Source organism: Pseudomonadota bacterium (assembly GCA_026388315.1).
Taxonomy (GTDB): domain Bacteria; phylum Desulfobacterota; class Syntrophorhabdia; order Syntrophorhabdales; family Syntrophorhabdaceae; genus MWEV01.
In genome coordinates this window covers 1-57671 of record JAPLKA010000054.1, presented here as the reverse complement: position 1 = coordinate 57671, position 57671 = coordinate 1, and the positions used below count along the sequence as shown (strand labels likewise).

Sequence of the window (57671 nt, the reverse complement as noted above, 5' to 3'; positions counted from 1 at the left end):
CCTATACCTTGGCCCTGTAAAATTTGCTTTACTTATTTTTTACAACCGTCTATTTTTATATTAATAGAAATGTTTTCCTAACACAGGCAAAGGTATTTGTAAAGTACGATTAAGAGGAGGTTGCATGATATTCACTGATTCAATAAAAGTAAATACCAAGGGCTTCGGAGATACTATAGACATTACGAAAAACATTTACAGCACCGTCAAGAACTCAAACGTTGAAAATGGCCTTGTTACAGTATTCTGTCCTGGCTCAACAGGCACAATAACCACAATTGAATATGAGTCAGGGGTAATCAGGGATCTGCAAAGGGCGCTTGAGAAGATAGCACCTTCAGATATCCGCTATGAGCACGATTTACGCTGGGGTGACGGGAATGGTTTTTCTCATGTTCGGGCAGCTTTAATGAAACCCTCACTCTCTGTCCCGCTTGTAAATGGAAAACTCACCATCGGCACGTGGCAGCAAATCGTTTTCATCGATTTTGACAACAGGGATCGAACCAGAAATATCCTTATCCAGATAATCGGCGAATGATGTTAATGCAACTCACCGCCTCTGCAAAACGATTAAGGGGCAGATATCATCGTATCTGCCCCCAAGAAGTTATTAGAGTTTAAAGATCAACAACAATGAGACAACGAGAGAATATATAACGAGTGACTCAATCATTGCGAGACCGATAATCATTGGTGTCACTATCTTTCCAGCTGCACCAGGGTTTCTCGCAATACCATCAAGCGCAGAGGCTATGCTTTTCCCCTGACCAAGGGCTCCACCAAATGCGGCAATCGCAATTCCGAAACCTGCAGCAAGAGCCACCATCTGTTTCACCGGTGAATCAAGTCCCTTTGCCTCTTCAGCAGCCATGGCAATACCAAATGAGAAACTCACAAAAATACCAAGTAGCATCATAACTGTTAGAAATTTTTTCATCAAATCTCACCCCTTTCTCTTAATTTTTTTAATGTTCTTCATGCGAAATCGCACCGGCAAAATATGCCATGGACAACAGCATAAATACAAACGTCTGAACAAATGCTACAAATAAACCAAGAAACATAACCGGTAAAGGGACAAGTAAAGGGACAAGTCCAAAAAATATGGCCGTCACTAAATGGTCACCCGTTATGTTACCGAAAAGCCTTAAGCCAAGAGATAACGGTCTTGCAATATGTCCTATGAGCTCCACGGGTATCATTAATGGAGCCAATGCCCACATGGGTCCGACAAACTGTTTCAAATATTTTGCGCCGTGTTCCCTGAAACCATAGTAATGCGTCATGCAAAATACGGTAAGTGAGCAGGCAAACGTGGTGTTAACATTATCGGTAGCCGGGAGAAAACCTGGTACAAGCCCGGAAAGGTTGTTGAAGAGGATAAACAACGCAAGCGTTCCAACTACCAATACAAATTCTTTGCCTCTGGGACCCATTGAGTCCGCAATGATACCCGATAAATTCTCTACGATCATTTCAACAAAGTTTCTAAATGTCAACTTTGATTCCGGAACAATTTCGTCTTCAGTCTTTTTTAACTGCCTGTACCCAAGCATCACAATAACAATGAGTATTACTGAAACAATAATTGCATTTGAAACATGTGGAGGGAGTTTTTTCAAAAACGGGATTAAAGAAGCCCACGTAAAAACCTCATGCTCCATCTTTTTGCCTCCTCTTCGCTGCAGGACTGAACAGCACCGATACCTGATTTATAACGATCGATATAAATACCGTGGATAGGCCAATGAGAAAGAATACAATATTTATATCACCATATATGACAACTACTGCCACAAGCCCAACAAGAACAAGAAATTTTAAAGGAAGTTTTATGATAAGTTCCTTTTTGCTTATAGTGGATGTAAGTAAACCGCCTTCTATTATCTTTTTCAGAAACCTGAAATTCAGCGTCATAATGGCGCTTGCAACGGCAAAGCTAAAAAAATACTTGAATTCCCGCATAGCCAATATGGTTATCACAGAACCAATTACAAGCACCGCGAGATTTATGTATTCTATATCACTTATCGTGGTTTCTTTTATCTTCTCTTTCAATTTTCCTCATCAATGTAAATATCGTTTTGAAAGCTGCTACTACACCAAAAAGCATAAATATTATGGTCAGATATGGAGATGTCTTAAAGTAAGAATCGAGGAAATAACCGATCCCTATCCCGATTGCAACGGAGAGACCCATCTCCAGGCCAAGGGAGCTGTAACTTATAAGAGACCTAAACACTTCCTTCTTGTCTTTTGTCAGGGACATATGCATCTTATAACTCAATATCTAACATACAGGGGGGGCGTAGTCAACGTATTTTTGTGATTTTATTCACCTGCGTTCCACACATTGATCATCCATGTAAAACCACCTGAATAAATAAAGCTTCAAAAAATATGTTGAATGCAATCCGATGTATATGCTATATAAACCCATCACGGGGCCGTTAGCTCAGTCTGGCAGAGCAGTTGACTCTTAATCAATTGGTCGAAGGTTCGACTCCTTCACGGCCCACCAATAAAATCAATATTCCCCAAAAATCAATACGTTAACCAATTTCGCAATGATATAGTTCTTTGTATACTTGAGGCTTGTTCATTTGTGAAAAGTACGAACATGTAAGATGAATTTATTTCTGTAACTCAAAGTAAAACTTTTCTTTATTCAAAAACTACTTTTTATCCAGCACTTTGTTCCATTGGTCAAGTTGTTCCTTGTAGTTTTCTGACAGTTTTGTATAATCCCCTTCAATGACAATCGCGATAATTCTGTCTCCAGTCACAATGCTGTTAACAACCTTTTGGTCTTTTGAGTCAACTACCTCTCCGAAAACAGTATGTTTGTTGTTCAGGTATGGTGTTGGGACATGGGTGATAAAGAATTGACTTCCGTTTGTGTTTGGACCTGCATTTGCCATTGAAAGTATTCCGGCCTTATTATGTTTCAATTCAGGCGAGAATTCATCTTTGAACTGATACCCGGGACCACCTGTGCCAGTGCCCAGTGGGCATCCCCCCTGAATCATGAAATTCGGAATGACCCTATGGAAAGTCAGGTTATTGTAAAAACCTCTTTTCGACAGGCTCACAAAGTTCAATACTGTAAGTGGCGCTTTATCGGGAAAGAGCTTCAGGTTTATGTCGCCCCTGTTTGTTTTTATTGTAGCTGTTAACGTAGGATATGCTGCAAATGCCATGACAGTATTTAAAACCAAAAACGATAAAATTGAAACAAATAAAATTACTTTTTTCATTATTGACTTTCTCCTTCAACCTTTATATTTTTTTTATTTTAATGTTATTACCTTCTCGGATATCCAGGCCTCTCTGTCACCGTAAAAATAAAACTTGTACCACCTGCCACCATCCGGGCCAACGGTTTCATCAACGATTTTGACTGTTTCACCTTCAAAAATCATTCCAACCCTTGGAGATGCGATGTTTGGCGCTCCCCTTATATTGGCTGCATTTGCGTTGATCATCGCATATTTAACAGGCTTTGACTGGATTTCGGGTGTACCTTCTTTTACCACTTTATTTTCAACCGGATCCTGCTTCTGCTTTTCGCTGTCAACTACCACCATTTCTTTCCTTGCTATTATCGGGCTGTTGTTAACCTTTTCCCTGTTGGTATAGAGATAACCCGCCAGGGAGCCTGCAATGATAGAAAATATAATAGCCAGTATGACAAAAAAAGGTCTGATTTGGTTTGCTACACTTATATTATGTGATTTATCCTTTTTTTCTTGTGCGATGTACCCGATAATCTGTTTTATCGATTCACTATCTTTGTTTTCATTCGAAAATGTGCTCAGAGGGGTTTCACTCTTCTTTTTCCTGTCTTCTATAACATATGGAAGGCTCTCGCCCTTCCCTGCCATTGCATTAATAGCCTTCGTCATTTCTTTGAAGCTTATCCTGCGTGAATGATCAGAAAAGCCCATAAGCAGCGAAAGATCTGCAAGGGCAATAATCGTTCGTGGTGAACCCTTTGAATATCTCTGAATAATCTCAAAGGCATCATTAGTGAAAATTTCTTTTCCGTTGTCGATACCCGCCTTTAAGAGTCTGAATTTTATGAGTTCCTTTGTTTCCTCAAGTCTCAAAGGATAAAAATAGTACCGGACGGGTAATCTTTGCCAGAATTCCGGCATGTTCTTTATTTCATCCCAGAGGGGTTTCTGCCCGGAGAGGATGAAGGTATGTAAATACTCATTGTTGTATGCAAGGTTAATGAGCATCCTTAATTCCTGCAGTACATCTTTCGCGCCGCACAGCATCTGGCCTTCATCAACGATTATGATATTCTTGCCACCCTTCTGCTTCACCTCAGTAAGAGCGCTTTTAAGCAGCGACAGATTTTTCAATTTATCCTCATAGGGTTGAGCACCGGAAATACTTTCAGTTATATGGGCTATCAATTGATCAGGATTGATCGTAGGATGATCAATCAATGCATACCGGAATGAGTCTCCATACTCCTCTCTCATCTCATCTATAAGCTTCAATAGTATGGTTGTTTTCCCGAGTCCAGCATCTTCCGATATGATAAGTACGCCGCCCTTGTTCGTATTTATGGCGTATTTAAGCCTTTCGAGGCATTCAAAATACTGCCCGGCCATGTACATCATCTGGCTGTCGGGCGCTAAAAGAAAAGGGTGTTGTTTTAAACCCCAGTATTCGATGTATTTTTCATTCATGGTTTGCACTGTTTGCAGAGCGTATAGCCAATTTTAATCGCATCCATCCGGTTCCTGAAAATAATCTTGTTTTTATCAGAAATCTTATTCGATAAACTGCAGGACGGCCGGTGGAGTGTATAGGTTCGTTTATTCCCGATATAAGAGGTTTCTGTATCTCTTTTTTTCTCCTGCCATAATCCTTTGTCTTCATCCATTGCCTTTTTCTGATTGGCCAGAAGAAGGTCTTTATATTTGACGTTAGGTGGTTTTATATATGCCTTGGCGTAACCATGCCTTACGAGTTCAGCATTTACAAAAATATCCTTAACAAACACATATGCCAGAAGTCTCCCGTACTGGTCCTTTTTCTCAACATCGAATTCAAGTTTGATCTTCTTCATGAATACGAGCTTTTTATTATACCTGGTTGCCTCCCTTGCATAAAATTCAGCCCCGCTTTCTTTTGTGAAAACCTCCGGTGCGTCTATACCAAGGTATCGTACGGTCTCACCGGTATCGAGCTGAATCGTATCCCCATCGATGACTTTCTTGACTACATAATCCTTCGCACACACATTATAAGAAAGAACAAATAAGGTAAGAGATACAATTAAGAGAATAAAAACGGGGGCTGCTTTCCTCACAAGAGAATTCTACACTATTTCCCTTAACAGATTCAAACACTATTAAAAAAAGTGGAGCGGGGTTGCCGCTCCACTAAATTACTTAATTAAGACCTTTCCCCGGCACACAAAAAAAGGGCCGGCGGAAATCCACCGGCCCGGCTTATATCTTTTTTGTTTTAGCCTACTTTCCTACCTTGAAGATCATTGATGCGCCGGTGTCGCCTGCGGCACATCCTGTCCAGAGACAGTATCCGCCGCCGAGCATGGCCGTTTCTTCCAGCATCTCGGCAATGATTCTGCCGCCTGTCGGAGCCTGTGGGTGTCCGTAGATCAGGGATGACCCGTAGTTGTTCATTTTCATGATATCGTTGCCCATCTTTTTGGCGAAGTTAAGGTCGTTCGCGCAAAAGGGATTGTGGCTTTTAATGGTTTTCATATCAGTGATTTTTAAACCGGCGTTGGCAAGGGCCATCTGGGCGGCCGGTACAGGGGCCGCAGCCATGAAACCTGGATTGACCCTGGAAAAACCAAAGGAAACAATCTGGATCTCTATTTTCGGATCAGCACTCAGTTCCTTTGCTTTTTCACGTGTTGTGACGATAAACCCGCAGTTGCCGTCAGCAGGGAATGTCTGACAAGCGAAGCTGTGGACGCCTCCCTTCTCAGCCGGTCCGAGTTTTGCGAGACCTTCTTTTGTGGTAGGGGTTACACCCTCATCCAGTTCTACCAGAACGGTCTTTTTCTTGGAGACCTTTACCTCTGCGGGGAACATATAGCGCTTCTGGAAGGCACGGTCATTGGCCGTAGCCATGAGATACTGTTCGTAGCGCCTTAAAACCAGCTCGTCGCATTGTTCTTTAGTGAATCCTTCCATCTTGGCCACAGCCTCAGCGGTTTGTACCATCTTGAGGGGTGGATAAACATTGGGGTCGCTGTTGAAGTTGTCCATGAGCCAGTTTTCGCTGATCACTTCACCGCCGGGACCCATGGGGTTCGGCCATATGGTGTGGGCGCCGTTAGAGGTACGGTCGGCCATCAGACCAAAACCAACTTCATATGCACCTTGCTCCACTGCAAGTGCCGCGAGATTGAGAACCGTGGTGGATGTCGTACACGCCTGGCTGACCATGAGACCTGGCAAATTTTTCTTGTTGTCTGTCAGCATGCCTGCTGCCCAGTTGTGGCTGTAGAACAGGTGGTGCTGGGTGATGGAAATCCCGAAATAGAGGTAGTCAAGTATTGCAGGATCAATTTTCTTTTTTTCAAGAAACCATCTCCGTGCCGTCTTTGCGCCTAACTCGATTGAGTTTTCATTCTGCATGCTTCCCTGCCAACGGGTGAAGGGAGTAGAGTAATACCCGTTGTAAGGAATATAAGCTTTTGTAAAAGTGTTCATATAACATCCTCCTCGCATATATTTAGTTAGTTTAAACTGCAAAAGGTTTTGTCAAGCATATGTTCCTTCAGCAGATTACACATCTTTTACAGTATGTGAAACTTATTACCTCAAGTTTTCACTTATACCATCGATCATTATACTAAAAACCAATCGCTGACCGCCAAACATCAAACTAATTTATTTCTTGCTACTTACCTTTATAATTGGGTTTTCTTTTCTCCACAAAGGCATTGATACCTTCTCTGCCATCCTCAGAGGTAAAAGCGATGGAAAAGCAATCCATCTCAAGTGTCAACCCTGAGGCAAGGTCCATATTAAGCCCGTTATCTACACATCTCTTTATGAGAGCAAGGGCTGCCTTTGGTTTTGATGCCAGTTTTTTTGCCATTTTCATCGCTTCATCCATCAGCTTGTCTCTTGGCACTACCTTGTTCACAAGACCAACTCTGTATGCCTCTGCAGCATTAACATTGTCACCGGTAAAAAGCATTTCTTTTGCCTTCGCAACTCCTACTAATCGTGGAAGCCTCTGTGTTGCACCAGAGCCTGGCATGATACCGAGGTTAATCTCAGGAACACCAAATATCGCATCTTCAGATGCAATTCTTATATCACAACAAATGGCAACCTCACAGCCACCGCCGAGTGCAAGCCCGAAGACTGCCGCCACTGTCGGTTTTTCAATGCTTGTAAGCTTGTCAAAGGTCCTTCGTGGGGCTGTCCAGAGAAAATCGAGTGTTTCTACAGCGGATTTGCCCATTACGTCTTTCACATCAAGACCTGCCGCAAAGGCCTTATCTCCATTTCCGGTTATGAGAATAGCACCAATCGCCTCATCCTTCTCCAACTCGCAGATTGCGTCATATAATTCATGATACGATTTAACGCTCAAAGGGTTTACGGGGGGCCTATTCAGTTTGATTATCCCTACCGGGTTTTCCCGCTCAACAATTATTGTTTCATAGCCCATGGGTTCCTCCTCGCATATTCCTTATTTCGAATAGTCGTACCAGCCTCTGCCTGATTTTCTGCCCATTGAACCGGCCTTTACCAGGTTCTTGAGTGTAAGTGGCGGATCCCATTTCAGTTCTTTTGGCAGGTTGTCATAGAAGTACTGCTGTACATGAAGGTTTATGTCGAGACCGGTGAGGTCCATTAATTCGAACGGTCCCATAGGATAGTTGAGGCCGAGTTTTGCTGCTTTGTCGATGTCTTCTTTTGAGGCAATGCCCTGCTCAAATAGTTTGATTGCTTCGATAAAGTGGGGAACCATCAGCCTGTTTACGAGGAAACCAGGGATGTCAACCCTTACTTCAACAGGTTCTTTGCCGAATTTTCTCGTAAGATCAATTGTAGCCGCCACTGTCTCATCACTTGTCCTCATGCCGCGGATTACTTCAACGAGCTTCATGAGTGGAACGGGGTTAAAGAAGTGCATTCCAACAACCCTATCAGGTCTCTTTGTGGCTGTTGCCATTTCAGTCAGAGACATAGATGATGTGTTCGAGGAAAGTATTACGTCAGGTTTTGTAATTTCATCGAGCTCTGCAAAAACCTTCTTCTTGATATCCATAATTTCAACAACAACCTCAACAATGAAATCAGCGTCTTTCATGGCACCCATATCGGTTGTGCCTTTGATTTTTCCCATGATGGCGCTTTTCTGGTCGGCAGTCATTTTCCCTTTTTCTACGGTCTTAGCAAGAAACTTGTCGATGTTCTTCAGCCCGCCTTCTACGAACCTGTCTTCAATATCCCTCATAATGACATTATAGCCTGCCATTGCAGCTACCTGGGCGATTCCGTTTCCCATTACACCTGCGCCCAAAACTCCAACTGTTTTTATATCCATGAAGACCTCCCTTGAAATATTTTGATAATTAAAATTTTCACATGTGGTTTTATTTAACTATTATTACATACAATATGTCAACTATTTTGGTAAGGAGTCAGTTTCCCGGGAAACTGCCGTAGATATTGGGTTCTGGTTACTGGTTTGAACTAACATCCGAGCACTAACTATCGAAAATTTGTTATCTGGTCTTAAATATCGAGTATCAAGTATCCAGTATCAAGTATCGAACCTGATTACTCCTTATTTTATTGATATTATTGAATACTGGAGAGCCTTTCTGCCAGATGGGCAACTCTCATCCTCAGATTGATCAGGTATGCCTGTTCGGGCTGTTTGGTTCCAGGATTTGTATCATATTCCTCAGACTTGATTATCGAAACTACACGGTCGATGGACCCGTTCTCAGATTTCAACAGATATTCGGCGTTATTCCTAAAATCTTCTGCAGCCTTAATTGAACGCTCAAAATGTCTTTTTACATCTTCACCGGTAAAAACAAAGTGGTGACCCTGACAAAAAATATCCACATCGAGTGATGCAAGGCGTTTCAGCGAATTTATATACACATCATAATCAACGAGAAACTCGGTGATGATGCGCCCTGTATGCCCCATACAGCCAGCCGCTTCAGTAGCTATGAGAATCTTCTTCTCCGGCATATAAAAACTCATCATATCCCTAGTATGGCCAGGGGTTGAAAAAACATGGATATTCACATCGCTGTCCAAATGTATAACCTGACCGTCATGAATAACTGTGTCCACTTCAAACGCTTCAAAGGGGTCCCTTATAAGAAATTTGTTATTTATAGTGCCTATTTTATCTATCAATCCAAATACGTTCCGGCTTAGCTCGGTCATCAATTTCTGAGCGTTAGGACGTTGTATAATCTCAGATGCCCTTCTGGATGCAGCAATGTTCATCCCAGGAAAAACCCTCTTCAGATATGCTGCTGCACCACAATGATCATAATGAACATGAGTAAGGAAAAGAGTTTTTGGCGTTTTACCTGAGAGGAACTTGTTTATATCATTCTCATAGATTTTGCCCATACAGTAAAACCCTGCTTCAAAGATTACCGGTTGCTCCCCGGCCAATACATACACTGGTGACCATGGAAATCCGGCAACATACAAATTGTCTTTTACCAATCCGGTTTTGTTAAAAATCAAAAATGTCTCCGAAAATTAGCTCATGGCTCATAATATTCATATTATATATAATAATGGTATCAATCCCGTATGTGGGTGTCAATATATAAAATATAAAGAGGAGGGAGGTAAAAAAATCAATATTATTTTTGTAACCGATTCAGTTACAATCACTACTTATTTTTACAAAATAAGCTTGACATGCAAAAGGTGCTTTGCTAAGATAGTTTGTTAATAGTTTCACAATTCGAGAGGAAAGGAGAGAAAAATTATGGATTTTAGGATTTCTGACGAATTAGAATCAATGCGAAAAATGGCCTATGATTTTGCAGTAAAGAATATTAAACCCACAATGGAAGAAGACGAAAAGGAACACAAATATCGCCCTGAGTATTTGAAAAAAATGGGTGATCAAGGCATGTTTGCCTGTTTGGCCCCTGAAAAGTTCGGCGGGCTTGAACTCGAAGAAGGCAACATGGCTGCAACCCTTATGGCAATGGAAGTTGCAAGGGTAAGTCCTTCCTGGGGTCTACCGTTTAACCTTCAGATGAATGGACCACAGAATGTTCTACTGAAATATGGAAGTGAAGAATTGAAAGAACAGTTCCTGCCAGGATTAATCGCGGGAACAAGTGGCGGCTGCTTCGCTATTACTGAGCCAAACTCGGGGTCTGATGTTGCCAGTATGAAGACAACTGCGGTAGAGGTCGATGATGGCTTCGTTCTGAACGGAACAAAAACATGGATATCCGGCGTACCTTACTGCGGATGTGGTGTTGTTTACGCCATGACAGACAAGGCAGCAAAGCACAAAGGTATGTCAGCCTTTTTTATCGATTTTAATGCACCCGGTATTGTCCAGAGGGCAATTACCACAAAACTCGGTCTGCATTGCGCCCCGACCGGTGAGATTTTTTTTGAAGAAGCAAAAATCCCGAAGACCGCTCTCCTTGGAAAGTTGGGCCAGGGCTTTGCAATTTGTATGACCATGCTTAATTTCACCAGGTTAAGCTCAGCAGCCAGGGCCGTTGGCGTGGCCCAGAGTTGTATCGAAGAAGCGTGCAAGTATTCAAATGAAAGAGAACAGTTCGGACAGGCAATTGGCCAGTTCCAGATGATCCAGGAACAAATCGGCAGAATGTCAGTTGAGCACGAAGCATCGAAACTTCTACTTCTCAGAGCTGCCTGGCAGAAAGACCAGGGAATGAACAATACGCTCGAAACATCTATGGCAAAATACTACTGCGCAGAGTCCGCTAACTTCTGTGCCTCAGAGGCAGTAAAGATATTCGGTTCCTACGGTTTCTCTTCAGAATACCCTGTAGAAAGATTCTATAGAGATGCAAAATCCTATCAGATTGTTGAAGGCACATCCAACGTCCAGAAGATGATTATTGCCCAGTTCGCTCTGGGTTACAGAAAGGCATAAACAGCACAAATTTTAAGGAGGTATACCTATGGCTACAGAAATAACAGTCCCAATGGTAGGTAAAATTGTAAATGTACTCGTAAAAATCGGGGACAAAGTCGAAGAAGACGACCAGATTGCAACCCTCGAAGCGATGAAAATGGAAATGCCAATTGTTTCTCCATCATCCGGGGTTATAAAGGAAATTATGGTTTCTGCAGGTCAGGAAGTTGATGCTGACACTGTTCTTGCGATTATTGAATAAAGGGGTGAAACAACATGTTAGTTGCCGGAATTGATATAGGTTCAATTACCACTGAGGCTCTCCTCCTGGATAAAGACAAGGGGATTCTCGGGTATACAATAATGCAAACCGGTGCCGATTCAAGGAAAACTGCCGAAATGGCCCTTGAAAAGGTACTTGCTTATCCCGCAAAAACAGCATCTGATGTTTCATATATCATCGCCACCGGTTGTGGAAGAAAAAGGGCTTCCTTTGCACAGCAGGCAGTCACAGAAATTACCTGTATAGCAAAAGGGGTAAACTATCTGTTCCCTGGCGCAAGGACAATCATCGACATCGGCGGACAGGACACAAAAGCAATAAGAGTTGATGAAAAAGGCCGCGTTATCGAATTCGAAATGAACGATAAATGTGCCGCTGGAACTGGAAGATTTGTTGAGGTTATGGCAAAGGCATTAAACGTTGAGCTCGACAAAATCGGTGAAATCTCATTAAACCACAAGAAAGATGTGGCTATAAGCAGTATCTGTACCGTCTTTGCCGAATCGGAAGTCATCTCTCTCGTGAGCGAAGGAGAAGAATTAGAAGACATCCTTTATGGCATCCACAAGGCGATTGCCGATAGGACAATGGGTCTCATCAGCAGGCTGGGCGGCGCCAAGGATGAAGTCATTATGGCTGGCGGCGTTGCAAAAAATATCGGAGTTGTTAAGGCCCTTGAAAAGGCACTTGGAACTCAGATAAAAATCCACGTTGAGCCACAGATTGTTGGTGCGCTCGGCGCAGCGATAATAGCACTCGAAAAAACCGCTTAGCTACAAAAACATTGAACTAAAATGGCCAGCAAAATCTGCTGGCCATTTTTTATTCCTCTTTTTTGCTATGAACTATCAGCTATGTGCAAAGAGCTTATCAGGTTGCTGCCTGTATTGGTCCTGTGTCCCCCTTCCTCAGCTTTTGCATAATAATCACTAATACTAAACAGACAAAACCTATAACATCGCCCATAGTATGAGGATAAACGAAGCTCAACGCCCCGATTACTGTGACCACTCGTTCTATGATATTTTCCCTCTTGAGGAACCAACCGGAACAGCCCGCTGCGAGCATGCCTATACCAACAAATGCAGTGAAAATAGTCCATATCCCTTCCGCCATTGTGATTCCATCAAAGTGGAGGAGCAAGGCCCTCCCTGAAGGAAGGAGAACAAAGATAAAAGGCAGGAGAAAGGCGGTTACGGCATATTTCCAAGCCATCATGGTTGTTTTATATGGATCGCCACCAGTTATGGCTGCCGCTGCGAAGGGCGAGAGGGCTGTAGGAGGAGAAACTTCCGAGAGAAGGGCGTAGTAGAATATAAACATGTGTGCAGCGTAATCAGGCACACCAAGGTTTGTCAGTGCCGGGGCTACGATAACAGCCGCGATAATATATGTGGCGGTAATGGGTACAGCCAAGCCTATTATCCACAAAATAATACCTGCAAAGATTGCAGTAAAGACAAGACTTCCACCGGCGTAACCGATAATAATTGTTGAAAGTTTTAGACCAAGTCCGGTCAGACTGACTGTTCCAACTATTAAACCTGCTGCTGCGCAGATTGCCGCTACATTTAATACAGTAATAGAACCTTCCTTTAATGCCTGGATAAGTTTTGGTAAATTGAACCGCGTATCTTTTCTTAAAAAGGATGTAAGAAAACATGTGATGATCGCTGCGAGCACAGAAACCTGAGGCGTGTAACCCCTTACCAGAAAAAATACTATAGCAATAAGGGGGAGAAACTGGAACCAGTACATTTTTGTAAGCTGGCCAAGGGTGTATTTTTTCTCTATCTGAACCGCCCTGAGACCGAACTTTTTTGCATCAAACTCGACCATGAGAAGGAGCCCCCAGTAATAGAGGGCAGCAGGGATGGTTGCAAGAAAGATGACATCAACATAGCTAATCTTCAGGAATTCAGCGATGAGAAACGCTGCAGCGCCCATGACAGGCGGAGTGGTGATAGCACCCATGCCACCAGCGGCAAGAAAACCACCGGCGTTGTTTTTATCATAGCCTGCTTTCTTGAGCATCGGATATGCCACTGAACCGATTGCAACGGTATTAGCCACACCGGATCCCGATGCCATAGCCAGAAGATAGGATGTTGCCACAACTGCCCGGCCTGCAGCGGTTGGTTTTCTACCCATGGCGGTAAATGCAAAATCAACGAAGAATTTACCCGCGCCCGAGACAGACAGAAAACCGCCAAAAATGCAGAACATAATGATGATCGTCGATGCTACATCAATCGGGACACCGAAGATGCCCTCAAGGGTCATGTACATGTGGCCGATAATACGTTCTACATCATATCCCCTGTGTGTCCATGGGGCGGGAATCCATGGTCCTACATATGCATAAACGAGAAAGATGAGACAGGTAACAGGCATGATCCAGCCCGAACTTCTTCGTGTGGCTTCTAAGATAAGGACAATAAAGGCAACACCAAGGATTTTATCCCACAATTCAGGGGTCACTGCCCGATATATGAACTCTTCAAAATCAACAAGCATATATGCTATGCAGGCTATGCTGAGAAGCGCCAGAAAAATATCGATTATGTTTATTTTACCCTTATATTTTTTTGCCATCGGGTAATACAGGAAAGAGAGGACAAGTAAAAATGCAGTAAAAACTCCTCTCAGTATCTGTGTTGGCATCGGGAAGATAGAAGTGTATATTGCGAAAAGCGACATTGCTACCGCCAGTGCCGTAATAGCAACGTTCCAGAATCCCGTTACCTTTCTGGTAACACCCTCATCTTCTTCTATGAGTTCTTCTATCTTTTTCTTTTGTTCTTCTGTTAACTGTTCAGTAGCATTGTCGACTAAAGGGATTTCTTTATCTGCCATGACTACCTCCAAATAGAATCTTTATAATATGACACGAGAGGTTGTTTTATAATGCTTATGTGAATCTTTTGGCCTTTCGTGTGGATATTGCTTAACAAAATTTCATGTCCTTGTACCGAAAGCGTATGCCGTCCAACGCTCTCTGCAGGTATAGTGAATTCTTTTAAGGAATTTTTCACATTGTTCTCGTCTTTCCCCTCTATGCCAAAATATTCAAGCGCTGCATCACTCGTCACAACATGAAAAAGTTCAAGGCGCCCATTTTCAACCCTCAACCGCTCTGTTACAGGGACACCATACATGGAGTGGGTATACCTGAGGGTGATTATATTGCCGTTTATGACCCGGAAAAAAAGCCCGGAATCACCAATCTTCAGAACCTGAACTTGTATCAGTAAAACAGCAACTATGGCAACACTGATACATAGCAAAAGACACAGAAGGATGGTTACCCCCCTCCTGTGTCTTGTTGGTTTTTTCAAACGAAAACGTTTATTCCTTTTTCCTTGAAGTATTTTGCAGCACCCTTATGGTATGGTACGGCCTTGCTGCCTCCACCGTCTTTCAGATTTATGTTAAGAGCTTCTTTGTGTATGGCAGCCAATTCCTTCAGGTGTTCAAATATTGCTTTCACAATATCGTAGGCAAGCTTGTCATCCATATCCTGATTACACACCAGGAGATTGCCGACAGCAGCCACCTGTGTATCATATTCTATCCCGGTATAGACTTTCTTGGGGATCACGGATTGGTAATACACCGGTCCGTATTTTTCGATCATCTTCGGGATGAGGTCTGCGTGGGAAATAAGAACCATTTTTACGCCGGGCGACGCAGCAAGGTCAAGTACTGATGATGTTGGGACACCGCCATCCCAGAAATAAGCATCAATTTTCCCGTCCTTGAGCGCCCCTCCTGACTCACCTGCGCCAAGTCTATCCTTCTTGATATCTTTGTTGGGGTTTATACCTCCCGCCTCGAGGACCCTCAAAGCCTTTACCTCTGTTCCGCTTCCGGGAGCGCCTGTGGAAACCCTTTTTCCTTTCAAGTCTGATACCTTTTTGATACCCTTGCCATCAACAGTTACTACATGCATTAAGTTCGGGTACAAGACGGTCAATGTCCTTAAAGAAATAGGTTTGCCCTTAAAGTTTCCCAAACCTTTATATGCATCATACCCCGTATCAGCCATAATCAAACCCATATCGGATTTCTTTGCGTTAATCAATTTACAGTTATCAACAGATGCGGCAGTAACTTCAGCGGCGGCTTCAACGCCTGCATATTTTGTCAATATACTTGCTATTCCACCACCTATAACGAAATAGACACCACCCATGCCACCGGTAGCTATAGAAATCCTTTTTTTCGCCTGTGCAAAAACGCTGACCGGATTGCTTAGCAGCATTGTTGTGCCTGCTATTCCTGTCAGTTTAAGAAAATCACGCCGATTCAGTTTCTTATCGTCCTCAAAAAAAGAATTAACACCCATCGATGTACCTCCTTGTTAGATTTGTGGAAAATTTACCTTCAAACACGCTGTTTTCAGTGTATTTTAAATAATTTAACATCATTTAATAATCATATTATGGTATTGATTGTATGATTGTCAACGGTTTTCTTGATTATTGTAACTTCGCTAATTCCCCGCAGATTCAGCACTATTCACAATATACGAAAAAAGCTTGACAAGCCATGCGGTAAAAGAGATATATAAAAACGGTTCCGGTTAAAAACAAAACAACCCACTAAAGGAGCATTAACCATGAGTATGTATCCAGAAATAGCCGACAAACTGATGGGTTTGGATGAGGCAGTAAAACAATTTATTAAAGACGGTTGCCAGCTTGCAATTGGCGGTTTCACGATAGTAAGAAATCCGATGGCGGTTGCATATGAGATTGTGAGACAGAGGGTTAAAGATATCCATCTTGTATGCCACTCCCACGGTCAGGCCCTTGATGTCCTTATTGGAGCCGGCTGCGTCAAACGCCTTGAGATTGCCTATGGTGGTAATGGCAGATATGCCCCCACATGCATCAGGTTTAAAAAGGCAATTCAACGGGGAGAACTCCAATTTGAGGACTATTCCAATTATCAGATGAGCTTGCGGTTTCTCGCCGGGGCATTGGGCATCCCGTTTATCTCCACAAAATCGGGGCTCGGTTCCGACCTGCTTAATCTGGAAGGCTTTCCGAAGGAAATTAGAAAGGAACGGAAAGTAGCCATTAAAAAATTTGCCATTATGCAAAACCCATTCAACGAAGAAGAAGACAAGGTGGTATTGCTTCCGGCGCTCACACCGGACGTGGCGCTCGTCCATGCCCAATATGTGGGTGATGACGGCACAGTACGCATTAAGGGGCTCACATTCGCCGACGTTGAACAGGCAAAATCGGCGGATATTGTCATAGTTACCTGTGAGGAGATTGTCCCGCGCTCATTTATCAGACTCGATCCGGATCAAAACACGCTGCCGCCATTTTTTATTGATGCCATAGTGAAAGTCCCCTATGGCGCTCATCCCACGGGATGCCTTGCCTTTTACGATTACGATCCGAAGCACCTCAATCTTTACAAAAAGATTGCAGGGGACGATGAGCTCTTCAAGCAGTATCTCGACGAATGGGTATACGGTGTTTCAACCTTTGATGAATACCTCGATAAAGTCGGCAGGGAAATGCTCTTTAAAATTAAGGCAAATCCAGTAGTAGGGTATGCTCAGGGGCTTGATAGAAAGTGATAAAAACAGCAAAGATATATTCAGGAGGAGGTTTTATAAATGGCTATTAAATATACCGATAATGAAATGATGTCAATCAGCGCTGGAAGATTTATTAAAGACGGCGACATTGTTTTTGCCGGCACGGGCGTATCCATGCTCGCCGCTACAGCAGCCAAAAGAATATATGCACCAAAGGCAGTAATATTTTTTGAAACGGGCGGGGTTGACCCGGCGCTCGACGAGATCCCTATGGCGGTTTCCGATCTGAGGGTAATGAGCGGCACCTGTTTAAATTCCGGCCTTATCGAAGCGTTCTCCATTGTAGGACACAGAAAACTCCACACAATCGCATTCCTCGGCGCTGCGCAGATTGACAAGTACGGTAATCTTAATACTACAGTTATTGGCGACTACCACAGGCCGAAAACAAGGTTTTCAGGAAGCGGCGGCGCCTGCGATGTGTCATCTTTCGCATCCGGCGTCATTACCTTTATGCAGCATGAAAAGAGAAGGTTTGTTGAAAAACTTGATTACCTTACAAGCGTCGGGTGGTATAAGGGCGGAGATTCAAGAAAAGAGCTTGGTTTGCAGAGAGGCGGCGCATTAGCGGTTGTTACAAATTTATGCGTGTTGAAATTTGATGATGAAACGAAAGAGATGTATCTTTCTGAGTATTATCCCGGAATAAGCGTTGAAAAAATTGTTGAAAACACAGGATTTGAAATAGATGTTTCCAGGGCAGTAGAATCCCTTCCGCCCTCTGAAGAAAATCTCAGGGTTCTCAGGGAGGAAGTCGACCCCCAGAGGTTGATACTGTAAGACTGAAGCTGCTTATCCTCCAATGTCAAGGATAAAGATTTGACCCCATGTTTTTTTGATTGGTGATGACTGATCTATAACTACCTTTAATTATTGGTTTTATGACCATTTTAAAAGTTGCGGCAACTGTTGCCGCAAATGTTACCTTGCCTTTTTACTTTAACGATTCGCAATGTCCTGCCTTCGGCAGGATTAAGGCTTGCGCGTTTCTCATTTCCCACTCCTGGTACTATGTCCCAGCGAAGCCTACGTCCCCCCGATCCTAAGTTTCAATCCACGCCCCCACGCAGGGGCTACTCCATCAGTCTCTCCCCTATCTGTCATCGCGAGCCTGCCTGGATATACGCTTGTGGGTGTGGCAGGCGTGGCGATCATCTCCCCTTTTCCCGCTGATCGGGAGGTCTTCTGTTTGTGTCCACTGGCTGCTTGGTATCCTTATAGTGTGAGCCTCCTTGCACTGTGGACGTAGTGGCGTACTTTTCTTATACGGTTCTAAATAAATGTGGATTTCTGTATCAGCAAGAGAGGTATCATAGATGCATCGGTTACTCCCTGGTATTCGTGGTTGGCGGACCAAAGATATGCCAGTTTTCATTGTAACCGGTGCGTTTTGTTTATTGGTATATAATTACAGCGAGTTATAGAGAATATTGCACTTTATTTAAGAAAGAACCGAAAAAACAGGTAGAGATTCTACGAAACAACTCTGATCTGGCAAGGCTTCGTTATGAGAACGGATATACAAGCTACCTTGAGGTACACGACGCTGACCGGAGCCTCTTCAACGGAGAGCTTGCCTTTGCCCAGACGCAGGGCACTCTCTTCCGCGCCCTTGTAAACCTATACAAATCCATGGGTGGGGGGGTGGGTGGTTGAGGCGGATAAACCAAAAAAACTCCCCGGGCAGGACTCGAACCTGCAACCTACTGGTTAACAGCCAGACGCTACTGCCGATTGAGCTACCGGGGAATATGACAATTAATAAACTATAAAAACCCCTCGTATGTCAAGGGATACTATCTTAAATTGCAAATTACAGCATTTAGTTCTCAAAGTCATGAAAATCCATTTATTGATTGCCTGTAATGACAAGTTTTTTGAATTTTCTTTTGCCAACCTTTATAACAAGTTCATTTCCTGGCGGGGTTTCCTCGGTTATTACCTTTTCGCCGTTTATGGACACACCGCCCTGATTGATCATCCGCTTTCCTTCAGTTGTAGAGGGAACCATGCCCATATTCAAGAGCAATTTGGGCAACCACTTCTCAACTTCCTCTTTTTTCAAATTTACAACTTCAATATCTTCAGGGATTTCCCTGTTTTTAAAAATTTTCTCGAATGCTTCATGGGCAGACAGGGCAGCATGTTCTCCGTGAAATCTTTCCACCATCTCTTTCGCAAAATTGACTTTCGCATCCCTTGGGTGAAGCCTTCCCGAGAGGATTCCCTCTTTCAGATGCTTTAATTCATCGATAGTAATATCGCTCAAGAGCTCATAATATTTCAGCATAAGCTCATCAGATATTGACATAATCTTTCCGAACATCACTTCGGGAGGCTCGTCAATACCAACATAATTCCCATAACTCTTGCTCATTTTGTTGACACCATCAGTACCTTCAAGCAACGGAACAGTAACAACAATCTGCGCTTCCTGTCCATAGCTCTTCTGCAAGTCTCTTCCCACAAAGAGGTTGAATATCTGGTCATGACCGCCAAGCTCTACATCCGCCTTCAGCGCCACTGAATCATAACCCTGCACAAGAGGATAGAGAAATTCATGGATACTTATAGGCAGATTATTCACATACCTGTTCTTAAAGTCCTCCCTTTCCATAATCCTTGCCATCGTATACTGTGCACACAGCCTGATCATATCTGCGGCGTTCATCGATTCCATCCATTCACTGTTAAATCTGATCTCAGTTTTGTCCGGGTCAAGGATTTTAAAAACCTGTTCCTTGTATGTCTCGGCATTTTGAAGAAGCTCTTCTTTGGTTAAAGCCGGCCTCGTCTCAATCCTCCCTGTGGGGTCTCCTATCATGCCGGTAAAATCACCGATCAGAAAAATTGCAGTATGGCCAAGTTCCTGAAACTGTTTTAGTTTTTGAAGAACTACCGTGTGACCGAGGTGCAAATCCGGGGCTGTAGGATCAAGGCCAAGCTTGACCCTCAAGGGTCTGCCTTCTGCACGTGCCTTTGTAAGCTTATTCCGTAATTCCTGTTCACTGATGAGGTCAACGGCACCACGTTTAATAATTTCGATTTGCCGCTCTATGTCCATAACCAACCCATTTAAGCTAAATTATACTATTTTTTCCTTAATTCTCTCTATCTTCAGACACTTCCTGGTTATGCCGTCTATAGTGAGAAAAACCCCCTGTACCTCAACATCGTTTTTTCCGACTTCATATTTATGGGGTAACTGGGTTATAAATTTTTTTAATACTGCATCCTTATCCATACCTATTACAGAATCTGTAGAACCTGTCATTCCCACATCAGTGATGTAGCCTGTCCCGTTTGGTAGAATCTTCTCATCAGCCGTCTGAACATGGGTATGGGTACCCAAAACCACCGAAGCTTTTCCGTCAAGATACCATCCCAATGCAATCTTTTCTGATGTGGCCTCTGCATGAAAATCAACCATAATGGGGGCATCATTCCCTATTTGGGCAATTAAGGCTTTCATGGAACGAAAAGGACATTCGAGAGGATTCATAAATACGCGGCCTTCCAGGTTCACAACACATATACTTTTTCCACTCTTTTTCAGTAATGCATATCCGAAACCGGGCGTGCCTTCAGGATAATTCAACGGTCTGATTACCCTCTTCTCCTCCATCAGGAAGGGAATCATCTCTTTCTTCTTCCATACATGATTGCCGGTAGTGATGAGGTCAACCCCGCAGGAAAGCATCTCTAACGCAACTTTAGGGGTTATCCCGATACCGCCGGCTAAGTTTTCTCCATTGATTATTTTGAAATCAGCGCTGGTCTTCCTTACAAACTGCTCAACGGCCCTTCTCCCTGGCTTTCCTATAACATCACCAAGAAACAGGATGCGTATATCATTTTGCATACTCAACAGCCCTTGTTTCTCTTATGACAACTATCTTGATCTGGCCAGGATAAGATAATTCTGTCTCAATCTTCTTTGCAATATCCCTCGAGATTACATAAGTCTGTTCATCATTGACCTTATCGCTGCTAACCACAATCCTTATTTCTCTTCCGGCCTGGATGGCATACGATTTATCGACACCGGCAAAGCTGTTCGCAATTCGTTCAAGTTCCTCAAGCCTCTTTACATAGGTTTCAAGCATCTCTCTTCTTGCACCGGGTCGTGCCCCGGATAAGGCATCGGCAGCCTGTACAATAACATCGAGCAAACTTGTTGTGGGAACATCTTCATGATGTGCCTGAATCGAATGGACAATATGTTCGCTCTCACCATACTTTTTCGCAAGATCTGCCCCGATTGCAGCGTGTGATCCTTCTATTTCATGATCTACGGCCTTTCCAATATCATGAAGGAGCCCTGCCCGCTTTGCCTCTTTCACGTTCATTCTTAATTCCGATGCAATAATACCGCAAATAAAGGCAACTTCAAGTGAGTGCTGGTAAACATTCTGAGCATAACTGCTCCTGAACTTTAACCTTCCCAATATTTTCACCAGTTCAAGGTGAACGTTATGAACGCCCAAATCAAAAATTGCCTGTTCACCGGCTTCCTTGATTTTATCTTCCATCTCTTCGGCAACCTTCGAGACTATCTCTTCAATCCTTGCAGGGTGTATTCTACCATCACTGATAAGCCTTTCTATAGAGATCCTGGCAACTTCCCTTCTGATCGGATTAAAACAGGACAGAATAACAGCCTCTGGCGTATCGTCAATAATAATATCAACACCTGTTGCGGCCTCCAGCGCCCGAATATTTCTTCCTTCCCTTCCTATAATCCTGCCCTTCATCTCTTCATTGGGAAGAGTAACGGTAGAAACCGTATCCTCACCCACATAATCGCCTGCGTACCTCTGAATGGCGAGGGCAATAATCTCCTTTGCCTTTTTATCTGCCTTTTCTCTTGCTTCCTCTTCTATCTTCTTACATATTTTAAGCGCTTCATACTTCGCTTCATCTTCCATCAACTGTATAAGCATCTTCTTCGCTTCTTCTGCAGTTAAACCTGATATTCTTTCTAACCTTTCTCTCTCTCTTATCAAAAGATTCTCATATTCCTTTATTCTATTATCCAGGTTAGACTGTTTACCCGTTATGTCTTTCTCTTTTTTCGCTAATTCATCTTCCTTTTTGTCAATATAATCTATCTTTTTGTCTAAGTTGGATTCTTTCTGCGAAAGTCTTCTCTCAACATTCTGTAATTCAATACGCCTTGTCTTTATTTCCTGTTCAAGTTCGTTTTTAGTCTGAATTGTGGCATCTTTGGCCTGGATGGATGCTTCCCTTACAAGCACATCGGCTTCTTTTTTCGCATCTTCCAGTATCTTTTTGCCTATTTTTTCGTATTCGCCGACTTTTTTCCGCTGGACAAACCTGGCAAGGACAAAACCTACGAAGAGTGCAACTATTGAACATATAATAAGTAAAATTGTATTCAAAACTATCCCCCTCATAAACAGCATATAGGGAGTTAGTGTGGTGAGGGAAGATAAAACCTTATATTTTTATGGTGATAAAGTTATTTTCTACCTCCGGATAACATAATGTTATTTATGTTAAACCTCTACTTCCTCACAACTAACCCTGCAAAAAACCCCGCAGATGCCGTGTAAACAGTAATGTCTTGAACCTCTTTGTTAAGGTGGGTATTTTGCTGTTGTTTCAGGCTTCTCGCAACGAGGCGAGCATGCACACCACAACAAGATAAAATTCCCAAAAAAGAGGTGTTGGCTCTAAGCCTACCGTTTATCACGAGCATCGCAGGGAACCTCAAATTCTTCAATTTTCTTTAATAGCTTCAAGGCCCGCCCCTCAAACCCTTCAGCTTGATCTCTCATATCTAAGTATTCATCCATAAGATCCATCATTGCCATAATCACCGCATTCAATGTATTCACAATGCCATAGTTGTTCCGGGCAGATACAATCTTCTCATCAATGCATTGCGCTACTCTCTTTATTCTCTCCTCATCATCGCCTATAAAGGTGAATGGTTGATTAAGTATCCTTACCTCAACCTTTTTTTCCATCAATCCCTTTTATAGTTCCGTTTTTTCTATCTTCTCTAAAATCCTGGTGATCTTGTCGATAATAACTTCTTTTTCGTTCTTGGTATCAGCCATTTTGCCTTTAAATTCTTTATTCTCAGTCTCTAATACTTTGATCCTGTTCAATAATGTTTCCTTCTCTGCCTTCATGGTCTGATAGCTGGTTATCATCTTCTCGATTTTCGCTTCAAGGTCACCTAATCTATTTTCACCAAATAGTTCCATAGCTCTTTAATTATCCCTTTTTTGCTCAAAAGTCAAGTACAAAAGGTACGCCTTAATGAACCCGTCTATTTCCCCATCAAGCACTGCATCTGCATTATGCTCCTCAACTTTTGTCCGATGGTCCTTAACGAGTTTATATGGATGGAGGACGTAAGAACGTATCTGACTACCCCAGGCAATATCTTTCTTTTCCTTGTTCAGGGTGTTCATCTTCTCTTCCTGTTTTTTTTTCTCATGTTCATACAGTCTCGATTTTAATATTGCCATGGCTATGGCCTTGTTTTTGTGTTGAGACCTTTCATTCTGGCACTGGACAACAATTCCCGTCGGGATATGGGTAATCCTGATGGCAGATTCAGTTTTGTTCACATGCTGACCACCCGGGCCACTTGAGCGGAACGTGTCAATCCGCAAATCCTCTTCGTTAATTTCAACCGGTATATCATCGGGAAGTTCGGGGTATGCATACACCGATGCGAAAGACGTGTGTCTTCTGTTGTTTGCATCAAAGGGGGAAACCCTCACGAGCCTGTGTATGCCTGTCTCGCACTTGAAATACCCGTACGCATAAGGACCCCTCAATAAAAAAGTGACATTCTTGATGCCAGCCTCTTCACCCGGTAGAATATCAACAACCTGTGTCTCGTAACCGCTCTTCTCTGCCCATTTCAAATACATCCTGAGGAGCATTTCGACCCAATCCTGGGCCTCAGTGCCGCCGGCTCCGGCATTTATATAAACAATAGCGTTGCCATCATCGTTCTCATCGCCGAGCATCCTTTTCATCTCGTATTTACTCAGTAATTCGTCAAGTTCCTTAACCCGTGTAATCAATTCCTCTTGATCCTTCGAGTCCTGAGTCTCCCTGACAATATCGTTTAATATAAGAACCTCTTCAAGTTCCTTCTCTTTGTGCTCCCATCTTTCAATCTCTTCCTGAAATCTTGACCTTTCTTTCAGGACTTTTTGGGCATTTTCCTGATCTTCCCAGAATGCAGGCTTTGATATTTTGATGTCTAATTCGTTAATCTGGTTTTGAATAGAGGAGAGGTCAAAGATACCCTCTGAGAGAGCTCATTCTTGTTACTAATTCGTCAATTTTGGTTTTCAGTTCATCTAACATTTTTATCCTCTCTTAGCGGTATAGAATAATATAGGTCATATAGGACTTATAAGACTTATATTTTCCCTCCACGCTCTATATGTTTTTTTACTTCTTCTCCGAATTCAGAACATTTCACCGGTGTGACCCCTGCTTTCAGCCGGGCAAGGTCATATGTCATAATACCGGCTTTTATCGTCTCTTCTATTGCCTTTTCAAGTAAAACGGATGCCCTGTCAAGACCCATATATTTGAACATCATGGAAGCAGAGAGTAAGAATGCGGCAGGATTAATTATGTCCTTGCCTGCACATTCTGGAGCGCTTCCATGGGCAGGTTCAAAAATAGCCACTTCATCACCGATATTTGCTCCTGGAGCAACGCCCAGGCCTCCAACCAAAGCAGCGCATGCATCAGAGAGATAATCACCATTGAGGTTAGGGCACAGAAGAATATCATAGTCCTCCGGTCTCAAGATAACCTGCATGAACATATTGTCTGCGATTCTGTCGTTAAAAAACACTTTGTTGTCTGGTAAAATGGGGATTAAGGGGGGATTATCGAATATAATCTTTTCCCCGAACTCCTTTGCCGTATCATATGCCCATTCCCTGAATGCACCTTCCGTATATTTCATAATGTTGCCTTTATGGACAACGGTGATGGCATTTCTCCTGTTTTTTATCGCATAATCGATAACCCATCTGGCAAACCTCACTGTGCCGTGTCTGCTGATTGGCTTAACACCCACACCATTGTCGTCTGATAGCGTAACGTTCATCTTTTCCCTGAGAAAATGAATAAAAGTACTCGCTTCAGGGGTCCCCTCTTTCCATTCTATCCCTCTGTAAATATCTTCCGTGTTTTCCCGGAAAATAATTATGTCCACCTTCTCCGGTGCTTTTAAGGGGCTTGGCAGCCCTTCAAAAAAACGGACAGGCCGCATACACACATAGAGATCGAATACCTGTCTCAGGTAGACATTTGTGCTCCTGAAGCCTCCGCCAACCGGGGTTGTGAGCGGTCCCTTAATCGCTAACCGATGGAATTTGATACCCTCTATGGTTTCTTCCGGTAATAATGATCCTGTCTTCTCGAGCGCCTTCTGCCCTGCAAGGAGTTCTACCCACTCAATTCTTTTCTCAGCATCATAGGCCTTTAAAACTGACTCTTCCAGCACCTCTTTCGATGCCTTCCAGATATCCTCTCCAGTGCCGTCACCAGCAATGTACGGAATAACAATCTTTTCCATTAAACTTTCAGCCCTCCATATTTCCTGATATACCGGTCAAGTCCCCCTTCTCTCAAAATCTCCCGCATAATCGGCGGGAGCGGGGAAAATCTTTTTTCAATACCCTTTGTCTTATCCAGAAATTGGCCTTCATCTACTTTTATCTCAATTGCATCGCCCTCATCAATGTCATCCACATGACAGATAATCGCAGCGAGTCCCACATTTATCGCATTACGGTAGAATATCCGTGCAAAGGAATTCGCCACAATGGCATCAATGCCGGCCATTTTAATAATGAGCGGTGCATGTTCCCTGCTCGAACCCAATCCAAAATTTTTACCGCCCACAATAATATCGCCATGTGAAACTTTTGTATTAAAACCAGGGGCAATATCCTCAAAAACATGCTTAGTCAGCTCTTCAAGATTAGATCGCAAATGATAAAACCTGCCGGGCGTTATATGATCTGTAGAGATATTGTCTCCAAATTTCCATGCCTTACCGCTCAAAATCATCAAAAACCTCCCGCGGATCTGCTAATTTTCCTTTCAGGGCACTCGCAGCAGCAGTGGCAGGAGAAGCAAGGATGATATGTGAATCAGGGTTTCCCATCCTGCCCAAAAAGTTTCTATTCGATGTGGCAATACACACCTCCCCATCTCCCAGAACCCCCTGATGAAGCCCGATGCAGGGACCGCATCCCGGCGGCAGTATTGTTGCCCCTGCCTCAAACAACGTAGTCAGAATACCTTCCTGCATTGCCTGATAATAGACCGACCTTGAGGCTGGGCACACAAGAAATCTTACATCCTTATGCCTTTTTCTTCCCTTCATGATAATCGAGGCTATTCGTAAATCCTCTATTCTTCCATTGGTACATGAGCCGATGAAAACCTGGTTAACGGCGATTGTTTTTGTTTCATGATCGGCGATGCTCCTTACATTATCCACTTCATGGGGAAGGCTGACCATAGGGGTCAGGGAAGTGAGATCAATTTTGTAGGTCTTTTCGTATCTGGCGTCTTCATCGGGTAAAATTTGAATATTCTGTTTCTCCCTTCCGCAACGCCTGAGGTAAAGGCGTGTCATATCATCAGAGGGAAAGAGACCGCATTTTGCGCCGGCTTCTACCGCCATATTTGCAATGGTCATTCTGTCTTCTACATCAAGGCGTTTGACAGCATAGCCGGTAAACTCCATCGATCTGTAAGTAGCGCCATCTGCACCCAACATGCCGATGATCTTAAGGATTAAGTCTTTTGGAAATACTCCAGGAGAAAATCTCCCTTCAATTACAAACTTCAAGCCTTCAGGGACCCTCATCCATATCTTCCCCAGCCCCATTGCCGCTGCAACGTCCGTGGAGCCCATCCCTGTAGAAAAGGCGCCGAGGGCGCCCCCTGTGCAGGTGTGTGAATCGGCGCCTACAAGCACTTCAGCAGGGGCCAGTATCTTTTCCGACATAATCTGATGACAGATTCCATCACCAACCTCATACACATTCGCACCATGAGTTTTTGCAAATGCCTTTATGGCGATCTGGTCGTTGGAAAGCTCCATTCTCGGGCTGGGCGAGGCATGATCAATAAAGAAATTCACCCGCTTCCCATTAAAGAGAGATTTAAAGCCCATATCGTTGAATTTTCTGATTGCAAGAGGGGCAGTACCATCCTGCAGGAGTATTCTGTCAACATTCACAATGGCATAGTCTCCCTGTTTCAGGTCAACGCCCGTATTCATGCTTAAAATCTTTTCAGCTATTGTCTTACCCATTTATTATTGTTCCTCTGCTTTGGTAAGGTCCTCAAATCGTATGTCAAAACCCAGAACACCGGTGATATCTCCGTACTCATCCCTGATGGGGCCGGACACCGTAACACATAATGCGCCTGTAATCCTGGAGGAATAGATGTTTGTTACGTTTACCTTTCCGGTCTTCATGGGGTTGATAAACCAATCCCTGTCTGAAAAATCCTCATGCATACCTATCTTGTGATATTTTGCCTTGTCTACGGCCTGCGTGATGTTTTTCGTAGTCTTAATACCTTCACTATTAACTGAATAGGCAAACTGAATATAAGGATACTCCTCTACGACGTTCTTCAATATTTCCTCCTGCCTCTCAGGAACCATAGTCATGACTTCAGGGTCTTCAATGTATCTCTCAATAAGATGTGCGGCCATATCGTATGCCTTCTTTTTGAGGAGCTCAAACTCGGAAATAAAGATTTCCGGGAGGTACCTTCTCGCAAGATGCTCCATCTCATTGTCTGACATGCACGTTACCCTGCCCTCATCGTATTGCCTGACAATCCATTTATTGATTTTCCCGACAGAAGGATGAATCTTTTCTATCCTGTCTTTTCCGGTCCGTGCGAAATGTGCATTTATCCAGTGGGCAATCCCTGCAAGGCCTGATTTATCCGTTATATTTACCGTTATGGGTCTGTTAAGAATTTTGTTCGTATCAAAAGATGTGTATATCTCCTGATTCTTCAATATTCCGTCAATGTGGACACCGGCAGATGTTGCATTGAAATCGACACCCACAAGAGGTTGACTTTTCGGTATATTATGCCCCAACTCTTTTTCAAAATAGTTTCTTATCTCGGTAATTACTGTAGTATCCATTCCGTTGTCATCACCGATAAGCGAAATATATTCCATTATCAATCCTTCAATCGGGGCATTGCCTGTCCTTTCTCCGATGCCGAGAAGCGTACCGTTTACGAATGAGCATCCGTAGAGCCATGCGCTTACGCTATTCACAATTACTTTATTGAAATCGTTATGTCCATGCCATTCAAGATACTCTGACGGAACCCCTGCGTCGTCTATCATTGCCCGTATTATCTTACCCATTGATCTCGGGAGCGCTGAACCAGGATAAGTAATACCAATACCGAGGGTGTCGCATAACCTTATCTTGACGGGGATCTTTGCATCCTCTGAAATGTTCATAAGCGCCTGGGCAAAGGGAACACAAAAACCGTATATATCGGCCCTCGTAATGTCCTCGAAATGGCATCTCGGAATGATTCCCTGCTCAACGGTGCTCTCAACTATCTTTATATAATCCTTAAAAACCTGTGACCTTGATTTCTTGAATTTCATAAAAATATGATAATCAGAAGCACTCGTAAGAATCCCTGTCTCCTTCAGCCCCAATTCTTTAACGAGCCGCAGATCTTCCTTTACCGCGCGGATCCACCCGGTAATCTCAGGGTACCGGTAACCCTTTTCCATGCATTTCACTACTGCTTCTTTGTCCTTATCCGTATAAAGGAAAAATTCACACTGTCTTATAACACCGTTGGGACCGCCAAGCCTGTGCATGAGGTCAAACAAATCTTCAATCTGGATTGCTGTAAAAGGAGGTCTGGATTGCTGACCGTCTCTGAATGTTGTGTCGGTGATATATATCTCATCGGGAGGGTCAATCAATTCTATCTTGTGATCAAACTTTACCTTACACATATCGGTATATGGAAAAACATCCCTGAAGAGTTCCGGGGTTTCCACATCAATCAACGGATATTTCGCGTGTTTTGGAACATTTTTAAAGATAAAACCTTTTTTCTTTTTCAATTAGACCTCCCTGTTCAGTTCACGGTTCACAGCCTAAAACCCGTACATCGTCGGTCGTCGTTCGTACTTCGTTACAACCCGTACTTCGTCGTTCGTACTTCGATGTACGATGTACGATATACGGTTTTTCACTTTTCACGTTTCACGTTTCACTTTTCACGTTGATTCTGCTGTGGTTCGTATCTTCAGCTCGTTCAACTGTTTCTGCGCTATCCTGGATGGCGCTCCAGTAAGTAAACAGGTGCCTCTCTGTGTCTTCGGGAATGGTATTACGTCCCTGATACTATCAAGCCTCATTAACATCATGAGAATCCTGTCAAAACCAAATGCGATGCCGCCATGGGGCGGTGCCCCCATTTCAAGGGCTTCCAATAAAAATCCGAACTTTTCAATGGCTTCTTCTTCTTTTATGTTGAGGAGTTTAAACATCTCCATCTGATCATCCATTCTGAATATCCGTATGCTGCCTCCACCTATTTCAACACCATTTAAAACAAGGTCATAGGCCTTGGCCTTTATTGATTCATAATCACCCTTAAAGTCCCTGATATTACCCTGAGGCGACGTGAAAGGATGGTGTCTCGCCATATATCTCTTTTCTTCTTCGCTATACTCAAGGAGCGGAAAATCAACCACCCAGAGAAATCTGAACTCGTCCGTTTTTATTAACTCGTACTTTCCCCCGAGATAGAGCCTGAATTTACCCATATTTTCATTTGCTTTATTCCGTTTGTCAGCCATAATGAATGTTACATCACCATCTGAAAGGCCAAGCCTTTCATTCATAGCTGATTTTTCATTATCTTTTAAATACTTCACAATGGGCGACTGCAAAATACCATTTTCTTTCCGTATCCAGATCAGTCCTCCGGCGCCTATCTCCTTTGCAACATCAACTGCAGTGTCAAGGTCTTTTCTCGAAAGGGTTTTATCTTTCAATACCAGAGACTTTATTGCCCCATTGCTTTCTATGGTTTTCTTAAAAACACCAAACTCAGTTTCCTTAAAAATATCTGTCAATTCTATCATTGGAAGTTCAAACCGCAAATCAGGTTTGTCGGTCCCATACTTTTCCATAGCATCATCATAAGACATCCTCATAAAAGGTATCTGCAAAGGTTCACCTTTCAGGGCTTCATAGAGGTCTTTTATCAACCCTTCACTCATGGCAACGATATCATCAACATCGACAAAACTCATCTCCACGTCGATCTGGGTAAATTCTGGCTGCCGGTCTGCCCTCAAGTCTTCATCCCTGAAACACCTGGCGATCTGGAAATACTTATCAAAACCGGCTATCATCAAAATCTGTTTAAAAAGCTGTGGAGATTGAGGGAGCGCATAAAACATGCCCGGGCTCAGCCTGCTCGGTACAATGAAATCCCGTGCGCCCTCGGGTGTGTTTTTCGTGAAAAAAGGTGTCTCAAACTCATAAAACCCGTTCGACTCAAAATAATCCCTCGTTACCTTATACGCACGGCTCCTTCCGATAAAAATCTTTTGTATTTCAGGTCTTCTCATGTCCAGATATCGGTACTTCAATCTCAGCGACTCATTTGGCTCTTCGTCGTCCAACTGAAATGGCAAGGTTTTACAGGTATTGAGAATATCGAATGTACTTACCAGTACCTCGATCTCACCCGTAGGGATACCAAGGTTCTCCGTTCCCTCAGGCCTTTTTTCTACCTTTCCGGTCACACGGATAACATATTCCTGCTTTATGTCACCGGCTTTTTCATGCGCCTCTGCGGAAATTTCAGGTGAAAAAACAACCTGTACAATACCCGTTACATCCCTTATATCTACGAATATGAGCCCGCCATGGTCCCTTCTCCTGAATACCCATCCGGAAAGGTTCAGCGTTTTTCCTATGTCTTCATTTTTAACCAGTCCACATTGTTTGTCTCTCAAGGTCACCTCCATAAAAGTCCATAATTATACATGTTTACAGGTAGTTAAGTCAAGGAATGATTTTCCTTGCCGGTGCTTTCCAGGATAATTTGTTCGGCGGTTACAACAAAAATGTGGTAAATATCCCTTCCGTTCTCTGAGCTTCATTCCCGACCATACTATCAAAGAGGCTTGCGTCGCCCCCTCCACCAGCCAAGCCGTCGGAGCCTCCCCTTCTCGCTCGCCGTGCGAGCTAAATAGATTCCCATATAAGCTTGCGCCTGTCCCCCGAAGGGGGATCACTTGAGGAACCCTGTGGCTGTACGGTCAGTTTTAATTCTTTTATGGCTCATTATTTTTTATTGCCTGTAGTCAGGGTCTCCTCATCCCGCAAATATGCGGGAATGTTCCGCTTCGCTTAAGTATGGTAACCCGGTCATTTCGCAATGTTCACTCCAGGGATAATCACCTCCTCTGAAGAAAAACGATTCTTCAGGTTCTTGCGTACTTTTCATGCCTAAAGAGGATTACTTTGTTTCACCTACAAAGTGCGTGTATCCTCACATCTAACATTTAAGAATTACTGGATGAAATGTTTTATTAAATAAGTTGTTTAAGCTCCTATGTCCTCCGATAGCTCCCTTAATTCATAAATAATGGTGTTGATTTTGTCGGTTTGTCCGGTTGTCTGTAAAAGGAGAACATCAATTGTGGAGAGTTCATCGTATATGTATTTCAATGCCTGGTCTTTCATTGCCTCTATAGTCTTGTTAATGCGGACTTCCCACTGATATGCGAGGCGGGAAAGATGTATGTCAACCACCCTTGGAATTTGTTTTAGAAAATGTTTTTCAAATACCCCTCTGAAGATCAACATGGGAAAAAGGAACCATAAAGTATCGAAATGAAAATCAAAAATTTTGGTGAAAACTACATCAGGATGTGTTGGCTCAGGGACATCAATCACCCAGTCCACACCACCGAGTCGAATACCCAGAACTTTTTCAATGTTGCTGTCAAGCATGTTTCTAAAAAACTCAACAGAACGAGATATGCTGCTATGAGCCTTCTTTAGTGTTCCAAAAAAATGTTTATAGTCTGCCCTTGATATGTGGTCCATTTCTGTTACCATATTTTCCATAAGCCAGTCTTCGTATTGTCTGGTAAGCCCCCAGAGAGTTCCTCTCCATTTCGGCATTTCTTCGGTTAGCATTTCAAGGAGTTTTTGAATGAGTTGTTTCCTCTTTGTGTCATTGAGATATGCTGCTATTAGTGTTCGAGTTTTTTGCATATTTTCTCGGGCGATCAGGGAAAGTTCTGATTGTATTAACTCATAGTTTACCTTTTCATCAAGGATGAGTTTTTTTAACATTTCCCTGTCGGAATCAGCCTTCGTTGATGTTTTGAGGGCAATTTGAAGGTAACTCAGACAGTGCCTGATAAGAGAATTTGATTTATGTAGAAGAATGCCCTTGAACTCTGTGTCTCGGTTTTGTGACAGGTTGAGAAGCAACTGGTCAAGCCAATGTTTGTATAGATCGGTTTCTTTGAGGGTAGAGTATAGCAGTATCTGAAAATCCCTGTTAAATTCTCTTTTAATTGAATCCATAAAAAATTTTACAACTTCTTTCTGTTGTTCCTCGGAGAGAAGATCAACCTTTGTAAGTAACAGAACAACTTTAGGGCTAAACTCCATAAGCTCACGAATTAGATTAAGATCATTTTCTGATAGGGGTCGATCGGAGCTTATGGCAACTATGGCAGCCCCTACCTTGGGGAACCATTCCTCGGAAAGTTCCGTATTATATTTAAAGATGCTCCCTAATCCCGGAGTATCTACAATCCTAAGCCCTGCATAGGGTGCGAGTGATGCTGTTTCAATGTCGACTACCTCCACATCCTTATGATTCGCTCTGTTTTTAGCCTCTGATATGTATTCCTCTATGTTATCGAGGGGAATCTCTGATTGCTTCCCGTTAAAATATGTGACAATTGCCCTTTCATCGAGTCCGTGCTGGAGGCGTGTAATGACCGTTGTAACTGGAATAACCCCCACGGGAAGTATTGGCCTCCCTATGAGGCTATTTATAAAAGAACTTTTGCCCGCCTTGAACTGGCCAAGTATTGCAACATCAATCAGGGGGTTTTCAACGAAAAGGTCTTCACATGCTGCAATCTGTCGACCGAGAGATACAATATTGAATTCTTTTGTTATATCTTTTATTCGTTTTACGATCTGACCTGCTGTGCTGTGATTTACGTTGAAAATATTATTTTGTACTTGATATTCCATCTACTCCTCCCATAAACCTCCCATAAGCCCTCATTGTTTTAAAAAGGTTTTTACAGGAGATGGTTCATTATAGGTAGGAGTCATTAGCCCATGAAAGGCGGTTAAAAGGTGGACCCCATCACCGCATAAAAATACCATATTGAACAATAAAATTATACAAAATTACAAATATGTAAATGATTGTTGCCGCTTGAAAGCATCGATGGTTTACAAAATCCAAAACTATATTAGTACAGGAAGTTATGTTACGTATAGCAGGAAGGAAGAAAGATGCTTTATGCAAGTACGCAAAAACCGGAAGGGCCTGATTTTATAGACAAACTGCCCGTATTTTTTCCTGCCGATTGGCTGTATTGACTTCACCAAATATTGTCTCACTATTTATAATGTGTCCACATTCGAATAACCTTTACCGTCTTGATATCTTCAAGAACCTGATAGACAAGGCGATGCTGTATGTTGATTCTTCGGGAATAGGCACCGGAGAGGTCTCCAACGAGCTTTTCAAAACGGGGCGGATTTTGGTATGGGTCTTTACGAAGAATATTTAAGAGGCGTAAGGCTTCAGATTGGAGGCCGGACTGCGCTATCTTCTTTGCGTCTTTTTGAGCCTGTTTTGTATATACCAAACGCCACGTCACCAGCCCGGTTCCTCGGCACACCTTTCAACAGGCGTCTTAAGACCTCTCTTGATGGACTCCCGCATACCCGGTATGGACGTAAGATATAGAGTTTCTTCTATAGCCCGCCAGTCTTCTTCAGAAATCAGAACTGCTGAACTGCGTTTTCCTACTATCTGAACAGGAACATGTGTTTCCTTCACCTCATCGACTAAATTAAATAGTTTCTTCCTTGCTTCCGATGCCGATAATGTTGTCATTTATTATCTCCTCTTTGTCGTACTACATATAGTACGTCAGCATCGCATGGTTGTCAAGTCAATTCACGGCGAACAATTGATATACCAGCTTGCCTTTCGCTAAAATCAAAATAAGCAAAAAAAATGTAACCTCTCAGTCTTGTTTTAACAGTATGATGCCGGAAGGAGCACAGCATAGAGGTCAGGCACTGACAAAGTACAAAATGAAGAACAAGGCAGAAAAATTCAACTGGAATGCCTTCGGTCTGATGAAAAAATACGGCAACAACTGGAAAGAAATATCAATAAGGCCTTGCGCGGGTATTATTTCAGGGAGACAAGGGCGCTGAAAGTGACTTAAGGACACTCCACGGCGAGTATTACGCAATACATGGTTTATCGTCAGGGATGTCACTCTTTCTGGATAAGTTGACGCTAAACATGGAGCAGGAAGACATTAAAAAGAAGACGTGAAATATTATGTAAATAAAAAACTCCACAAAAATTTACCTGCATCATTCATTTGTGGTAATATATTGACAATGCCGAAGAAAATAAAAATTAAGCTGTACCTTGATACATCAATCCCGAGCGCATACTTTGACTATTCAAAGCCACTAAGGCAGTTAATCACACAAAAATGGTTTGAGAATCAAGCATCAAAGTATGAATTATATATATCCACCATCACTATTGAAGAGATTGAGCGAATGGAAAACAACACAAGAAAGCAAAATATCAAGGATTTAATATTGAAACATAATGTAAAAGTGCTTGAGCAATCTGAAAAAGCCATTTATTTGGCAAGTGAGTACACGAAAAAGGGAGCAATTCCGGTCTCAGAACCGGAGGATGCACGCCATATCGCCATAGCTGCCGTGAATGGTATTGATGCATTGGCATCATGGAATTTTAAGCACATAGTGAGCATTAATCCTGTGCGAAAAATTCATGAAATTAATAAGAAGTTGCATTATAAAACCATAGAAATCGGTTCATTAGAAATGTTCGGGGGAGCAAATTATGGAAACTTATAGGAATAGCTATAAAAAAAACGAAGATGTACTATTATGGGAGCTACATGAGGTAAGACACAGGCTTCATGAGGAGAATAAAGGGAAAAGCGTGGAAGAGATTAATAGAGAAGCGCTACAGAAGTTTACAAATTGGGGGAAAAGGGAAACTGACAACAGTTAAAACGAAAAAAAGCATTTGATCGGTGTCTTCCTTCAACCTCTCGCCGTTTTCGTAGCACCTGCCCATTGGATAACATCGGATACATATCCCGGTGAAATAGAATAGCAAATTCATTACACAGGGCGGGCGGAAGAAAACCTTAAGAGCTACTGACACGAATCGTGATATTTTGGGATTGGGGTCGGACCAAGCCTTTAAAAATACTGGATTAGGGAGTAGGGATTATGGATTACTTTAATCCATCAATCCTTAATCCACTTTTTGGTCTTAAAGTGCCCATTTTACCCCCGAAAAGGAGCCTCGCAATGAAATTTCTATGCAGCAGCGATATTTTTCAGATTGCACCGACAGGGATGGCGGTAATTGTAGCAGTAAGAGGGATAGGCTGTGATACAAGGCATATTACAGCTCCACCGCCAACCGGCATCCTGAGGTTTCCAAGCGTTTTAAAATGACGCGCTATACTTTTGTCAGGCGAGGCGGTTTTCTTAAACTCCAAGGGATAGACTGTTCCGTCCTGCACTATAAGCAAGTCAATTTCTTTCTGGTCTTTGTCTCTGTAATAGTAGAAGGGCGTACTGCGTCCGTTGTGCCACCAGCTTTTCAGAATCTCTGAGAGAATCCATGTCTCCAGGATTGCGCCAGATATGGCACCCGCTTCGAGCGTTTCCGGGCTGGACCATTCGGTAAGATAGGCGCACATGCCGGTATCCAGAAAATAGAGTTTCGGGGATTTGATCAACCGCTTGGTAATGTTTGTGTGAAACGATGGCAGCAAATAGATGATCCCCGATGCCTGAAGAATGGAAATCCAGTTCTTGGCCGTATTGGGAGCAATATCAGCGTCCCTTGCCAGTTCTGCCATATTCAAAAGCTGTCCGGTGCGTGCGGCGGCAGCCCGAAGGAAACGTATAAAAGACACCTCATCGCCGACACGCGCAAGATCACGAATATCTCTCTGTAAATATGTCTGAACATAGGAACTGTAAAATAAATCACGGTCAGTATCCTCAGCTAAAGCAATGACCGGGAAAGAGCCTCGCCAGATAATCCGGTACAACTCTTTCAATGAGATATACCCGCCTGACAACGCACGTTTGTCGAATTCTTCGGGAACGGGCAGAAATGGGGTAGATTTCTGACCTTGACTAACGCATTCCTGCCTGGAAAGGCCAAGAAGCTGAACAATGCCTACCCGCCCCGCCAAAGACTCGGATACGTTCTTCATTACATGAAATTGCTGTGATCCGGTAAGCCAGAACATATCAGGCTTCCTGTCCCGGTCAACCTCCATTTTGATATATGGGAGTAGTTCCGGTGCATACTGTATCTCATCAATCAGTACCGGCGCAGGGAAACGTTGCATGAACAGAGGGGGGTCTTCCTTTGCCAGACGCAGAATGAGCGGATCGTCCAAAGTTACATATAGTCTGTTTTCATCACTTAGATGACGGAGAAGTGTGGTTTTCCCTACCTGTCGGGCGCCGGTAACGAGCATTACCGGAAACTGAGAAGCAGCCTTTCTAAAGTAATCTTCAATTGTTCTTGTAATGTACATTGATTACCGTCCATTATGCATTATAATTGCATTATAGACGATGATATGCGGTTTGTCAAGTAGCGAAAGGGTTTTTGTTCGTCCCCCTTCCCCACTGCAAATTCCAATAATCAAATAACAATATACAAACATTCAATCAAACCCGGTCATGCCGCAATGTTCACTCCGGGGATTTTCACCTCCTCTGAAGAAAAACGGTTCATCCGGTTCTTACGTACTTTTCATGCTAAAAGAGGACTTGTTCGACAAATATTTTCTCACTATTCATAATGTGTCCACATTCGAATAACCTTTACCGTCTTAATGTCTTCAAGGACCTGATAGACAAGACGATGCTTTATGTTGATTTTTCGGGAATAGGCGCCGGAGAGGTCGCCCGCAATGACAGATAGGGGAGACCTCGCGGGGCCTGCCAGAGGCAGTTGCTTGCACAGTGCAAGCAACTGCTAAAATCTACGGAAAGACTGTAAGGACGATGCTTAACGGGTTTTCACTTTTAAAAACCTCTGATGAGATTCAGACCGCTATTCGGGAGGGAAATCTCCGCTCTTTGCTCCTTCCCCTCCGTTCATTTCGCCAACGAAAGCCTCCAGCGAAAGCCCATTTCCCGATCAACCTTATAAGCCTGAACTTATTTACGAGGCTACCAATTATTATTTGGCAGATAATATTTTATTGTGCTACAATTTTTGAATGTCAGATATTTATTATGGAGGTTAACCATGCAGGCAGTAAAGGTATTACCAAAATGGCAGATTACAATCCCAAAAGCAATCCGTAAAAAAATGGATCTCAAGGTAGGCGAGACTTTTGTTATAGAAGAAAAGGAAGGGCAGGTTGTATTGAAGAGAGGAAAAACTATCTTTGACTATATCGGAACATTACCAAAAATGGAGGCGTCGATTGAAGAAATCCGGGAACTCGCCATTTCGGAGGCTGCCCATGAGCGGATATAAGGCGTTTATTGATACAAGCGCAATCCTGCGGTTGCTGACGAAAGACGATGAAGGCAAGAGCAAGGCTGTCGAGAAACTCCTTAAAGAGTCGGGAAATAAAGGAATCACGTTGTATCTCTTGCCGGTAACTGTCTTGGAAATCGTATGGGTTTTAGAAAAGGTGTATAAATTTGATCGCAAAACAATCAGGGAAATCGTTGAAGCTACCTTAAACACACCTCAACTGAAATGTTCTCTCGAAAACGTATTCAGAAAAGCGCTCCTTGCTTACGAAACGCAAAACGTCAAATTTGCAGATGCAGTAATGGGTTATTGGGGCATCGAAGAAGGTCTTTCAACTGTCTACACCTATGACGAAAAGGATTTCAGGAAGATTGAAGGGTTGAATGTTTTAAGGCCATAACATGTAATTCTGCTTTCTCTATGCGATCATCGTCGTCCCTTATGCAAGTACGCAAAAACCGGAAGAGCCTGAATTGATGGATAAACTGCCCGTATTTTTCTCCTTTTTGTTTTATCATTCAAGCAGAAAATACGGGCAGTATCAGAGATGACTGCTTCTATTTTTGAGTCTTTTTAATCCTTAATCCCTGCCAGTCTCTTGGCTGCTTTTTTCTTAGCCGCTGTATCGGTTTCACGGAAAATGGTCACACGATGCGCTTCAGGGGAACCGCCACCATGGATATCGGAAATTGTATCAGCGCTTTCAAGCGCCAGCTTTTCCGCTAACCTGTACATCCTGACCCTGTTTTCAACAGGAACGCCATCAACACCTTTCAGGTACTTCTTCAGGAGACCGCCAATTTCGGGGTTCTCAAAATCTCTGTCAGAAGGTAAATCCGCAACAAAGCCACCGCAGGCATCTATCATCAATCTGGTAGCTTCAGCCATTTCCCTGCCCTCGTGGATCTTGGAGGCGTTGGCAAGTACCGTGTCGATAAAGTAACTTCCGGAAGGCTGTTTCTGCCCTTCATAGGAAGAGGCAAGGCAGCAGCCGTAGAGAGTTTCCGCCCTGTGTATCATATCGATAACCTTCTGCTTCAGGTGACCGGCCTTGGAAGTGCCGTTATAGTCCATCATAGTGAGAGCTGTACCGATCATGCAGTCGATCTTTCCGGATTTGCATCCGCCATGGCTTTGACGGTGGAAGGAGGAAAACTTGATAACCATTTCTGCTGCAAATTCTGTCTCGCCGCACATAAAGACCCTTTCCCACGGCACAAAAACATCATCAAAGATGAGAGTCGGGCAGTATTTGGAATAGAAAACGTTTCCGCAATCGGCGCCATCCAGTTCCCGCATATCGAGGGTGGACCTGCCGACTACGTGAATCAATCCCTTTGTATCTGATGGAATGGCAAAGGAGACCGAGTAGTCTACATCCGCCTTGCCCATTGCCCTGGTAGGAAGCACGATGATTTCATGGGACGAGAGAGAACCGGTCTGATGGGCCTTTGCCCCTCGAACGACAATCCCGTCGTCACGTTTTTCAACGACCCGGAGGAACATGTCCTTGTCCACCTGCTCGCTTGGATTGAGGGAACGGTCGCCTTTTACGTCCGTAACGCCGGCATTTCCGGTGAGATCATTTTTCTGCATATACTTTAAAAATTCAATAAAATTTTTATTGTAGTTAGTCCCGTATTTCCGGTCAATATCGTAGGTCACAATAGATAACGTGGACAGACAATCAAGGCCTGTGCACCTCTGGTGGCACGTTCCTACATAATTGGCAACTTTCCGGTTCACCTTTACCCGGGCCACGAGGTCTTCGATACTCGCAGGCGGAAGCGTAAAGCGGCTTACCGGCTCATTGATGAGCGGACTTGTGGTAACCATAAGATCACGGTTTTCCGGCTTTTCTGCCAAATCGTATGTAGCTCCTGTTGCTTCAATGCCTGCGCGGATACGGGGGTTATCTACGATGTTTGTGAGGCGCTCTCCAAACATATATGCCACCGGCTTGAGAGCCCGGATAGATTCGATATATTCCTCTTTTGTTTTAAGACCCATGTTGTATTACCTCCTTAACGTTAAATTGAACTACAATAGCGAATACCATGAGCGAGAGGGGGAGGCTCCGGCAGCTTTTGCTGATGGAGGGGGCGACGCAAGCCCCTGTAATAGCACTGCCTGTTTTTCAGAATGGAGACCGTTCCTGCTCCGCCAATATCTTCCGGACACTCGACAGGACCTGTACCTTCACATTGGTGAGGTGATTTTTGAGCACTTTTTGGGCTCTTTCGAGACTTCGCAATGCAACCGCATCATATATCTCCTGATGTTCCTGATCGGTGGACGTAAGCGATGCCATGGGAAAGTAGTTCCCACCGTACTTAAGGAACAACATATCGAAAACATTCTGTAGTAATCGGATCTGTGTCGCCTTCCCTGAAAGGGACGCCAGGGTCATGTGAAATTCCCTGTTTTTGAAAAGCCTTTCCTTTAAATAGAATTCTCTCTCCGCTGACAAATGAGCCTCCAGTGCCGCTTTAAGCTCACGAAGGCCTTCTTTATCAATACACTGGATTGTGGCAGAAATTAACGAAGGCTCGACAAGCTCCCGGAGTTCGTACAGTTCTTCTATTTCTTTCAGGCTGAAGGGCGCCATAGAATAGCCCCGGTTCGCTTCGTGGCAAACAAAACCCTGCAGTTCCAGCCATTTAAGGGCCTGAATGATGGGGGTCGGACTCAGTTGAAGTTTCTCAGCAAGGTCCCGGTAAGCAATCCTCTGGCCAGGCACAAGCTCCTTAGTGTAAAGCATGCGTCGGATTCCATGATATGCAATCTGGCTACTGTCTTCCTGTTGTTTTGCTTTTTCATTTGTCTTATTCTGTGACATGCGATATGGTACAACAATTAAATTTGATTTGCAATTAAAATATTAATTTTTTAATTGACATAAATCAGTTGTCTATTTATACTTGATGATTGCATTCATAATAAATGCACTATGCAATTAATAAAACAACTTAAACAAGGAATTGAACTGTTATGAGACTTCATGAATATGAGGCATTAGACATTTTTGAACAGAACCGCATCCCTGTTCCGCGCCGTGGTCTTGCAGGAACAATGCACGAAGCCCTTCATATAGCTGGAGAAATAGGCTATCCCGTTATGTTGAAGGCCCAGGTCCTCGTTGGTGGCCGGGGACTTGCGGGCGGTATCAAAACGGCATCCTCGCCGGACGAATTAAAAGAAATCGCCGATGCACTGCTCACTTCAGAGATTAAGGGATTGCCTGTCCGTAAGATACTCGTGTGCGAGAAGGTGGAGATTGCAAAGGAACTGTATTTGGGCATTACGGTGGATAGCTATTCGGGTAAACCTGTTATTGTGGTCAGTACTGAAGGTGGTGTGTTGATCGAACAAACGGCAAAGACCTCGCCGGAAAAGATCGCTGCAATCCACATCGACCCCTCTTTTGGCTATTACCCCTACCAGGCTCGCAGTCTCCTGAGGATGCTCGGCCTCAAACAACAACTCGTTACTGCCTGGAGCGATGTGATCGGACAGCTTTTTAATATCGGAGTGCGTTACGAGGCCCTCATTGCTGAGATCAATCCGCTTGTCGTCCTTCCCAACGGCGGCTTGATTGCTATCGATGCCGTACTGGAAGTGGATGACTCTGCCCTGTCGAGGATCCGTTTGCCTCTGCCGGATCGTATTGACCGGATCGAGAACCCCCTTGAGCGAAGAGGCAGGGAGATCGGCGTTACCTATGTGGACCTCGACGGGGATATCGGACTCATCTCCTCCGGGGCAGGACTTGGCATGGCATCCATGGACATCATCGGAGAAAAAATGAAACCGGCCAACTTCCTTGAGACAGGAGGGGGTATTACGGCCGATCAGCTTTACCGTTGTATGGAACTCATCATGATGAAGCCTGACCTCAAAGCCATATTCATAAATGTCTACGGTGGCATCAACCCCATCCACGAAGGAGCCAAAGGGGTGGTTCGCTATATCAAGGAACACAACGTGAAGATACCCATTGTCGCCAAGGCGCTCGGAAACCGTCAGGAGGAGACCTGGGAGATATTCCGGTCCGCCGGTGTTCATGTGGTGACTGAGGCAGCAACGGAAAAAGCCGTTGAGAGGCTTTATGAGCTGGTTGGTAAATAACCGATTAAGCCGATTAAGCCGTTCAAGCTCGCACAGTGAGCGAGAGGGGGTGGCTCCGGCAGCTTTGCTGCTGGAGGGGGCGACGCAAGCCCCTGTAATAGAAAAAGCCGTTGAGAGGCTTTATGAGCTGGTAAATGGATAAAAAGGGGTCAAGGGGTCAAGGGTTCGAGGGTTCGAGGGTTCGAGTGAAAAACGATAAAACATTTATGACTCTGAGTTTATTAAACATAATGATGCTGGAAGAACTTTTTCCGAGTCGCGCCTTCGAGCACGGTTGGGGAACCCACTTGATGAGAAAGAACGTTCCGAAGGACAATCTGCGCTGTTTGAGTGCATAGCACGAGTTCGCAGATTGAGTGAATTCCGAATCTTAGTGGGTACACCGCGCGCAGCGAAGCAGGGAGGAAAACAGTGTTCCGGCATAACAATAAAATCAAACTGAATGAATACAAAAACATTACAACATAATATAGAGGTTTTTAATGAGTATATTAATTGATGATTCTACCCGTGTCATAGTACAGGGCATCACCGGTCGTATAGGAAGCGCCCAGACCCAGTGGATGCTTGCCTACGGGACAAAGGTCGTAGGTGGTGTCACCCCTGGCAAGGGAGGGGCTACCGTTGAAGGATTACCCGTTTTTGACAGTGTTGCGGAGGTGGTGAAGGAAACAGGCGCCAATGCATCGGTCTTTTTTGTTCCTGCTGCAGGCGTTCTCGATGCCTTTCTGGAAACCATCGAAGCAGGAATCAAGCTCATCGTTGTTGTACCTGAACACATTCCCGTTAAGGATGTGGTTAAAATGCGCAGTCATGCCATTGAAAAGGGTGTTTTTGCACTCGGACCAACAACCCCGGGTATTCTCGCTCCCGGAAAAGGTAAAATGGGCATCATGCCTGCATCTCTTTTTGCACCGGGCCGTGTGGGTATCGTCTCCCGCAGTGGCACACTCTCCTATGAATTTGCAGGCATTCTCTCTGAGAACAATGTGGGTCAGAGCACCGTCGTAGGCATGGGAGCCGATCCGGTTGTCCTGAGGAACCTTGCCGATATCCTCGAACTCTTCGAAGAAGACGAAGGTACCGACGCGGTAATCGTAGTTGGCGAAGTTGGAGGAGAACAGGAAGAGAAGGCCGCCGGGTTCATCTCCAGAAGAATGAGCAAGCCCGTTGCTGCTTACATCGCGGGACGCTATTCACCGCAGGGTAAGCGGATGGGCCATGCTGGTGCCATTGTGCGCGGCTCTTCAGGAACTGTGGCAGGAAAGCATGAGGCATTGCGCTCAGCAGGAGTTGAGGTGCTCGAAAGCCCCATACACGTTGCCCAATGGGCTAAAAAATATAAACTCAGATAAGCTTCAGTCTGTTATATTTTCACGTCTCTCAAAAATTGTGCGCTTGCTTCAGGCAATGCAGTATTAATAAACATACCTGTGCCAAGTTCAAAACCTGCTGCCTGGGATACCCTCGGAACAAGCGCAATATACCAATGAAAATATTTTGAATTTGCTTCTTTCGGTGAAAGCGACCTTACCATATAATTGAAATCGGGATTGTCCAGTCCTATATATAATCGTAACAGCATTTCTTTGAGAATGGCGGCCAGGTCAGATATCTCTTCATCCCTTATGCTGCCGTAACATGACACATGTCTCCGTGGAAATATCCACAGATGGAATGGTGAGAGGGCCGCGTATGGTATAAAGGCCACAAAAGACTTATTTTCCCCCACTATCCTCACTTTATCGCTCAGCTCATTTGAAAGATAAAGGCAATAAACACATTCACCAAAATTCACATAATAATAGTTCCGGATCGCTTCTTCAAGACGGCTCATTACCTGTCCGGGGATTACCGGCGTGCCAACGATTTGTGAATGGGGATGCTCCAGAGAAGTCCCCGCCCCTTCCCCGTGATTCTTGAAAATGATAACATGTTCTATTCTCGGGTCTTTATAAAAGGCGATTAAACGATTTTTATACATCTCTAAAATCTGCTCAACGTGGGCAAGGGGAAGGAGCGCTGCAGTCATATTATGTTGGGGTGTCTCAACAATAACCTCATGGAGACCAACTCCTGAGATGAATTGCCTTGAATCAACTTTATGCTTTACCACGTCCCCCTCAGGGGAAAATGCAGAAAATTTGTTGGGAATAGACCTGACAGTCCATCTTCCTTCAGTATCAGACAATCGAAACGTTTCCGGCGGTGTTTTATCTTCACAGCCAGGGCAAAAGGGACATGCAGGATCAAAAGCAGGTAATTCTTTTTTTTGTTTAACATGGGCAAAATCCTCGGGGCGTTTTGCCCTTTCGGTTGCAATGACTACCCAATCACCGGTAATGACATTATAACGTACTTCAGACATGATGACCTCCTTCTTAAGGTGAAAGGTTGAAGGTGAAAGGTGAAAGGTTAATAAAAAAACATCGGTCCTTGCTCCTTTTTCCTTGTTCCTTGGTCTTGTGATTTTATGCCAAAAAAACATCATGTACAATAGAAAAAAGTAAAGTACATATCGGCCCTTCATTACCTTGAAATATATATACCAGTTGCAAAATGCAAAACATCACGGTACGATATAATTATGAAGACAAGGTCAACAATCCGCAGACTGAAGGTGTTTAGACTGAAGACCTCAGCCTCTATTTTGCTTCAGCCTGTAATTAAAGCATGGAGGTAAATGCTATGACGCAGGACGGCACCATGACGGAAAGCAAAAGAATCATTGTCCGTATTGATAAAGACCTTGAAGATCTTATCCCGGGCTATATCGGGAACAGGCATAAAGACATCAAATCTATACGCGCTTCACTTGAAAGCGGTGATTTTGAAAACATCCGTATCCTGGGGCACAGCATGAAAGGTTCCGGTGGGGGTTATGGTTTTGACGAAATTACGACCATAGGGGCATCTATAGAAAAGGCGGCAAAAGAGAATGATGTTGAAGAAATAAAAAAATGGATCGAAAAGCTATCACAATATATTGAGAGCGTTGACATAATATATGGATAAAAACAGACTATGAAACCACTTATCCTCAATATCGATGATGATGCTGACATTAGACGGCTCATTGAACAAATACTGGTCAATAGTAGAGGGGTGTGACCCCATTGATATGCTTAGATAAACCAACATATGACATAATATGATGCTTTTAAATATCCCGGATAATTCATGAGAAGGAAAATACCTGGTGGTATAAAATTATCAATCTTAGTCTTTGTTTCAATATTCCTCCTTATCACGGATCCTGTCGCTGCTGAAATAAAAACCTTTGAGAAAGAGTATACCTATCGGGCAAGCGATGCAGATAGCAAAATTACAAGCAGGGCAATTGCCCTTGAACAGATAAAAAGACTTCTTTTGGAAGATCTCGGGGCCTATCTTGAAACCAGGACAGAAATAATAAATTTTCAACTTACAAAAGAGCAGATTATCACCCTTCCCGCTGGAATAGTAAAAACAGACGTAATAACTGAGAGATGGGACGGTCATGTATACTATCTTAAAGCCAGAATCATGGCAAACCCTGATGAGGTCATCAAAGCTATCGATGACCTTCGTAAAAACCGTCAAAAGACAAAAGAACTGGAGGAAGTAAGGAGAAAATCAGAAGAACTGTTAAGGGAAAACGAGAAACTGAAGGACGAGTTAATGGTGGTAAAGGGCGAAGAGAAGCGGGAAAAATCAGGGGCATATCAGAGAAGCACCAAAGAGTTAAATGCGGTTGAATGGTTTGAAAAAGGGAGGTCATATCAGGCCTCAGGATATCTCAACGATGCTATTGACGCCTATAACAATTCCATCGTTCTCGACCTGAAGTTTGCAAAGGCCTACAGCGGGCGCGGAACTGCATATGCTGAGTCCGGGAATTTCCAGCAGGCAATCAGAGATTATGATAAGTCCATCGAACTAAACCCTAAAGATGCATTAACCTATTATAATCGCGGAACTGCCCTTGACAATCTTGGCAGCTACCAGCAGGCAGTTAAGAATTTTGACAAGGCAATAGAGCTGAACCCCGGACTTACACTGGCTTATTTTAATCGCGGTATTGCTTATCATAATCTTGGGAACTATCAGCGGGCAGTCGTGGATTATAAAACTGCAGCAAGGTTCGGTCATCAACAGGCACAGGATTTTTTACGTTTAAATAGAGTCAATTGGTAATTGAAATCAGCCAACACCAGAGATTGCGGATTTCCATCTGAAAGAGAGCATAAATCTTGCATTTCCTCAACGTAATAAAAAGTGAATATCTTGACCATTCATGATATAAACGAAAATGGTTGAAGTTAATATTTCTATGCCTTGATATAACCACAGGGGGTAATTCGTGAGAGATGTGTTATCAAAGCATATTCCAACTATTCAGGCATATTCCTTCTTCTGCTTTGCCGTTATCGTGGCGGTTATTCTGAGCCTTATCCCCTTCCCTGCGTCAGGAGAGATGAAGACCGTCACCCACACAGTCAAACAACCTTTTGAGGGTAATCAATCCCCTGATGATGCCAGGATTGCCGCGGTGGCACGAGCAGAACGGGAAGCCCTGGAAATGGCATGGGTCTATGTGGAAGGTCTCATTGTTGTCAAAAACTTACGGGTAGAGAAAGATGAAATCCTTGCCCTGACAGCAGGTGTCTTGAAGACAGAGGTTGTATCACAGAAGAGTTACATCAGCGGGGATGACTCTGGCATTGAAGTCGTGGTCAAGGTGGTTATTGATACATCCTTTCTGGAAGCCAGAGTCGAGAACCTTTTGCAAAACAGAACCCACTTGGAAAACCTCAACCAGGCCAGAGAGAGGGAGAAGGAACTGCTGGATAAGATAGCCAAACTGGAAGAGGAAAACCTGCGCCTAATAGCACAAAACAAAAGCAGCAAGGATTTGGAGAAGCAATTTCAGGAGGCATCCCAGGGGCTCACGGCGGTGGACTGGTTTGATAAGCTGTTCGCCCTGTGGGACACAAATAACGGCAAATACACCGATCCGAAAAAGGCGACGGAATACCTGGATGAGATCATCCGTCTTAAACCGGATTATATCGATGCCTACGAGCAGCGGGGAATAACTTATTATGACCTTGGTCAGTACCAACGAGCAATCGAGAACTTCGACAAGATAATCCTCCTGCAACCGGATGATGCGAAGACATACTACAACCGGGGGATTGCTTATAGCAAGCTTGCGCAATACCAACAGGCCTTCAAGGACTTCGATGAGGCCATCCGTCTGAAACCGGATGATGCAGATACATACTTTAACCGTGGTTTTGCTTATGGTGAGCTCGGTCAATACCAGCGGGCAATTGAGGATTACAATGAGGTTATCCGCCTGAAACCGGATTATGTTACCGCATACTATAACCGTGGTTTTGCTTATGGTGAGCTCGGTCAATACCAGCGGGCCGTCGAGGACTATAATGAGACCATTAGCCTGAAACCGGATTATGTCTATGCATACAACAACCGGTGGTGGGCATACAATAAACTCGGCCAGTACCAGCGGGCAATTGAGGATTACAACGAGGTTATCCGCCTGAAACCGGATGATGCGGAGGGATACAACAACCTGGGGACAGTATACGATGAACCCGGACAGCGCCAGCCAGCAATTGAAGACTACAATGAGGCCATCCGTCTCAAACCGGATATTGCTGATGCATATGTGAACCGGGGGAATGCTTACATTAACCTGGGCCAGCACCAGCCAGCAATTGAAGACTACAATGAGGCCATCCGTCTCAAACCGGATGATGCGAAGGCATACTACAACCGGGGGATTGCGTATGATGAACTCGGCCAGTACCAGCGGGCCATTGAGGATTACAACGAGGTTATCAGCCTTAAACCTGACCTTGCCGAAGCATACACCAAACGGGGGTGGGCATACAATAAACTCGGCCAGTACCAGCGGGCAATTGAGGATTACAACGAGGTTATCCGCCTGAAACCGGATGATGCCGACATATACTATAACCGTGGTGATGCTTACTATAAACTCGGTCAGCAGCGGCAGGCAATTGAGGATTACAACGAGGTTATCCGCCTGAAACCGGATTATGCGGAGGCATACAACAACCGTGGGTTTACTTATGCTAACCTCGGGCAGCATCAACATGCTATCGAGGATTATGATGAGGCTATCCGCCTGGGACCGTATGACCTTGCCAAAGCATACTACAACCGGGGGTTAGCATACGCTAACCTTGGTCTGTACCAACAGGCAATTGAAGATTGTAACGAGGTTATCCGTCTTAAACCTGACCTTGCCATGGCATACAACAACCGAGGTATTGCGTATTTGCTTATGGGCAATACCACCAGTGGGTGCAGTGATGCTCAGAAGGCATGTAGCATGGGAAATTGCAAAGCATACGAATGGGCAAAAAAGAAGGAGGATTGCCGTTAAGCAACAACCACAGAGAAATCTTATTAAATCCTGCCAGTCCTCTGAGAGAAATGTCTTGTATCCCCTATGCACATTTGTATATTGTATAGAAAGTCACTACTAACAGCAAGCAGGAGGGTAACACATGAAAGTAAAAACAGTCTTACCAATGATGGCAGTTCTCATCAGCGTGGCACTTCTTAGCGGATGCGCTACCAAACCCGAGGTCGTCGTGATGCAGCAACCCAGCGGGCAGCAGCAGGTCACCGTACCCAAAAGCACATGGACAGGCGCTGCCTCCGGGGTACAGGCGGATGCACTGGCACAGGAGATTGTGGATGCGAACAACAACAGCATGAAGGAGTTCGACAAGCTGCAAGGGCATCTCAACAAGGAAGATAAGCGTATGGCAGAGCTGCAGTCCACGGAGAACAAGGAGTTACAGACGGCACAGCAGTCACTGGCAAAGCTCGAAAAACTTTCAAACGAGCAGGGCACCGGTCAGATAACGTTATTCTTCAAGACCGGATCAGCCAAGCTGGATCAGGCACAGACACAGCGGCTCATCACCTTCCTCGACTACCTCTCCCGCGCCAGTCATGGACGGAAGGTTATTCTGCTTTCCATCGGCAGTGCATCTGCCATCGGGACCGCACAGGTCAACAAGAAGCTGAGTATCGCGCGTTCGGAAACCCCCATGCCCATTATTGACCAGTACCTGGTGAACATCCCGCACACCTTCTACAAGGTCACGGGCATCGGCGACATGTATGCGCCTAAGGGCGAATCACTGCAGGTCGAGCACCGTTACCAGAACGTGCGCATCATTGCAGTGTACGATACCAGCACACTTCCCAAATAACCCGGGAGTTAACGGCCGCTCACGGTAAAGTAATCAGTAAAAAAAAGGAATGATCGCTAAATAAAACAACAGAATACATCAAAACATCGAAACCAGACTGAAAGTGGTAAGGGGCAAGCAAAGGTGATCACGCAGGCGCATCCTATACATAAATTAGCTCCGGAACTGCTTACCATAGTCAGATCTGTCAGCTTGGATGAAGGAGATAAGTCATACAGCTAAAGCATGTGGTGATCGTTGAGATAGTCCTGCCCCCCATTGTTTTTTCAAGGGCGACACGTCTTGCCTATGATCGGCATGTTTCAGGACCCGTAGACGGAGGTTAATAGTGGAATCCCTGACAATTTCTTTAATCGCTTTTGTCTGCATCTTTGGCGGCGCGCTGTTCGGCATGTTGCTTCGCGCCCTTTTGCCCGAACATCATGTGAACGATGATTCAAAGGATGTCGTGAAGCTGGGAGCCGGTATAATTGCGACACTGGCAGCCCTCGTCCTTGGCCTGCTGATCTCCTCGGCGAAGGGAACTTTTGATACCATGAACAACGAACTCAGGCAGACTGCCTCAAAGATTGTTCTTCTCGACCGCGTCATGGCCCATTACGGGCCGGAAACGAAGGAAATCCGCGATCTTCTGCGAAGCGGCGTTACCTCCACTATCCAGAGGATCTGGTCAGAAGAGAAGCACATGACCACAAAGATCCGTGAGACAGGAGGAGGGGGTGGGCTCGAAAATATTCAGGACAAACTGCAGCAACTGTCTCCAAAGAACGATACCCAGCGCTGGCATCAGTCACGGGCTCTGCAGCTCAGCGACAACATCGCCGAAGCTCGCTGGCACCTCATCGAGCAACTCGGACAGAGCTCTCTCCCGATGTCGTTCCTCGTGATACTGGTCTTCTGGCTCACCCTTATCTTCACCAGCTTTGGCCTGTTCTCCCCTCGCAACACAACGGTAATTATCGTTTTGCTCCTCTGCGCGTTATCCCTCTCGGGATCACTCTTTCTAATCCAGGAGTTGGACCATCCGTACCAAGGGCTGATAAAGATCTCCAGTACTCCACTCCGCAATGCCTTGGTGCATCTTGGCCAGTAGATCATAGGCCGCTCCCTCTGTGTCAATAACTGTTTTCGCTGGTGTTGATGAAAGGTGAGAATGAAGAAAAATATGTTACGTATATCAGGAAGCAACGTGCGCATACGAGCTTTACCTGCAATGCGTCAGTACGAACCATACCCAGGAATTGAAGATTATGAGTTAAAAGAGAGTATTAAATTGGGGTCAGCCTGGCACGCCAGTGCCGTCCGCTGCAACCGGTTGTCACCTGGCATGCCCGACATTGCCCCGTTGTTACCTCTTCTCGAATGGGTAGATGATCTTCCAGTCGTTCTTCATGTCAACAACCGTCCAGCCTTTGACCTTAGCTTCGTCGAGCGCCTTGTCAAGTCGACCGATGGAGGACGTACGGTCGTAGGCCCATTCGCGGGCTGCATCGGTGTGGTGCACAATAAGGCCGAAGCGGGCACCCCTTCCAGCGGTCGTCCACTGGAGCATTTGGAGGTCGCCGTCAGAGTTGCCGAATGCCGCAATGGGGCGCCGTCCGATGTGTGAGTTGATGCCCACCGGCTTACCCTCATTATCGTCAATAAAATTGATGTCCGGCAGGCGCACCAGCACCGGCTTGCCGTCGCGCAATTCAAACTTGGTCTTAATGCTGCTGCCAATGACCTGCTCGGGTGGGATGTCATAGATCTTCTCCGTCCACGGGCGCATAAATGCGGATTCGCCTCCGGAAACGATGAAGGTCTTGAAGCCGTTCGCCCGTAGGTAGGCCAGCAGTTCCAGCATGGGCTGATAGACCATCTCCGTATAAGGCCGCTTGGTCTTGGGATGCTTCGCTGTGGCGAGCCAGGCCTTGACGATTTGCTCGAACTCCTCAGTGGTCATGCCGGCATGCGTGGCCATGAGGATCTGCGCGATGGCCGGTTCACCGCCTGCGATGGCGTCCTTCACGTCGCCCTTGAGCAGTGAGGCGAAGGGCTCTTTAGTCTTCCATTCCGGATGCTGCGGTGCGAGCTCCTTCACGCGGTCAAGGGCGAAGAGGAACTGGAAATACATCGGCTGCTCGGACCACAACGTACCGTCATTGTCGAAGGTGGCGATGCGCTCGGCGACTGGCACAAAGTCCGGCGATCCGGATTTTGTCACTTTCTCGACGAAGGCGACGATGGCCTTCTTCGGTGCGGTGTCGTTCCAGGATGGCAAGGGTTCGGCGGCGAAGGCTACGTTCGCAAGCAGCAACAGAGCAAGCAAGCTCTTCCCAACTATACATTTCATAATTTTCATTATTCCCTCCTGTTTTTTTGAACCTATAGCTTTTTTAATATACCCGTGTTGATAAAACTTCTCAACACAAAGTTTGCAAGTTTAAGCAGCTTTTTGTAACCTCCTAACTTGATAACATTATAACTAAAATGATTATTAATAGAGGTAGATTGCTACAAATGATTGCGTTTCAGTCTTTTCTGCATGTTTAATGCACAAAGGTTTTATTCGCACTAATTTTATACGCACTAATAATAGCTGGTTTGCTTTCCTTGTGGTCTCTTAATCATTAGACACCTACTCCACTCTCTTGACCACCGGAGGCGCCCATCGTCCATCAACGACCTGTGCTTTCGGCGCGTACAGGCGCATGGTAACGCTAAGCACGCCTTTGTCCGGCGACGGCAGCCAGTTGGATTCCTTGTCCTTGCCGGGCGACTTATGCTGAATGAAAATATCAAGTGAGCTGTCGGCGTTGTATTTCAGCTCGTCGCGGTCGCCGATGGCGAAGCGGTCGAGCTTATTGGCGACCTTGCCCGCGGACTGGGTTGGGGCCACTGTAAACGCCATAGACCCGAGCAGTGCCAACGCGCAAACAAATGCTTTCAGCGAGGCCCATGTGAAATAAATTAATAAATGAATATAAAAATGATATAATAAAAACGCTATGCCGATAGGCGGAATGGGGCTCCACATAATGCGCTCCATCATGGATGAGATGCATTATGAGACAACCTCCGGCAAGAACATCATAACGCTGGTGAAGAAGTTTAAGCAAATAATGTATGATATCAGATATAATAAATAAACCGGAGATGAGACATGACTGAAACAGCACTCTTTGAAATCTTAAAAACATACAACCAGCAGCATATAACAGACCATTATATAAATCTCCCCGATGAAAGAAAAAGGCAATTCCTCGAAGGCCTGCAAGGCGTAAATTTAGACCTTGTTTTTAAGATACACGAAAATTTCATGCACAAAAAGACCTCACCGGTACATTCCGGCGATATAAGACCGGCATCAGTGATTTCAACCCCAAAAACAGACGAAGAAAATGCACGCAGGGAAGAGGCAAGACAACTGGGAGAATCATTGATCCGAAAACATGCAACCGCTGTTTTAATCGTTGCCGGCGGTCAGGGGTCAAGGCTCGGTTTTGACGGCCCGAAAGGCACCCTTCCTGTATCACCCGTAAAGGGAAAAACCCTCTTTCAGCTCTTCTGTGAATCTGTCGGGGCGGCATCAATACATTATGATACTACGATACCGCTCCTCATCATGACAAGCTACGAAAACCACCATGAGACCGTGAAGTTCTTCAATGAACATACGTTTTTCGGGTTGAACAGGGAAAACGTGCATTTCTTTCAGCAGGGGAGGCTTCCAAGCATTACCCCTCAAGGAAAGCTGATCCTGAAAGATGAAACCGGTATTTTCGAAAATCCTGATGGCCATGGCGGATCTCTCAAGGCGCTCCATGATTCCGGCCTTCTTACCCGGTTGATAAACCAGGGGATTACAGAACTTTTTTACTGCCAGGTGGACAACCCTCTCGCAACGATAGTAGACCCTCTATTCCTCGGATATCACAGGATGGAGAATGCGGAAATATCCACAAAGGCCGTCAAACGCAAAAACATTGATGAAAAAGTCGGCGTCTGTGTGTCCGTAGGCGGCAAGGGAGCCATTATTGAATACAGTGAAATGAAAGAAGAAGATATGCGCGCCCTCGATAAGGATGGCAACATCCTCTACTGGGCTGGCAATACAGCAATACACGTATTGAGCCTCGGGTTAATTAAGCGGCTCAATTATCATGGATTCGCCCTTCCCTACCACCGTGCCGTAAAACATATCGACACAATCGCGCATGACAGCAAAAAGATAAAAGTCACCGGGTGGAAATTTGAAACCTTTGTGTTCGACGCCATATCCTTTGCCGGCAAGGCGTGTTTCATGGAGGTAATCCGGGAAGAAGAATTCTCTCCTGTAAAAAACAAGGAAGGTGTTGACTCTGCTGAAACAGCGCGCGCAGATATGGTCAATCTTTATAAAGGCTGGCTGGAATCGGCGGGGGTGGTTGCTCCGCCTGACATACAGGTCGAAATCAGCCCCCTCTTTGCGTTAAATAAGGAAGAGTTGTCAGCTAAACTTAAAGATAAAAACATCACTATCCAGGGTGACTTATACCTCGGACAGTAAATGGTGAAGCGTAGGCTGAATACTGGATGGCGAACCGTGAAGCGATAAAAGCCCATGGCTCATGGCAATCAGAAAACATTGAGCATTGAACTTTGAACAGTCTTTATCGCCTTCAGTCTTCAGCCTGTCCCTTGTCAGTGGCCTGACCCTTGAGCTCTCTCTTGTCTGTTTTACATGATTGTGTAAAATAGACTTGACTTTTTTACATATTGGTATAAATTGGTTATATGGAACGACTGGTTGGCACATACATTTTTGATCCCGAAATGAATGCAGGCAAAATGGTATTTCTCACAGGCCCAAGGCAGATAGGGAAGACTACTTTTGCAAAAAAATGGCTTGCATCCCTTGGTTTTGAGAGTATGTATTTCAACTGGGACGATCCGGTTGTTATGAAAGAATATAACAGAAACCCCCTTTATTTCAGGAATATTATTGACAATAAATTCAAAGGTGAACCCGTCCCTCTTGTCTTCGACGAAATCCATAAGCACAAAAACTGGCGAAATATTCTCAAGGGCATTTATGATGTCAGCAAAGACAACATAAGGCTTCTTGTTACGGGCAGCGCCCGTCTGGGCTTATACAAAAAATCAGGAGATTCTTTAATAGGACGGTACTTTTCATACCAGATGTTCCCTCTTGGACTGCCGGAGGCGGCAGAGAACTTCTCTTATATTGTTAAAAACGATGAGGTTTTTACAAAAGGAGATTTGTTGGTTAATTATGCCAGAAAAGTAGACAATGCCGGCCTTGAGAGTCATCTTGCAAATCTGCTTACCTTTGGCGGGTTTCCTGAACCATTCCTTAAGGGTTCGCCGAGATTTCACCGGAGATGGCAGGGTGAATACAAAACGCTTCTTGCAAAAGAGGATATACGTGATTTATCAAGGATCGCAGATATAAGAGGCGTTGAACAACTTATAGAAATACTTCCCACAAAGGTCGGATCTCCGCTTAGCATTAATTCCCTGCGCGAAGATACCGGCTACCACCATGCAACGATAGCGAATTGGCTTGAGATTTTGAAAGAGTTATATCTGATTTTTACAATCAGGCCATGGCATAAAAATATTCTGCGCTCCGTGAAGAAGGAGGCCAAGCTGTACTTCTACGACTGGTCGAATATTTCCGATACAGGTTACCGTTTTGAAAATCTGATTGCCGTAAGTCTCCTCGGAATGGCATCACGACTCACTGAAACAGGGTTGGGAAATTTCGAAGTCATGTATATAAAAGATAAGAATAGACACGAAGTGGACTTTGTTCTTGTAAAAGATAATCGCCCTGTTGCTTTGTTTGAAGCAAAAGAAACGGATACTGCAATCAGTGCTCCTGGAAAATTTTTCAACAAGAAGTTGAATATCCCTTTTTATCAGATTGTCTATCATTGCAATACCGCAGAGGTTTTCCGTGATAACTGTTATGTAATTCCTGCAACGCAATTCCTTATGCTTACCGGATAAAGGCCAACACCCGTGAAGCGATGAAACCCGTGAAGCGTTATGTCCCTCCGCTGTCGGGATTAAACCTTACGTGAAGCGTGAAGCGTTAAAAAAACGAGATACGAGGAACGAGATACGGCATTATCGTGAATAGTGGGTAGCCGCAGGCCTGCCTCTTTTCTTTTCATCCTATTTCGGATTTCGGATATCATTCACTATTTACTATTCACAAGCATCCAGTATCAAGTATCGAGAATCCCTTACCCCTGCTCCTTATATCAATTATATACCCTTACTTTGTCGTTCGTCGTTCGTACATAGTACATCGTTTTAAAACACTATGTACTATGTACGATGTACGGTTTCACTGTCTTCATCACTGTTCACTATTCACTAACGACTATTCACTGAATCAATACGAACACGGGTTATCCATTGTAAATCCATGTTATTTATTTATGTTTCACATGGATTTACAATTGACACTTCTGCTTATCTACTATAATATTCTTAATATCTTAATATATCTTGGCACTATTTATCACCATAGGGAGGCCAGATGAAAGATACATCCAGCACACATCCGAAATTAATCGAAGAGATACCCTTCTTAAAACAGAGAATCAAAGAATCCGATACGCTGTTACTAAATAGGCAGGGAGATGCATGAAAACCTTATTTGAAGGGAAGAAATTATATGCCGTAATAATCGCGTTTCTCTTGATTATTACCTTTTTCATCACCTTTCACATCACACGCAACCACTATAAGTATGTAGTAAAGGATACAATCGCTGAAAATTCATCAACGGCGAATCTCCTCTCCTCGGTCATATATGAGCATCAAAAAGCAGCTATCGGTATTCTGGAATCCTACGCACAACGTCCCCTCTTTATCGATGCAGTGAAGAAGAAGGACTTTCACCGTGCCTTGTATCACCTACAATCCTTAAGCAAGCATCATACTGAAATTGATGCCCTCGTTCTCTACGATCAATATGGAACTATCTGGGCAAACTACCCGGTGAGCAAAGAGGGGTTTGGCAAGAACTTTGCCTACCGTGACTTGTATAAAGGGGTAAGTAGGAAATGGAAACCCTATATTTCTACCATATACCGGAGGATTGTCCTGGAAAAAGGTCTCGCTGTTGCCGTATCCGTACCGGTATTTGACAGAAACGGTAAAGTCATCGGGATACTGTGTGGTATCCAACACACCTCCTTATTTACCACCCTCATCAGGGCAAATACATTAGATCCCAGAAAGAGTGTTACCCTCCTCGACCAGGAAGGGAACATCATATTCAGTAATGTTTTTCCCTATGAGGAGAACATAACGAAATACCCTGACGCACGCGTACTGGAAAAGGCAGGCGCAGGGGTCTTGACTGATATGGAAGTTTCAGATGCAAAAGAAAAGGGGAGCATCTCCTATGTATCTCTTGCACCTGTAAGGGGGATTGGCTGGTCAGTCATTGTCGGGCAGGAGAAAGATGCAATCCTGAAGTCATTATACGGGTATTTCATCCGCTCCGCAGCTACAGGTTTCGTCATATTCCTCTTCCTTACAGTTTCTTTGCTCTATTTCAGGAGGGAGTACAAGTACCAGAAAACAAAAGAGCTCCTCCAGACAGAGGAGAAATACCGCAATATCTTCAATGATGCGATTCTCGGAATCTATCAAACCACACCCGAGGGACGCATTCTAAGTGCTAATCCTGCCCTTGTAAAAATGTATGGATATGATACATCTGAAGAATTAATCAATAATGTAACTGCAACTCAGATGTACGTCAATCCTGAAGATAGAGAAATTTTTAAAAGAATCTTATCTAAGGAAGGAAAGGTAGAAAAGTACGAGACACGGTTTCGCAAAAAAAGTGGGGAAACAATCTGGGTTTCAATCAACGCCCATACTGTAAAGGATGGACAAGGTAATATAACACATTACGAGGGTACAATTGAGGACATCACCGAGCGCCTGTCTGCCAAAGAGGCAGGCAAGCAGGCGGAGGAGGCGCTGCGGGAGAGTGAGAAGAGATACATAGAATTAAGCATTACAGATGGCTTAACAAAACTATATAATACCAGGCATTGTTATAATGTTCTGGAAGCAGAAATCGCCCGTGCCAACCGATTCAAACATCCCTTATCAATCCTCATGATGGATATTGATAATTTTAAACATTTCAACGACACCTATGGACATATAGAAGGTGATCATGTCCTCACCAGATTTGCAGACGTCATTCGTCGTCGTATACGAAAAGTTGATTATGCCTGTCGATACGGCGGAGAAGAGTTTGTCGTGGTTTTACCGGAAACCATTGCAGATCAAGGCGTCATTACCGCTGAAAGGA

Annotated in this window: 53 protein-coding genes, 2 tRNA genes, 1 other RNA gene, 2 pseudogenes and 1 riboswitch; of the genes and pseudogenes, 22 read left to right on the top strand and 36 right to left on the bottom strand. The window is 44.2% G+C overall.

The genetic code is table 11. The features are described from left to right. Positions 1-124 precede the first annotated feature (124 nt). A complete protein-coding gene (locus NTX75_07535) occupies positions 125-541 on the top strand; it encodes a secondary thiamine-phosphate synthase enzyme YjbQ (protein MCX5816080.1) in 417 nt (138 codons plus the stop codon). 72 nt (positions 542-613) lie between these two features. On the opposite strand, the gene atpE is transcribed toward NTX75_07535, so the two are convergent. The 4 genes from atpE to NTX75_07515 all read right to left on the bottom strand — a co-directional run bounded on the left by atpE (position 614) and on the right by NTX75_07515 (position 2272). Next, positions 614-829 carry an ATP synthase F0 subunit C gene (gene atpE, locus NTX75_07530; protein MCX5816079.1) on the bottom strand — a complete coding sequence of 72 codons (216 nt, stop codon included), beginning with the start codon at positions 827-829 and terminating at the stop codon, positions 614-616. A 139-nt stretch (positions 830-968) separates the two neighbouring features. Next, positions 969-1667, bottom strand: coding sequence for a F0F1 ATP synthase subunit A (gene atpB, locus NTX75_07525; protein ID MCX5816078.1), 699 nt, complete (start codon positions 1665-1667; stop codon positions 969-971). Next, on the bottom strand, positions 1657-2061 hold the full coding sequence (locus tag NTX75_07520) for a hypothetical protein (protein MCX5816077.1): 405 nt from the start codon (positions 2059-2061) through the stop codon (positions 1657-1659). The genes atpB and NTX75_07520 overlap by 11 nt, the downstream gene beginning before the upstream one ends. After that, on the bottom strand, positions 2027-2272 hold the full coding sequence (locus NTX75_07515; GenBank protein ID MCX5816076.1) for an AtpZ/AtpI family protein: 246 nt from the start codon (positions 2270-2272) through the stop codon (positions 2027-2029). The genes NTX75_07520 and NTX75_07515 overlap by 35 nt, the downstream gene beginning before the upstream one ends. Before the next feature lie 175 nt (positions 2273-2447). Here NTX75_07515 and NTX75_07510 point away from each other — a divergent pair. Beyond that, positions 2448-2524: transfer RNA gene (locus NTX75_07510), tRNA-Lys, on the top strand. A 154-nt stretch (positions 2525-2678) separates the two neighbouring features. On the opposite strand, the gene NTX75_07505 is transcribed toward NTX75_07510, so the two are convergent. The 7 genes from NTX75_07505 to NTX75_07475 all read right to left on the bottom strand — a co-directional run bounded on the left by NTX75_07505 (position 2679) and on the right by NTX75_07475 (position 9740). Then, entirely contained in the window at positions 2679-3203 is a 525-nt protein-coding gene (locus tag NTX75_07505) for a peptidylprolyl isomerase (protein MCX5816075.1), read from the bottom strand. A 90-nt stretch (positions 3204-3293) separates the two neighbouring features. After that, entirely contained in the window at positions 3294-4706 is a 1413-nt protein-coding gene (locus tag NTX75_07500) for an AAA family ATPase (protein MCX5816074.1), read from the bottom strand. Continuing rightward, complete coding sequence (locus tag NTX75_07495) at positions 4703-5332, bottom strand: thermonuclease family protein (protein MCX5816073.1); 630 nt, start codon at positions 5330-5332, stop codon at positions 4703-4705. Before NTX75_07495 ends, NTX75_07500 begins: the two co-directional genes overlap by 4 nt. Before the next feature lie 163 nt (positions 5333-5495). After that, positions 5496-6710 (bottom strand): thiolase family protein, encoded by a 1215-nt coding sequence (locus NTX75_07490; GenBank protein ID MCX5816072.1) that lies wholly within the window; start codon positions 6708-6710, stop codon positions 5496-5498. 190 nt (positions 6711-6900) lie between these two features. Then, positions 6901-7683 (bottom strand): enoyl-CoA hydratase-related protein, encoded by a 783-nt coding sequence (locus NTX75_07485; protein MCX5816071.1) that lies wholly within the window; start codon positions 7681-7683, stop codon positions 6901-6903. A gap of 21 nt (positions 7684-7704) precedes the next feature. Then, the gene (locus NTX75_07480) at positions 7705-8565 is read right to left on the bottom strand and encodes a 3-hydroxyacyl-CoA dehydrogenase family protein (GenBank protein MCX5816070.1); all 861 of its coding nucleotides are present in this window, start codon (positions 8563-8565) and stop codon (positions 7705-7707) included. A gap of 257 nt (positions 8566-8822) precedes the next feature. Continuing rightward, on the bottom strand, positions 8823-9740 hold the full coding sequence (locus NTX75_07475) for an MBL fold metallo-hydrolase (protein MCX5816069.1): 918 nt from the start codon (positions 9738-9740) through the stop codon (positions 8823-8825). A 250-nt stretch (positions 9741-9990) separates the two neighbouring features. On the opposite strand from NTX75_07475, the gene NTX75_07470 reads away from it, so the two are divergent. Genes NTX75_07470 through NTX75_07460 form a run of 3 tightly spaced genes read left to right on the top strand, consistent with a single transcriptional unit; the run spans position 9991 to position 12186 of the window. After that, a complete protein-coding gene (locus NTX75_07470; GenBank protein MCX5816068.1) occupies positions 9991-11148 on the top strand; it encodes an acyl-CoA dehydrogenase family protein in 1158 nt (385 codons plus the stop codon). A 28-nt stretch (positions 11149-11176) separates the two neighbouring features. After that, on the top strand, positions 11177-11392 hold the full coding sequence (locus NTX75_07465) for an acetyl-CoA carboxylase biotin carboxyl carrier protein subunit (GenBank protein MCX5816067.1): 216 nt from the start codon (positions 11177-11179) through the stop codon (positions 11390-11392). A gap of 14 nt (positions 11393-11406) precedes the next feature. Further along, the gene (locus NTX75_07460; protein ID MCX5816066.1) at positions 11407-12186 is read left to right on the top strand and encodes an acyl-CoA dehydratase activase; all 780 of its coding nucleotides are present in this window, start codon (positions 11407-11409) and stop codon (positions 12184-12186) included. A 97-nt stretch (positions 12187-12283) separates the two neighbouring features. Here NTX75_07460 and NTX75_07455 read toward each other — a convergent pair whose 3' ends face one another. The 3 genes from NTX75_07455 to NTX75_07445 are packed head-to-tail and all read right to left on the bottom strand — an operon-like array spanning position 12284 to position 15761. Further along, on the bottom strand, positions 12284-14269 hold the full coding sequence (locus NTX75_07455) for a TRAP transporter fused permease subunit (GenBank protein MCX5816065.1): 1986 nt from the start codon (positions 14267-14269) through the stop codon (positions 12284-12286). Positions 14270-14271: 2 nt separating this feature from the next. After that, a complete protein-coding gene (locus tag NTX75_07450) occupies positions 14272-14751 on the bottom strand; it encodes a hypothetical protein (GenBank protein MCX5816064.1) in 480 nt (159 codons plus the stop codon). Then, complete coding sequence (locus tag NTX75_07445; GenBank protein ID MCX5816063.1) at positions 14748-15761, bottom strand: TAXI family TRAP transporter solute-binding subunit; 1014 nt, start codon at positions 15759-15761, stop codon at positions 14748-14750. Before NTX75_07445 ends, NTX75_07450 begins: the two co-directional genes overlap by 4 nt. Positions 15762-16034: 273 nt before the next feature. On the opposite strand from NTX75_07445, the gene NTX75_07440 reads away from it, so the two are divergent. The 3 genes from NTX75_07440 (at position 16035) to NTX75_07430 (ending at position 18689) form a co-directional block, all read left to right on the top strand. Next, positions 16035-17012, top strand: coding sequence for a CoA transferase subunit A (locus NTX75_07440; protein ID MCX5816062.1), 978 nt, complete (start codon positions 16035-16037; stop codon positions 17010-17012). Positions 17013-17051: 39 nt separating this feature from the next. Then, complete coding sequence (locus NTX75_07435; GenBank protein ID MCX5816061.1) at positions 17052-17813, top strand: ketoacid-CoA transferase; 762 nt, start codon at positions 17052-17054, stop codon at positions 17811-17813. Positions 17814-18416: 603 nt separating this feature from the next. Then, a complete protein-coding gene (locus tag NTX75_07430) occupies positions 18417-18689 on the top strand; it encodes a TolC family protein (protein ID MCX5816060.1) in 273 nt (90 codons plus the stop codon). A gap of 19 nt (positions 18690-18708) precedes the next feature. Here the strand turns inward: NTX75_07430 and NTX75_07425 are convergent. The 15 genes from NTX75_07425 to NTX75_07355 all read right to left on the bottom strand — a co-directional run bounded on the left by NTX75_07425 (position 18709) and on the right by NTX75_07355 (position 34256). Beyond that, positions 18709-18782, bottom strand: a tRNA-Asn gene (locus tag NTX75_07425). Between the two features lie 100 nt (positions 18783-18882). Beyond that, positions 18883-20097: a tyrosine--tRNA ligase gene (tyrS, locus tag NTX75_07420; protein ID MCX5816059.1), complete on the bottom strand. Its 1215-nt coding sequence runs from the start codon at positions 20095-20097 to the stop codon at positions 18883-18885. Between the two features lie 21 nt (positions 20098-20118). Then, a complete protein-coding gene (locus NTX75_07415) occupies positions 20119-20883 on the bottom strand; it encodes a TIGR00282 family metallophosphoesterase (protein ID MCX5816058.1) in 765 nt (254 codons plus the stop codon). 1 nt (position 20884) lies between these two features. Continuing rightward, positions 20885-22450 (bottom strand): ribonuclease Y, encoded by a 1566-nt coding sequence (gene rny, locus NTX75_07410; protein MCX5816057.1) that lies wholly within the window; start codon positions 22448-22450, stop codon positions 20885-20887. A gap of 135 nt (positions 22451-22585) precedes the next feature. Continuing rightward, positions 22586-22766: non-coding RNA, 6S RNA (gene ssrS, locus NTX75_07405), on the bottom strand. Positions 22767-23035: 269 nt separating this feature from the next. Continuing rightward, complete coding sequence (locus NTX75_07400) at positions 23036-23269, bottom strand: hypothetical protein (protein MCX5816056.1); 234 nt, start codon at positions 23267-23269, stop codon at positions 23036-23038. A gap of 6 nt (positions 23270-23275) precedes the next feature. Further along, positions 23276-24392 (bottom strand): peptide chain release factor 2 gene (prfB, locus tag NTX75_07395; GenBank protein MCX5816055.1). Its coding sequence is split into 2 segments (ribosomal slippage): positions 23276-24322 and positions 24324-24392, totalling 1116 coding nucleotides; the frame shifts between segments, so codons are not numbered across the junction. Positions 24393-24447: 55 nt separating this feature from the next. After that, positions 24448-25623, bottom strand: coding sequence for an NADP-dependent isocitrate dehydrogenase (gene icd, locus NTX75_07390; GenBank protein ID MCX5816054.1), 1176 nt, complete (start codon positions 25621-25623; stop codon positions 24448-24450). Next, entirely contained in the window at positions 25623-26117 is a 495-nt protein-coding gene (locus NTX75_07385) for a 3-isopropylmalate dehydratase small subunit (protein MCX5816053.1), read from the bottom strand. Before NTX75_07385 ends, icd begins: the two co-directional genes overlap by 1 nt. Further along, entirely contained in the window at positions 26104-27378 is a 1275-nt protein-coding gene (locus tag NTX75_07380; protein MCX5816052.1) for a 3-isopropylmalate dehydratase large subunit, read from the bottom strand. The genes NTX75_07385 and NTX75_07380 overlap by 14 nt, the downstream gene beginning before the upstream one ends. A gap of 3 nt (positions 27379-27381) precedes the next feature. Then, positions 27382-29193 (bottom strand): histone-lysine N-methyltransferase, encoded by a 1812-nt coding sequence (locus tag NTX75_07375; protein MCX5816051.1) that lies wholly within the window; start codon positions 29191-29193, stop codon positions 27382-27384. 156 nt (positions 29194-29349) lie between these two features. After that, complete coding sequence (gene aspS, locus NTX75_07370; protein MCX5816050.1) at positions 29350-31116, bottom strand: aspartate--tRNA ligase; 1767 nt, start codon at positions 31114-31116, stop codon at positions 29350-29352. A 580-nt stretch (positions 31117-31696) separates the two neighbouring features. Next, positions 31697-33376 carry a dynamin family protein gene (locus tag NTX75_07365; protein ID MCX5816049.1) on the bottom strand — a complete coding sequence of 560 codons (1680 nt, stop codon included), beginning with the start codon at positions 33374-33376 and terminating at the stop codon, positions 31697-31699. A 67-nt stretch (positions 33377-33443) separates the two neighbouring features. Continuing rightward, positions 33444-33508, bottom strand: a riboswitch (Fluoride riboswitch). 245 nt (positions 33509-33753) lie between these two features. Beyond that, on the bottom strand, positions 33754-34017 hold the full coding sequence (locus NTX75_07360) for a Txe/YoeB family addiction module toxin (GenBank protein MCX5816048.1): 264 nt from the start codon (positions 34015-34017) through the stop codon (positions 33754-33756). Further along, positions 34014-34256, bottom strand: a complete 243-nt coding sequence (locus NTX75_07355) for a type II toxin-antitoxin system Phd/YefM family antitoxin (protein MCX5816047.1) — start codon at positions 34254-34256, stop codon at positions 34014-34016. Before NTX75_07355 ends, NTX75_07360 begins: the two co-directional genes overlap by 4 nt. 449 nt (positions 34257-34705) lie before the next feature. Between NTX75_07355 and NTX75_07350 the strand changes: the two genes are divergently transcribed. Both NTX75_07350 and NTX75_07345 read left to right on the top strand, forming a co-directional pair. Beyond that, entirely contained in the window at positions 34706-35272 is a 567-nt protein-coding gene (locus tag NTX75_07350) for a type II toxin-antitoxin system VapC family toxin (GenBank protein MCX5816046.1), read from the top strand. Next, a complete protein-coding gene (locus tag NTX75_07345; GenBank protein MCX5816045.1) occupies positions 35259-35432 on the top strand; it encodes a hypothetical protein in 174 nt (57 codons plus the stop codon). The genes NTX75_07350 and NTX75_07345 overlap by 14 nt, the downstream gene beginning before the upstream one ends. 334 nt (positions 35433-35766) lie before the next feature. Here the strand turns inward: NTX75_07345 and NTX75_07340 are convergent, their stop codons facing one another. Next, positions 35767-36990, bottom strand: a complete 1224-nt coding sequence (locus NTX75_07340; GenBank protein MCX5816044.1) for an ATP-binding protein — start codon at positions 36988-36990, stop codon at positions 35767-35769. A gap of 260 nt (positions 36991-37250) precedes the next feature. Next, a pseudogene (locus NTX75_07335) lies at positions 37251-37373 on the bottom strand (type II toxin-antitoxin system YoeB family toxin). 339 nt (positions 37374-37712) lie between these two features. Here NTX75_07335 and NTX75_07330 point away from each other — a divergent pair. Continuing rightward, positions 37713-37946, top strand: coding sequence for an AbrB/MazE/SpoVT family DNA-binding domain-containing protein (locus tag NTX75_07330; GenBank protein ID MCX5816043.1), 234 nt, complete (start codon positions 37713-37715; stop codon positions 37944-37946). Next, positions 37933-38349 carry a PIN domain-containing protein gene (locus NTX75_07325; GenBank protein ID MCX5816042.1) on the top strand — a complete coding sequence of 139 codons (417 nt, stop codon included), beginning with the start codon at positions 37933-37935 and terminating at the stop codon, positions 38347-38349. The genes NTX75_07330 and NTX75_07325 overlap by 14 nt, the downstream gene beginning before the upstream one ends. A 173-nt stretch (positions 38350-38522) precedes the next feature. Here the strand turns inward: NTX75_07325 and NTX75_07320 are convergent, their stop codons facing one another. Both NTX75_07320 and NTX75_07315 read right to left on the bottom strand, forming a co-directional pair. Next, on the bottom strand, positions 38523-39959 hold the full coding sequence (locus NTX75_07320; GenBank protein MCX5816041.1) for a 4-hydroxybutyryl-CoA dehydratase: 1437 nt from the start codon (positions 39957-39959) through the stop codon (positions 38523-38525). Between the two features lie 127 nt (positions 39960-40086). Beyond that, a complete protein-coding gene (locus tag NTX75_07315; GenBank protein ID MCX5816040.1) occupies positions 40087-40788 on the bottom strand; it encodes a GntR family transcriptional regulator in 702 nt (233 codons plus the stop codon). A 152-nt stretch (positions 40789-40940) separates the two neighbouring features. Here NTX75_07315 and NTX75_07310 point away from each other — a divergent pair, with 152 nt between their 5' ends. Next, positions 40941-42077: an acetate--CoA ligase family protein gene (locus NTX75_07310; GenBank protein ID MCX5816039.1), complete on the top strand. Its 1137-nt coding sequence runs from the start codon at positions 40941-40943 to the stop codon at positions 42075-42077. 482 nt (positions 42078-42559) lie between these two features. Further along, the gene (gene sucD / locus NTX75_07305; GenBank protein ID MCX5816038.1) at positions 42560-43432 is read left to right on the top strand and encodes a succinate--CoA ligase subunit alpha; all 873 of its coding nucleotides are present in this window, start codon (positions 42560-42562) and stop codon (positions 43430-43432) included. A gap of 11 nt (positions 43433-43443) precedes the next feature. Here the strand turns inward: sucD and galT are convergent, their stop codons facing one another. Continuing rightward, a complete protein-coding gene (galT, locus tag NTX75_07300) occupies positions 43444-44565 on the bottom strand; it encodes a galactose-1-phosphate uridylyltransferase (protein MCX5816037.1) in 1122 nt (373 codons plus the stop codon). A 200-nt stretch (positions 44566-44765) separates the two neighbouring features. Between galT and NTX75_07295 the strand changes: the two genes are divergently transcribed. From NTX75_07295 to NTX75_07275, 5 genes are all read left to right on the top strand, one after another. Continuing rightward, on the top strand, positions 44766-45092 hold the full coding sequence (locus tag NTX75_07295; protein ID MCX5816036.1) for an Hpt domain-containing protein: 327 nt from the start codon (positions 44766-44768) through the stop codon (positions 45090-45092). A gap of 165 nt (positions 45093-45257) precedes the next feature. Further along, on the top strand, positions 45258-46253 hold the full coding sequence (locus tag NTX75_07290) for a tetratricopeptide repeat protein (GenBank protein MCX5816035.1): 996 nt from the start codon (positions 45258-45260) through the stop codon (positions 46251-46253). Between the two features lie 166 nt (positions 46254-46419). Next, complete coding sequence (locus NTX75_07285) at positions 46420-48495, top strand: tetratricopeptide repeat protein (GenBank protein MCX5816034.1); 2076 nt, start codon at positions 46420-46422, stop codon at positions 48493-48495. A 124-nt stretch (positions 48496-48619) separates the two neighbouring features. Further along, positions 48620-49336: a hypothetical protein gene (locus tag NTX75_07280; GenBank protein MCX5816033.1), complete on the top strand. Its 717-nt coding sequence runs from the start codon at positions 48620-48622 to the stop codon at positions 49334-49336. Positions 49337-49664: 328 nt separating this feature from the next. Further along, positions 49665-50429, top strand: a complete 765-nt coding sequence (locus NTX75_07275; GenBank protein ID MCX5816032.1) for a DUF4239 domain-containing protein — start codon at positions 49665-49667, stop codon at positions 50427-50429. A 255-nt stretch (positions 50430-50684) separates the two neighbouring features. On the opposite strand, the gene NTX75_07270 is transcribed toward NTX75_07275, so the two are convergent. Both NTX75_07270 and NTX75_07265 read right to left on the bottom strand, forming a co-directional pair. Further along, positions 50685-51680, bottom strand: coding sequence for an HAD family hydrolase (locus NTX75_07270; protein MCX5816031.1), 996 nt, complete (start codon positions 51678-51680; stop codon positions 50685-50687). Between the two features lie 276 nt (positions 51681-51956). Continuing rightward, positions 51957-52193 (bottom strand): annotated as a pseudogene (locus NTX75_07265) (DUF1214 domain-containing protein). A gap of 288 nt (positions 52194-52481) precedes the next feature. Between NTX75_07265 and NTX75_07260 the strand changes: the two are divergent. The 3 genes from NTX75_07260 to NTX75_07250 all read left to right on the top strand — a co-directional run. Further along, positions 52482-53867, top strand: coding sequence for a UTP--glucose-1-phosphate uridylyltransferase (locus NTX75_07260; GenBank protein MCX5816030.1), 1386 nt, complete (start codon positions 52482-52484; stop codon positions 53865-53867). A gap of 227 nt (positions 53868-54094) precedes the next feature. Beyond that, a complete protein-coding gene (locus NTX75_07255) occupies positions 54095-55333 on the top strand; it encodes an ATP-binding protein (protein MCX5816029.1) in 1239 nt (412 codons plus the stop codon). A 645-nt stretch (positions 55334-55978) separates the two neighbouring features. Beyond that, positions 55979-57671, top strand: a 1693-nt coding sequence (locus NTX75_07250) for a diguanylate cyclase (GenBank protein ID MCX5816028.1), incomplete at its 3' end; no start/stop codon positions are given.

Coding starts and splice junctions, on each gene's coding strand:
- NTX75_07315 (MCX5816040.1), bottom strand. CDS start 40,788: ATGTCACAGAATAAGACAAATGAAAAAGCAAAACAACAGGAAGACAGT.
- sucD (MCX5816038.1), top strand. CDS start 42,560: ATGAGTATATTAATTGATGATTCTACCCGTGTCATAGTACAGGGCATC.
- atpE (MCX5816079.1), bottom strand. CDS start 829: ATGGTGGCTCTTGCTGCAGGTTTCGGAATTGCGATTGCCGCATTTGGT.
- aspS (MCX5816050.1), bottom strand. CDS start 31,116: ATGGAGGTGACCTTGAGAGACAAACAATGTGGACTGGTTAAAAATGAA.
- NTX75_07365 (MCX5816049.1), bottom strand. CDS start 33,376: ATGGAATATCAAGTACAAAATAATATTTTCAACGTAAATCACAGCACA.
- NTX75_07535 (MCX5816080.1), top strand. CDS start 125: ATGATATTCACTGATTCAATAAAAGTAAATACCAAGGGCTTCGGAGAT.
- NTX75_07505 (MCX5816075.1), bottom strand. CDS start 3,203: ATGGCATTTGCAGCATATCCTACGTTAACAGCTACAATAAAAACAAAC.
- NTX75_07490 (MCX5816072.1), bottom strand. CDS start 6,710: ATGAACACTTTTACAAAAGCTTATATTCCTTACAACGGGTATTACTCT.
- NTX75_07380 (MCX5816052.1), bottom strand. CDS start 27,378: ATGGGTAAGACAATAGCTGAAAAGATTTTAAGCATGAATACGGGCGTT.
- NTX75_07460 (MCX5816066.1), top strand. CDS start 11,407: ATGTTAGTTGCCGGAATTGATATAGGTTCAATTACCACTGAGGCTCTC.
- tyrS (MCX5816059.1), bottom strand. CDS start 20,097: ATGGACATAGAGCGGCAAATCGAAATTATTAAACGTGGTGCCGTTGAC.
- NTX75_07320 (MCX5816041.1), bottom strand. CDS start 39,959: ATGGGTCTTAAAACAAAAGAGGAATATATCGAATCTATCCGGGCTCTC.
- NTX75_07255 (MCX5816029.1), top strand. CDS start 54,095: ATGGAACGACTGGTTGGCACATACATTTTTGATCCCGAAATGAATGCA.
- NTX75_07485 (MCX5816071.1), bottom strand. CDS start 7,683: ATGGGCTATGAAACAATAATTGTTGAGCGGGAAAACCCGGTAGGGATA.
- NTX75_07280 (MCX5816033.1), top strand. CDS start 48,620: ATGAAAGTAAAAACAGTCTTACCAATGATGGCAGTTCTCATCAGCGTG.
- atpB (MCX5816078.1), bottom strand. CDS start 1,667: ATGGAGCATGAGGTTTTTACGTGGGCTTCTTTAATCCCGTTTTTGAAA.
- NTX75_07435 (MCX5816061.1), top strand. CDS start 17,052: ATGGCTATTAAATATACCGATAATGAAATGATGTCAATCAGCGCTGGA.
- NTX75_07310 (MCX5816039.1), top strand. CDS start 40,941: ATGAGACTTCATGAATATGAGGCATTAGACATTTTTGAACAGAACCGC.
- NTX75_07325 (MCX5816042.1), top strand. CDS start 37,933: ATGAGCGGATATAAGGCGTTTATTGATACAAGCGCAATCCTGCGGTTG.
- icd (MCX5816054.1), bottom strand. CDS start 25,623: ATGGAAAAGATTGTTATTCCGTACATTGCTGGTGACGGCACTGGAGAG.
- NTX75_07515 (MCX5816076.1), bottom strand. CDS start 2,272: ATGTCCCTGACAAAAGACAAGAAGGAAGTGTTTAGGTCTCTTATAAGT.
- NTX75_07455 (MCX5816065.1), bottom strand. CDS start 14,269: ATGGCAGATAAAGAAATCCCTTTAGTCGACAATGCTACTGAACAGTTA.
- NTX75_07290 (MCX5816035.1), top strand. CDS start 45,258: ATGAGAAGGAAAATACCTGGTGGTATAAAATTATCAATCTTAGTCTTT.
- NTX75_07440 (MCX5816062.1), top strand. CDS start 16,035: ATGAGTATGTATCCAGAAATAGCCGACAAACTGATGGGTTTGGATGAG.
- NTX75_07465 (MCX5816067.1), top strand. CDS start 11,177: ATGGCTACAGAAATAACAGTCCCAATGGTAGGTAAAATTGTAAATGTA.
- NTX75_07295 (MCX5816036.1), top strand. CDS start 44,766: ATGACGCAGGACGGCACCATGACGGAAAGCAAAAGAATCATTGTCCGT.
- NTX75_07400 (MCX5816056.1), bottom strand. CDS start 23,269: ATGGAACTATTTGGTGAAAATAGATTAGGTGACCTTGAAGCGAAAATC.
- galT (MCX5816037.1), bottom strand. CDS start 44,565: ATGTTTTTTTGGCATAAAATCACAAGACCAAGGAACAAGGAAAAAGGA.
- NTX75_07345 (MCX5816045.1), top strand. CDS start 35,259: ATGGAAACTTATAGGAATAGCTATAAAAAAAACGAAGATGTACTATTA.
- NTX75_07260 (MCX5816030.1), top strand. CDS start 52,482: ATGACTGAAACAGCACTCTTTGAAATCTTAAAAACATACAACCAGCAG.
- NTX75_07445 (MCX5816063.1), bottom strand. CDS start 15,761: ATGGGTGTTAATTCTTTTTTTGAGGACGATAAGAAACTGAATCGGCGT.
- NTX75_07270 (MCX5816031.1), bottom strand. CDS start 51,680: ATGAAAATTATGAAATGTATAGTTGGGAAGAGCTTGCTTGCTCTGTTG.
- NTX75_07355 (MCX5816047.1), bottom strand. CDS start 34,256: ATGACAACATTATCGGCATCGGAAGCAAGGAAGAAACTATTTAATTTA.
- NTX75_07470 (MCX5816068.1), top strand. CDS start 9,991: ATGGATTTTAGGATTTCTGACGAATTAGAATCAATGCGAAAAATGGCC.
- NTX75_07340 (MCX5816044.1), bottom strand. CDS start 36,990: ATGTACATTACAAGAACAATTGAAGATTACTTTAGAAAGGCTGCTTCT.
- NTX75_07330 (MCX5816043.1), top strand. CDS start 37,713: ATGCAGGCAGTAAAGGTATTACCAAAATGGCAGATTACAATCCCAAAA.
- NTX75_07480 (MCX5816070.1), bottom strand. CDS start 8,565: ATGGATATAAAAACAGTTGGAGTTTTGGGCGCAGGTGTAATGGGAAAC.
- NTX75_07500 (MCX5816074.1), bottom strand. CDS start 4,706: ATGAATGAAAAATACATCGAATACTGGGGTTTAAAACAACACCCTTTT.
- rny (MCX5816057.1), bottom strand. CDS start 22,450: ATGAGGGGGATAGTTTTGAATACAATTTTACTTATTATATGTTCAATA.